Genomic DNA, 56,052 nt, shown 5'->3' on the forward strand with positions numbered 1-56,052 from the left:
CGCTCGAAAAAGACATCCGGGACTGGATCACCGCCTGGAACGACAACCCGCGCCCCTTCAACTGGACCAAGACTGCAGATGAGATCTTCGAACGCCTCGCTTCATATCTTCAACGAATTCCTGGCGCACGACACTAGGAGCCTCGTGCGCGGTGGCTAGCGCGCCGAAAGCCAGGGGCCGAGGCGCCGCATCGCTTCCTCGATATCGTCGGTCGGGCCCGCGAACGACAGCCGCACGAAGGAATTCCCGCGCGCGGTGTCGAAGTCGATGCCCGGCGCGATCGCGACACCGGTCTGCGCCAACAGTTTTGAACAGAATTCCATCGAGTTGTCGGTGAATTCCGAGACGTCGGCGTACACGTAGAAGGCGCCGTCGGTGGGGGCCAACCGCTCGATGCCGATACCGCGCAGCCCGTCGAGCACCAACGTGCGGTTGGTCGCGTAGTGGTGCAGGTGACCGTCGGCTTCGGCCGTCGCCTCCGGGGTGAAAGCGGCCACCGCGGCGAGTTGCGAGAGCACGGGCGGGCAGATGGTGAAGTTGCCGGTCAGGCACTCCACCGCCCGGCGCAGCTCGACCGGCACCAGCAGCCAGCCCAGCCGCCAGCCCGTCATCGCGTAGTACTTCGAAAAGCTGTTGACCACCACGGCGTTTCGCGATGTCTGCCACGCGCAACTGGTCTGCGGCGCGCCCTCGTAGACCAGGCCGTGGTACACCTCGTCGCTGATCAGTCGCGCTCCCGACGCATCACACCAGGAGGCGATGGCGGCCAGCTCCGCCGGCTCGATGACGGTTCCGGTCGGGTTCGCGGGGCTTGCCACGATGACGCCCTGCACCGGCGGGTCGAGTTCGGCCAGCATCTGTGCGGTCGGCTGGAAGCGGGTCTGCGGCCCGCAGGGGATCTCCACCACCTCACATCCCAAGGCGGACAGAATGTTTCGGTAACAGGGATAGCCGGGGCTGGCCAGGGCGACTCGGTCGCCGACGTCGAAGCAGGCCAGGAAGGTGAGCAGGAAGCCGCCCGAGGAGCCGGTGGTGATCACCACCGCGTCCGGTTCGACGTCGAGGCCGTGCTGCCGCTGGTAGTCGGCGGCGATCGCGGCGCGCAGTTCGGGGGTGCCCAACGACACCGAGTAACCCAGCCTGTTGGAGTGCACGGCGGCCGCCGCGGCCGCTCGCACCGGCGCGGGCGCACCCACGCTGGGCTGGCCCGCAGACAGATTGACCAGGTCGCCGTGGCTGCGCTGGCGTTCCGCGGCCGCCAGCCACACATCCATCACGTAGAACGGTGGGATGCCGGCGCGCAGCGAGACACGGTCGGTCACGGCGTCTTGAGTACCTCGGTTTCCAGCCGCTTAAGCAGTTGCTGCGGCGAATCCAGCAGATGCGCGCTGCCGTGGGCGCGCTTGAAGTACAGGTGCATGTCGTGTTCCCAGGTGATCGCGATGCCACCGTGCAGCTGAATCCCCTCGCCGGCCACGGTGTTCAGCGCCTCGGTGGCCGCCAGGCGGGCGGTGGCGGCGTTGGCGGGACTGGGGGCATCGCAGGCCTCGGCGACGACGGCCTTGGCGGCGGACACGGCGACATACAGATCGGCCATCCGGTGCTTGAGGGCCTGGAAGCTGCCGATGGGCCGGCCGAATTGCACTCGGTCCTTGGCGTATTCGACGGTCAGCTCCAAACAGCGTTCGGCGGCGCCGATCTGCTCCGCGGCCAGCAGGATGGCCGCCATGTCCGCCAGCCCCGGGTCGGTGCCGATCGGCTCGGTCTCTTCGGCTGTCAGCCGCGCCAGCCGCCGGGTCGGGTCCATGGTGGTGACGGGCTCGGCGCCGAACCGGGTCCACCTGCTCAGCCGGCCGTCAGCGACTGAAACCACGACGTCGGCGATATCGCCGTTGACCACGTAGTCGGCGTCGAGCACCAGCGCACCGATCGACGCCCCCTCGGCGAGGCCTTCCAGCGTCGTGGCGTCCGGTTCGGCCGCGCTGCACAGCGCCAGCTCGGCCAGCGTGGTGCCCAGCAGGGGGGAGGGCACCAGCGCGCGGCCTAGCTCCTGTAAAACCGTTGCGGCATCGGACAATTCGCCGCCCGCGCCGCCCAGCTCCTCGGGAATCACCAGGGCCGCGGCGCCGACCTGTTGGCACAGCAGCTGCCAGAGTGACTCGTCATAGCCCTTCTCGGACTCCATGGCCGCGCGCACGGCCGCCGGGCCGGCGTGTTTGGCCACCAGGGCGGCGACGGTCTCGCGGAGCATCTGCCGTTCTTCAGTCATGGGCGCCGCTCCTCAGCATCTCTGCGTTCTGCATCGTCGCCGCGCGAGTCATAACGCCTCCAGCACTCGCCGCCGATGCTCCTCCGGCGTGCCCCACGCCGACCGCAGGGCCTGCACCCGCAGCAGCAGGAGCGAAAGGTCGTGCTCCTGGGTGAAGCCGATGGCGCCGTGGGTTTGCAGCGCCGACCGCGCCGCCAACAGCCCCGCCTCGGACGCCGCTGCCTTGGCCGCACTCACATCGCGGGGGTCCAGCGTCAGCGCCGCCCCGTACACCAGCGGACGGGCCAACTCGATGGCGATGTGCACGTCGGCGAGCTTGTGCTTGATCGCCTGATACGAGCCGATCACCCGGCCGAACTGGGTGCGCTGCTTGGCGTAGTCGACCGCCCCGTCGCGCAGCGCCTCGGCCGCACCGATCAGCTGGGCCGCGGTGGCCAGTGCGCCCAACTCGTAGGCGCGCTTGATGTCCCCGTGCCACGACGGCCCGGTCGCGGTGACGTCATACAGCCGGCGGCCGGGGTCGACGGACCGGTGGACCTCACCCGGCGTCGCCTCGGAGACGCCGTCCGCACCGGCCATCAGCACCAGCCCGGCCACGTCGGCGTCCACCGCCCGCGGCGTTTGTGGCGGCAGGGCGACGGTGGCGATCAGCTCACCGGCCGCCAGTTTTGCGCAACGCTCACCCTGATCGCCCGAGGCGAGCAAAACCGGTGCCACGGCGATGGATTCGGCCACCGGGCCCGGCACGCACCAGCGCCCCAGGCGCTCGATGGCGACGACGAGGTCGACCGGGTCGGCCTCGATACCGTCGAATTGCTCCGGCACCGCCAATGCGGTGACGCCCAGATTCGCCAGCTGCGCCCACACCTTGCGGCCCGGCGCCGGGTCGCCCGCCGACCACGCGCGCACGGCGGCGGGCAGATCCGCCGCGCCCAGCGCGGCGTCGATGCTCGCCGCGAAGTCGCGCTGCTGTTCGTCTAGCGCAAATTTCACTTCTTGCCCCCGGACTTTTCGCGCGGCAGGCCCAGCAACCGCTCGGAGATGATGTTGCGCTGAATCTCGTTGGTGCCGGCGTAGATCGGGCCACCCAGCGCGAACAGCAGCCCCTCGGTCCACCGGCTGGTCAGCTCCCCGTCGGCGGCCAGCAGGTCCAGCGCGGTCTGGTGCAGTTCGACGTCGAGGTCAGACCAGAACACCTTGGTCACCGACGATTCGGCGCCCAGCTCACCGCCGAGGGCCAATCGGGTCACCGTGCCGAAGGTCTGCAGCCGGTAGGCCTGCGCCTTGATCCAGCCGTCGGCCACCCGGTCGGCGAACGCGTCGGGCGAGCCGCAATCCCGCCACAGCCGCACCAGCCGTTCGGCGGTGGCCAGGAAGCGGGCCGGGCTGCGCAGTGACATGCCCCGCTCGTTGCTCGACGTGCTCATGGCCGCCCGCCAGCCCTCGTGCGGGGTGCCGATGACGTCCTCATCGGGCACGAAGACATCATCCAGGAAGATCTCACCGAAGCCGGTGTCGCCGCCCAGCTGGACGATGGGCCGCACCGTGACGCCCTTGGCCTTCAGGTCGAACATGAAGTACGTCAACCCGTTGTGCCGCTCGGCCCCCGGGTCGGAGCGGAACAGCCCGAAACCCCGCTCGGCGAACGGGGCTCGCGAGCTCCAGATCTTCTGCCCGTTGAGCAACCAGCCGCCGTCGGTGGCCGTCGCGGTGGACCGCAGTGACGCCAGGTCGCTGCCGGACTCGGGCTCCGACCACGCCTGCGCCCAGATCTCTTCTCCGCTGGCCATTTTCGGCAAAATCCGGTCCCGCTGTTCTTCGGTGCCGTGCGCGAACAGCGTCGGCGCCAGCATCGAGGTGCCGTTGGCGCTGGCGCGGCCCGGCGCACCGGCCCGAAAGTACTCCTCCTCGAACACCAGCCAGTGCAGCAGCGGCGCGTCGCGGCCGCCGTACTTCTTCGGCCAGGTGATCACCGATAGGCCGGCGTCGAACAGCACCCGGTCCCATCTCCGATGCTGGTCAAAACCTTCGGCGTTGTCGTATGACTTGGTCGGGATCGAATCGGCGTTGGCCGACAGGAATTCCCGGACCTCGGCCGCAAAGGCGAGGGTGTCTTCGTCCAGATCCAGATCCATCAGTCCAGCTCTCGCAGTTGTGGTTTGACCACCTTGCCGCCGGCATTGCGCGGCAACGCGTCGACGAACCGCACCGACCGCGGTGCCTTGAAATTCGCCAAATGTTCACGGGCGTAGGTGATCACGGATTGCTCGTCGAGTCGGGCACCGGGCCGCGTGACCAGGTATGCCCGGCCCACCTCGCCGAGCCGCTCGTCGGGAACTCCGATGACCGCGGTGTCGGCCACGCCGTCCATCCGGGCCAGCACCTGCTCGACCTCGGCGGGATAGACGTTGAACCCCCCGCAGATGTACATGTCTTTCAGCCGATCGGTGATGCGCAGGTTGCCGGCCGCGTCGACGGCTCCGATGTCACCGGTGTGCAGCCACCCGTCGGCATCGATGGCGGCCGCGGTGGCCTCGGGGTCTTCGAGGTAGCCCAGCATCACGTTCGGCCCGCGCAGCAACACCTCGCCCGCCTCGCCCGGAGCGGTTGAGTCGATGCGCAATTCGAAGTCGGCGAACGGGCGGCCGCAGGTGGTGGCCACGGTGACCGCGTCGTCGTCGGCGCGGCACATGGTGCCCATGCCGTTGGCCTCGGTCAGCCCGTAGGCGGTCAGCACGATGTCGATGTCGAGTTCGGATTGCATGCGCTCGACCAGCACCACCGGCACGGTCGCCGCGCCGGTCACCGCGAACCGCAGCGAGCTCAGGTCGTAATCGTTGCGCGCCGGGTGGTCGAGCAGGGTTTGGTAGATGGTGGGCGGCCCGGGCAGCACGGTGATGCGGTGTCGCTCGATGGCCTGCAGCGCGCGCAGCGGGTCGAAGGTCAGGTGGGGGATCAGCGTCGCACCGGTCTGCAGGCACGCCAGGATGCCGGCCTTATAGCCGAAGTTGTGGAAGAACGGGTTAATGCACAGGTAGCGGTCGTCGCTGGTGATCTTGCCGTTGGCCGCCCAGGACGCCGAGGCCGACAGCGACTGCCGGTGCGCGCACAGCACGCCTTTGCTGCGGCCGGTGGTGCCGGACGTGAACAGGATGTCGCTGACGTCGTCGGGGGTGACGGCGGCCGCGCGGGCGGCGACCGCGTCGAAATCGGTGCCGCGGGCGATGAACTCGTGCCAAGTCCCGTCGTCGGCATCGATCGGTATCCGGACGACGTGGCGCAGCGCGGGCAGCGCGGCGCGGTCCAGGTCGGCAATGCGATCGTTGCCGAGGAACCGGCCCATCCCGAACAGCACCGGCGCGCCGGTGCGCGCCAGGATGTCGCCGGCCTCGGCGGCGGTGTAGCGGGTGTTCAGCGGCACCATCGCGGCCCCGGCGTGGTGGATCGCCAGGCAGGCCACCACCCAGTGCCAGGTGTTCGGTGACCAGACGGCCACCCGGTCGCCCGCCCGCACACCGAGATCGATAAGCGCGGCGGCCGCGCGGTGCACCTCGTCGCGCAGGCCGGCGGCGGTGAACGACCGCTCGTCGGTGATCAGCGCGGCCTGGTCGGGAAGCTGGTCGACCAAACGATCCAACGCCGCGGGCACGGTGCGCGGATCGCCAGTCATCGGGATACTCCTAACAAAGCAAGTGCTTGGTAGGTTAGCCTACAGGTCATGCAGGACGTCGAGGAGTTCCGGGCGGAGGTCCGCTCTTGGCTCGCCGACAATCTGGTCGGCGAGTTCGCAAAGCTCAAGGGTCTCGGCGGGCCCGGCCGCGAGCACGAGGCGTTCGAGGAGCGCCGGGCATGGAATCAGCACTTGGCCAAGGCCGGACTGACCTGCCTGGGCTGGCCGGTGGAGCACGGCGGCCGGGGGCTGTCGACCGCGCACCGGGTGGCCTTCTACGAGGAGTACGCGAAGGCCGACGCCCCGGACAAGGTTAACCACTTCGGCGAAGAGCTGCTCGGCCCGAGCTTGATCGCCTTCGGCACGCCCGAGCAACAGCAGCGCTTCCTGCCGAAGATCCTCGATGTCACCGAGCTGTGGTGCCAGGGGTATTCGGAGCCCGGCGCGGGCAGCGACCTGGCCAACGTGGCGACCACCGCCGAGCTCGACGGCGACGAGTGGGTGATCAACGGCCAGAAGGTGTGGACGTCGCTGGCGCACTGGGCCCAGTGGTGCTTCGTGGTCGCGCGCACCGAGAAGGGCTCCAAGCGCCACGCCGGGCTATCGTATCTGCTGGTGCCGCTGGATCAGCCGGGCGTACAGGTCCGCCCGATCATCCAGCTGACCGGCGACTCGGAATTCAACGAGGTGTTCTTCGACGACGCCCGCACCGAGGCATCTCTGGTGGTCGGCGAGCCCGGCGACGGCTGGCGGGTCGCCATGGGCACGCTGACCTTCGAGCGTGGCGTGTCGACGCTCGGCCAGCAAATCCGTTATGCCCGTGAGCTTTCCAACCTGGCCGAGCTCGCGCAACGCACCGGCGCCGCCGAGGACCCGCAAATCCGCGAGCGGCTGACCCGGGCGTGGACCGGGCTGCGGGCCATGCGCAGCTACGCGCTGGCCACCATGGACGTGGATAGAGGTGGCCAGGCCGCCGGGAAAGATAACGTGTCGAAGCTGTTGTGGGCCAACTGGCATCGCGATCTCGGTGAGCTGGCCATGGACGTCATCGGCAAGCCGGGGCTGACCCTACCCGACGGCGAATTCGACGAATGGCAGCGGCTGTTCCTGTTCAGCCGCGCCGACACCATTTACGGCGGGTCCAACGAGATCCAGCGCAACATCATCGCCGAGCGGGTGCTCGGCCTACCCCGAGAGGTTAAGGGATGAGTCTGTCCGAAGCTCCGAAAGAGATTGCCGGGCATGGACTTCTGCAGGGCAAGGTGGTGGTCGTCACGGCGGCCGCCGGTACCGGCATTGGCGCAGCGACGGCACGGCGGGCGCTGGCCGAGGGGGCCGACGTGGTGATCTCGGATCACCACGAACGCCGGCTGGGGGAGACGGCCGACGAGCTCGCCGCGCTCGGGCAGGGCCGGGTGGAGAGCGTGCTGTGCGACGTGACGTCCACCGCGCAGATCGATGCGCTGTTCGCGTCCGCCAGCGCGCGGATGGGGCGCATCGACGTCCTGGTCAACAACGCCGGGCTGGGCGGACAGACGCCGGTGGTCGACATGACCGACGAGGAATGGGAGCGCGTCCTGGACGTCACCCTCACCTCGGTGTTCCGCGCCACCCGCGCCGCGCTGCGCTACTTCCGCGAAGCGCCGCACGGCGGGGTGATCGTGAACAACGCCAGCGTCCTGGGCTGGCGGGCCCAGCACTCGCAATCGCACTACGCTGCCGCCAAGGCCGGCGTGATGGCGCTGACCCGTTGCAGCGCAATCGAAGCCGCGGAGTACGACGTGCGGATCAACGCGGTGTCGCCGAGCATTGCGCGGCACAAATTTCTGGAGAAGACGTCGTCGGCCGATTTACTCGACCGGCTGGCAGCGGGCGAAGCGTTTGGGCGGGCCGCCGAGCCGTGGGAGGTGGCGGCCACCATCGCGTTCCTCGCCAGCGACTACTCCAGCTACCTGACCGGCGAGGTCATCTCGGTTTCCAGTCAGCACCCCTGAGGCCCTGCTAGCCAAGCAAGCGCTTGGTTGATACTCTGGTCGAGTGGACCGAGTGGACCGAGTGGGCGGTCAGGCAAACAGCCGGCGTGATGAGCTACTGGAGCTTGCCGCGACCATGTTCGCCGAGCGTGGCTTGCGTGCCACCACGGTGCGCGACATCGCCGACAGCGCGGGCATCCTGTCCGGCAGTTTGTATCACCACTTCTCCTCCAAGGAGGAGATGGTCGACGAGCTGTTGCGCAGTTTTTTGGAGTGGCTGTTCGCGCGGTATCGCGAGATCGTCGACAGCGAGGCCAACCCGCTGGAGCGGCTCAAGGGACTGTTCATGGCGTCGTTCGAGGCGATCGAGCACCGGCACGCGCAGGTCGTCATCTACCAGGACGAAGCCCAGCGGCTGTTGTCCCAGCCCCGGTTCTCCTATATCGAGGACATGAACCGCCAACAGCGCAAGATGTGGCTCGAGCTGCTCAGTCAGGGCGTCGAACAGGGCTACTTTCGGCCCGACCTCGACGTCGATCTGATCTACCGCTTCATCCGTGACACCACCTGGGTGTCGGTGCGCTGGTACCAACCCGGCGGACCGCTCACCGCGGAGCAGGTGGGCCAGCAATATCTCGCCATCGTGCTTGGCGGGATCACCAAAGAAGGAGTCTGAACATGGCTGAGGCGTATGTCATCGACGCTGTACGTACCGCGGTCGGCAAGCGCGGCGGATCGCTGGCCGGGATTCACCCGGTGGATCTGGGCGCGCTGGGATGGCGCGGCCTGCTCGACCGGGTCGACGTCGACCCCGCCGCCGTCGACGACGTGATCGCCGGCTGTGTCGATGCCATCGGCGCGCAGGCGGGCAACATCGCCCGGCTCTCGTGGCTGGCCGCCGGCTATCCCGAAGAAGTTCCCGGCGTCACTGTCGACCGGCAGTGCGGATCCAGCCAGCAGGCCGTTTCCTTTGGCGCGCAGGCCGTTCTGTCCGGCACGGCCGATCTGATCGTCGCCGGGGGCGTGCAGAACATGAGCCAGATCCCGATCTCGTCGGCCATGACCGTGGGCGAGCAGTTCGGATTCACCTCACCGACAAACGAATCCAAGCAGTGGCTGCACCGCTACGGCGACCAGGAGATCTCGCAGTTCCGCGGTTCCGAGCTGATCGCCGAGAAGTGGAACCTGTCCCGCGAAGAGATGGAGCGCTACGCGCTGACCAGCCACGAGCGCGCGTTCGCGGCCATTCGCGCCGGCCACTTCGACAACGAAATCATCACCGTGGAAACCGAATCCGGGCCGTTCCGGGTTGACGAGGGGCCGCGCGAGACGTCGCTGGAGAAGATGGCCGGGCTCAAGCCGCTGGTCGAGGGCGGCCGGTTGACGGCGGCCATGGCCAGCCAGATCTCCGACGGTGCCAGTGCCGTGCTGCTGGCGTCCGAGAAGGCCGTCAAGGAGCACAACCTGACGCCGCGGGCCCGCATCCACCACATCAGCGCCCGCGCCGCCGACCCGGTCTTCATGCTGACCGGGCCCATCCCGGCGACCCACCACGCGCTGGACAAGGCCGGGCTGTCCATCGACGACATCGACACCGTCGAGATCAACGAGGCGTTCGCGCCGGTCGTGCTGGCCTGGCTCAAGGAGATCAAGGCCGACCCGGAGAAGGTCAACCCGAATGGGGGCGCGATCGCGCTCGGTCACCCGCTGGGCGCCACCGGCGCCAAGCTGTTCACCACCATGCTCAACGAGCTGGAACGCATCGGCGGCCGCTACGGGCTGCAGACGATGTGCGAGGGCGGCGGCACGGCCAACGTCACCATCATCGAGCGGCTGTAGCTTTCTTCGCCGAGCGTGCGATCCACGACGCGTGCACGGCATGTCGCGTCGTGAAATGCACACTGGCGGGGTTGTCGGTGGACGTTGGCAGCATGCCCGCATGACGGAACTCTTCCTGGGCAGTGAGGCCTTGGCGGCAAAGGTGATGCCCGAGCGGGCGATGCGCTCGCTCTACGAGGCGGTCTACCCGGGCGTGTATCGCCCCGCCGGCATCGAGCTGACGGCGCGCCAGCGAGCGCGCGCGGCGTGGCTGTGGTCGCGGCGCAAGGGCATCATCGCGGGCAACTCGGCGGCCGCGTTGCTCGGGGCGAGGTGGGTGAGCCCGGCGCTCGATGCTGAGTTGATACACGACAGTCGCCGCCCGCCGGCCGGCATCGCAGTCCACATCGAAACGCTATGTACCGGCGAAATTTCCGACGTCGAAGGCATGCCGGTGACGACCCCGGCGCGCACCGCATTCGACATCGGGCGGTGGACGTCGTCGCGGCTGTGTGCGGTCCAGCGGCTCGACGCGCTGGTGAACGTCACCGGCGTCAAGGTAACCGAGATCGAAGGCGTCATGGCCGAGCATCGCGGTGCGCGCGGCCTGGTCCAGCTGCGGGCTGTGTTGCCGCTTGTCGACGGAGGTGCGGAATCGCCACAGGAAACGCGGACCCGCCTGGCACTGATCGACGCGGGTTTGCCTGTGCCACAGACGCAGATCACGGTGTGCGACGACTACGGCGACTTCGTGGCGCGCATCGACATGGGCTACCGCGAGCTGCGGGTCGGCATCGAGTACGACGGACCGCAGCACTGGACGGACGCCAAGCAACGCGATCGCGACATCGACCGGGGCGTCGCGTTGGCCGACCTGGGGTGGACGATCGTCCGCGTGAGCAGCGACCTGCTCCGTTACCGGCAGGGCACCTTCGTCGCCCGTGTCGTCGCCGCGATGCAAGCCGCAGGCCGGCACCTGGAGTACCCGAGCGTGCGATCCACGACGCGTGCACGGCGTGTCGCGTCGTGAAATGCACACTGGGCCAAGCTGTTCTCTGGCTGGGTCTTACCGCGTCGCCACCACCAGGCCGATGCCGCCCAGGGCGACCAGCCAACTCGTGAAGCTCCCGACCAAGAAGTACTCGGTCACCTCGTCGATGCCGACCTCACCGTTGCGGCCCTTCTGGGCGTTCAATTCCGGGAACCGGATGATGCCCTTGGCGGCGACGACGGCGCTGGCCGCGGCCACCTGGCCGCCGACGCCGAGGCTCAAGATCAGCAGGCGCTCCAGCGGCCCCAGTAGCCTGCCGCCCTTCAGCCGATCCGACGGCTGTGGCTCACCGGGTGGACGCACCGCGCCCACCGAGCCGAGCACCAGGCGCACCAACTGATTCGCGGTCGCGAACTGGACCAGCACCACGCCGACGAGCATCAGCGACCGGGCGGGTGTGACATGGCTGAGCGGCAGGTGAACCCAGGCGGACCACCGCGCGACGACGCCGCCGCCCGGCGAGGCCCAGCCGGATAACACGGCCAGCACCGCCAGCGCGCAGCCGAACACCGCCAGGGGAGCGACTTGGTTTTCGGCGCTGAGTTCGCTTCGTGCGCAGAGCCATTCCCAGGCCACTACCGCCGCGGCGGCCACTCCGAGCAGTGGGATGTCGCCGGTGTGCCACAGGGCGCCCAGCCCCGCGCACACCAGCACCGCCACCGGCCCGGCCAGCAGCGGTGGCCACGGCACACGGACCGCGCGCCGGCAGAGGTCGGCGACCCCGAGGGCGATGAGAAAGACCGCGACGGCGCTCACGGCAGGCTCCGAAGGTATTGACTGGCAAGCACAATCAGGTCCAGGCCGTCACGGCTCGCGCGCTGGGACACCGCCGACGGGCTGATGCCCTCGGTGGCGGCGAGCTCCTTTTTGGTCCGGCCCGTCATCAAGCCCCTCACAATCCGCAGTGACCGTTCATCGAGCGATCCAAGCAGATGGTCCCGACAGAGCAGGGCGGCGTTGACGGCGGCGACGTCGCCTCGGGTGTCGGCCTCGGCCCGGAACGTCGTGCGTACCAGCGTCAAGCCGGGTTGCCGCTGCGCCTCTGCGGTGTGCTGGATGGCCTCCCGGGCGCTCCACCAGCCGGGGCCGTCCTGGATTCCCGCGTCGCCATCGAGGATGGTGACCGAGCCCCAGCCGATGCCGAACCGGACGTCGATGGCGGGGCCGACGGCCAGCCGCAGCGTCAGGGCGGCCTCGATTGCGGCACCGACGGTCGGGTAACTGCCCTGAAACTCGTCGCCGACGGTGAACGCGGGTGCGGCGATCGCGCCGGCGGCGATGTGCCGCAGGGCGGTCGCCAGACTGCTATGCAGTTTCGAGCGGTCGGCGGCGCGCCGGGAACCGACGACGTCGCCGATGAGCGTCGCGCGCGATGAAGTCTTCAGCTTCATTCCAGCCATTTGAAGAGTATAGCTGAATTACTTCAGAATTAAGCAATAAGCTTTACCGAGTGGGCGTTACGGCCCTTCGATGAAGGCCGACGCCGCTTGCAGGTGCTCGATCGCGCCGCGCACGATCGACTCGATCAGTTCGGCGCACGACGGCAGGTCCTCGAGAATGCCGGCCACCTGCCCGGATGCCAGCACGCCGGCCTCGGTGTTGCCGTCGACCAACCCGGCCTTCAACAGCATTGGGGTGTTGGCCGCCATCACCACCTGCGACCAGGTCAGCTCCTTGCCGCGCCGCATCGCCAAGCCGTCGCTGATCATCGACCGCCAGGTCATCTGCGACATGTGCTTGAACTTGGCGGCATTGCGCACGGCCGCGGTGAGACCCCGCACCGGCGAACCGCCTTCCAGCTTCTCGACCAGACCGGTGCGCAGCACCCGGTGCGGCATGCCGTCCACGCGGGTGGTGACCACCGTGCCGTCCAGCGCCGATTCGAGGTAACGGCGCTTGACCGCGTCGGGCACCGTCGAATCCGAGGTGAGCAGGAATCGGGTGCCCATCGCCACGCCGGCGGCGCCGTAGCTCAGCGCGGCCGCCAGGCCGCGGCCGTCGAAGAATCCGCCCGCCGCGATGACCGGAATTCCGCTGCCCTGCACGGCGTCCAGCACCGAGGGCAACAGCAGCGTGGTCGCGACCGGGCCGGTGTGTCCACCGCCCTCGCCGCCCTGCACGATCATCGCGTCGGCGCCCCAGCCGGCGACCTTGCGGGCGTGCTTGGCCGCACCGATCGACGGAATCACCACGGCGCCGGCCTCTTTCAGCCGTGCGATGAGCTCCTGATTGGGCGCCAGGGCGAAGGACGCCACCTTGACGCCTTCGCGGATCATCAGGTCCACCCGGTCGCCGGCGTCGGCGGCGTCGGCGCGAATGTTCACGCCGAACGGCTTATCCGTGGCGGCCTTGACCTTGGCGATGGCCGTCGCCAATTCGTCCAGCGTCATGGTGGCCGAGGCCAGGATGCCCAGCCCGCCGGCGTTGGCCGTGGCCGACACCAGCCGGGCGCCGGCCACCCAACCCATCCCGGTTTGGACCACCGGGTGCTCGACACCGACCAGCTCCGTCAGCGGCGTGCGCAGCTTCATAGCCACCGTCAACGAATCTCTCTGTCGCGCAGCGACTTCGGGTCGATCACCTCGCGGATCAGGCGCAGCTCGTCGTCGGTCGGCAACCTGGACTCCGCCGCGCCGTCCAGGCCGTGCACCTCGAACGAGGTGTTCTCGGCGACCTCGTCCGCCGAAACCCCGGGATGCAGCGACACCGCCCGCATGCTGCGCTCGGGCCCGCCGAAGTCGAACACGCCCAGATTGGACACCACCCGGTAGGTGTTGGCGAAGCGGAACGCCGGATTGTCGGCGTCGACGTGGTCCCAGCCGACTCCGCAGACGACATCGACCTTCTCGCAGAACACCCGCCTGGAGTGGTTGCCCACCCAATAGCTGGTCGCGTGGTTGATGGCGTTACCGGGTGCACCGCGGACACCGAACATCTGACGTTTGGGTCGCTGCAGCGAACCGAACGCCGAGATGTTCTGATTGCCAAAGCGGTCAATTTGATTGGCGCCCATCACCACATGGCGCCGGCCCCAGGCCAGGGTTTCGAACACCCGGCCGAACGGCATCCAGCCCTCGACGGGCGCCGGCGCGCCCAGCGCCGGGGTCTCGGCCAACAGTTGCGCCTCACCGTCGGTCAGCAGGATGTCCGGTGAAAAGGTCAGCCGGGCCAGCCGGGCACCGACGGAGGCCATGTTCGTCATCGGGCTGACCATGATTTCGCCGGCATCCCGGAACAATTCGGCACAGGCGACCGCGCAGATTTCGGGTCGGGTGATCGCTTCGCCGCTCATGACGAGGCCTCCTCTTTGAAGGCGCGCACGGCCGCCTGGTAGTCCTCTTCGCTGCCCGACAGGAAGGTCTGCACGAACTGCTGCCAACCCTCGTCGGTCGAGGCGGCCTCGGCGTAGTGCCGCTGGAACTTCTCGTCCCGCGCGTAATCGGGTGCGGCTGTGGTGAAGTGGGCACCACCGGGCGCCTCGACCACGCCGTCGACCATCATGCGGTTCACTAGCAGTGCCTGCGGGGGGACCGCCTTGACCAGCTCCTGGGTGGAAACGACGCGCTCCACCGACAGGAAGCGCTTCTCGGCGGCCATCAAGAAGAGGTCGTCGAAGTACGGATCGATACCGGTGTAGGCCGCATTGCCTTGCGCATCACCAAGATTGAGGTGCACGAACGCGGCGTCCAGGCGCAGCGCCGGCATCGCGATCAGGGTTTCGTGTCCGCCGCCGGGTGCCGGATACGGGCTGGTCACCGTCGCCAATTCGCCCTCCCAGAAGTCCGGGACCGAACTGCCCAGCCCGGCCCGGATCGGTAGAAACGGCAGGCGTTGCGCGGCGGCCTGCAGACCGCACCGCAGCATGCCTTCGTCCATCTCCCGGGCCTCGATCGCCCCATTGCCGCGGGCCTTGGCGAACCAGGGGTCGTAGAAGGGTGGGGAGTCCAGCGAGACGAATCCGTAGTAGACCCGCTTGACTTTGCCGGCCGAGCACAGCAGGCCCAGGTCCGGCCCGCCGTAGGTCACCACGGTCAGGTCGGTGATGTCGGTGCGCAGCAGGGCGCGCACGAACGCCATGGGTTTGCGCCGCGATCCCCAGCCGCCGATGCCGATCGTCATGCCGCTGCGCAACTGTGCGACGGCGTCGTCGAGGGTGGTTCTCTTGTCGCTCACTTCTCACCCTTGTTCGTACCGGCGAACGCGTCACGATGCTCGTCGGACACCCCGGCGAGATTGAGCTCGAACGTAAAGCCTTGCTCCATGCGATAACTCGAGTTGACCCGCTGCACGTCGATGAGGTTCAGCGCCTCCTTGGCGGCCCGGATGACGCGGGTGTCCTTTGCGGCGATGTCGCGCGCCACCCGTAAGGCCGCCTCGTCGAGCTCGTCGCGCGGCACCACCTCGTGCACCGAACCGAAATGGTGCAGGGTGGCGGCGTCGACCGTGGCCGCGGTGAAGAACAGCCGCCGCATCATGTGTTGTGGCACCAACCGGGACAGGTGGGTGGCCGCGCCGAGCGCGCCGCGTTCCACCTCCGGCAGGCCGAAGGTGGCGTCGTCGGAGGCGACGATGACGTCGGCGTTGCCGATCAGTCCGATGCCGCCGCCGACGCAGAATCCGTTCACGGCGGCGACTACGGGCACCGCGCACTCGTAGACCGCGCGGAACGCGGCGAAGCAGCCGCGGTTGGCGTCGATGAGCGCGGTGAATCCCTCGGTCCGCTGCATCTCCTTGATGTCGACCCCGGCGTTGAAGCCGCGGCCCGCGGCGCGCAGGATCACCACATGGGTCTCGGGGTTTCGGCCGGCCGCGGTGATGGTGTCGGCGAGTTCGAACCAGCCGCGCGACGGGATGGCGTTGACGGGCGGGAAGTCGACGGTGACCGCGACGATGCCCGGTTCGGTGGTGGTGGATGTGATGGGCAAGGCGCCACTTCCTTGTGGGGTAACTACCTAAGCAAGCACTTGCTTGGTACGCTAGCACAGTGACTCGCGCCGAAGCACGCCCCCCACGTGAAGAAGCCATCAACTTGGGGCTGGCCGGGCGGGTCGTTCTCGTCACCGGCGGTGTGCGCGGGGTGGGAGCCGGCATCAGCTCGGTGTTCGCCGAGCAGGGTGCCACCGTCGTCACCTGTGCGCGCCGTGCCGTCGAGGGGCTGCCCTATGAGTTCCACTCCTGCGACGTCCGTGACGACGACGCCGTCGCGGGATTGATCGACGCCATCGTGGACCGGCACGGGCGCCTCGACGTCGTGGTCAACAACGCCGGGGGATCACCCTACGTGCTGACCGCGGAGTCCAGCGCCAAGTTCAACCGCAAGATCATCGAACTCAATCTCATTGGCGCCTTGTCGGTTTCGCAGCACGCGAACGCTCAGATGCAGGGCCAGGAACGGGGCGGGTCGATCGTCAACATCTGCAGTCTGTCCGGCCGCCGGCCCTCGCCGGGCACTGGGGCCTACGGCGCGGCCAAGGCGGGTCTGGAAAGCCTCACCCAGACGCTGGCCGTCGAATGGGGCCCGAAGGTCCGGGTGAACGCCTGCGTGGTCGGCATGGTGGAGACCGAGCAGTCCGAATTGTTCTACGGCGACGCCGAGTCCATCGCCGCGATCTCGAAGAATGTGCCGCTGGGCCGGCTGGCCAAGCCCGCCGACATCGGTTGGGCCACAGCGTTTCTGGCCTCCGATGCGGCGTCCTACATCAGTGGTGCCTCGTTGGAGGTGCACGGCGGCGGCGAGCCGCCGCACTATCTGGCCACCACGAACGCGAGCGCGATCAAGTAGAGGAGAAGAAAACTATGGGAGTGGTTGACGGCCGCGTCGTCATCGTCACCGGAGCGGGCGGCGGAATCGGTCGCGCGCATGCGCTGGCGTTCGCCGAAGAAGGCGCGCGCGTGGTGGTCAACGACATCGGGGTGGGCCTGGACGGTTCGCCGGCCGGCGGCGGCAGCGCCGCCCAGAGCGTCGTGGACGAGATCACCGCGGCGGGCGGTCAGGCCGTCGCCGACGGATCCGACATCGCCGATTGGGACCAGGCTGCCGGCCTGATCCGGACCGCGGTCGAAACGTTCGGTGGCCTGGATGTTTTGGTGAACAACGCCGGCATCGTGCGCGACCGGATGCTGGCCAACACCAGCGAAGAGGAGTTCGACGCCGTCATCGCCGTGCACCTCAAGGGGCACTTCGCGACCATGCGGCACGCCGGGTCGTACTGGCGCGGGCTGTCGAAGGAGGGCAAAACCGTTGACGCCCGGATCATCAACACCAGTTCGGGTGCCGGCCTGCAGGGCAGCGTCGGGCAAGCCAATTACAGCGCCGCCAAGGCCGGCATCGCGGCGTTGACGTTGGTCGGCGCCGCCGAGATGGGGCGTTACGGCGTCACCGTCAACGCCATCGCGCCGTCGGCGCGCACCCGGATGACCGAGACCGTGTTCGCCGAGATGATGGCAACGCAGGACCAGGATTTCGACGCCATGGCGCCGGAAAACATCTCACCGCTGGTGGTCTGGCTGGGCAGCGCCGAATCCCGCGACGTCAGCGGCAAGGTCTTCGAGGTCGAGGGCGGCAAGATCCGCGTGGCCGAGGGCTGGGCCCACGGCCCGGAGATCGACAAAGGCGCGCGGTGGGACCCCGCGGAGCTGGGGCGCGTCGTGGCCGACCTGCTCGCCAAGGCGCGCCGCCCGGTCCCCGTCTACGGCGCCTAGCGCGGTTCGCACACGACGAGCGGGATGACCCGGTCGGCGGCCTCACGGTACTTGCGGTAGGGCGGGTACATCCGCGTCAAGCGTGGCCAATACCGTTCCCGCTCAGCGTCGGTGGCGTCGCGGGCCACCAGGTCCAGGCGCTGGGCGCGGATCTGCACGTGCACGTCGGGATTCTCTTTGAGGTTGAGGTACCACAACGGATCTTCGTCGCGACCACCGAAGCTCGCGGGCAGGATGACCCGGTCGCCGTCGCGCAGGTAGAGCGTCGCGGTGGTCCTCGGCTGGTCGGATTTGCGTCCGGTCGTGGTCAGCAGCGCCGCCGGAAACCGCCACAGCTTCGCGCCGATTCGGCCGTCGGTGCGCTGGTACACCCAGATGTGGGCGCGCGCGAAATACTTGAGCAGCAGCGCAATCGGGCGCGAGTTGCGAATCGGGTGGCGTCCGTTCATGTCCCGGGATGATTCCCCGCCGGGGCACAAGGGAAACGTCAGGGGTCGCAGATCACCACCGGGATGACCCGATCGGTCCAGGAACGGTAGTCACCGAAGGAGGGATACATGGCGTCCAGTTTCGGCCAGTACTCGGCGCGTTCCGCCTCGGTGGCATCACGGGCCTGCAGCTGCAGCACCTCGTCCTTGATCTGTACGGACACTTTGGGGTCGGCCTTGAGGTTGAGATACCACTGCGGGTGCTTGTCGCTGCCGCCCTTCGACGCGACCAATATCACCCGGTTCCCCTCACGTAGGTAGAGCAGCGGACTCACCCGCGGTTCGCCGCTCTTTCGGCCGGTCGTGGTGAGCAGCGCGACCGGCGCCTTCTGGAAAGTGCTGCCGAATCTTCCGTTGCTGCGCTGGTATATCCACGCGTTGCTCTTGGCCATCCACTTGATGAACAAGCTGACCCAGGGCGAGTTCAGCGCACGTGGCTTCGCTTTCGGCATGAGGGTCCTCAACGACGTTGAATGAAGGGCTGGAAACGAACCTTGATGTGGTGGATTTCGGCTTCCCCACTTGCGCTTTCGGCCGGAATCACGAAGGTCTCGTCGACGTGTGCGGCCAGGCGCCGGCCACCGAACCCCGCCTTGGTCAGCACCTGGTAGGACGCGTGTACCAGGTCGCCGTCGACGCGGTAATCCGGTGGCGTCGTCTCCGCGAGCAACCGGTACTGCAGTCCGCGATCAAGGCTGCGCCGCAGATGATTTCCGGAAAAGCCGTTCTTGACGCCCTGCTCGACGCGGGTGCACCCGGGCGCGAACGGAACGGCGTCGCCGCGGTGGCTGACCAGCGCGTCGATGTAAGACTGCGCCGCGGCGATGCGGCGTTCGTCGGAGATGCTCACCAGATGCTGGAACGCTCGAGCGCTAGATGCGCTCGATGATGGTGCCGGTCGACAGGGCGCCACCGGCGCACATGGTGATCAGCGCGGTGGTCTGGTCGGTGCGCTCCAGTTCGTGCAGCGCGGTGGTGATCAGCCGGCTTCCGGTGCTGCCGACCGGGTGCCCCAGCGCGATGGCGCCGCCGTTCACGTTGACCTTCGCCATGTCCGGGTCGTGCACGCGCGCCCACGACAGCACCACCGACGCGAACGCCTCGTTGATCTCGGTGATGTCGATGTCGCCCATCTTCATCCCGGCCTTCTCCAGCACCTTCGCCGTCGACTGCACCGGGCCGTCCAGGTGGTAGTACGGCTCGGCACCGACCAGGGCCTGGCTGACGATGCGGGCGCGCGGCCGCAGGCCCAGGGCCTTGGCCTTGTCCTCGTCCATCCACAGCACGGCCGCCGCGCCGTCGGAGATCTGCGATGACGTTCCCGCCGTGTGGATTCCGCCCTCGATGACCGGCTTCAGCGCGCTCAGACTCGACAGGGTCGTCTCGCGCAGGCCCTGGTCGCGGGAGATGGTGACGCGCTCGGACGTGGGTTGCTTGTTCTCATCGAGCGCCGGCGCCTCGATCGGGGAGATCTCGCGGTCGAAGCGGCCCTCGTCCCAGGCCTGCTTGGCCTTGATCTGGGAGGCCAGCCCGAATTCGTCGATGTCTTCACGGCTGATGCCGCGCCGCTTTGCGATCCGCTCGGCGGCGGTGAATTGGTCGGGCAGATCGATGTCCCACGAGGAGGGACGCAGGATGCTCCGGTCCGGACCGGCGTTCGCGCCGAGCCCGACGCGGCTCATGGCCTCGATTCCGCATGCGATGCCGATGTCGATGGCGCCCGCCGCGATGAGCCCGGCGACCAGGCCGTTGGCCTGCTGACCGCTGCCGCACTGACAGTCCACGGTCATGGCGCCGACGTGCTCGGGCAACCCGGCGACGAGCCAGCTGACCCGGGTGATGTTGTTGGACTGCTCGCCGAACTGCGTCACGCAGCCGCCGATGACCTGTTCGACGTCGCCGGCGTCGATGCCGGCCTTCTCTACGAGAGCTTTCTGCGTGGCGCCCAGCAACTCGGTTGCGTGCAGACCGGACAGCCAGCCGTTCCGCTTGCCGATGGGGCTACGAGTGGCTTCAACGATGACAGGGTTACCCATTCCGACAGGCTAGAACACGTTTCATTACTCTGACAAGCGAGGATGGTGACCTGCCTTTTATCTGCGCAGGAGGCGTGTTTTACTGGCACTAGAACACGTTGCAATTAGTGTTGTAATAAGGAGCGCACCCTACATGGCACCCCCCAACATTCCCGCCGACTTCGACTTTCTCGACCCCGACGTCAACCTCGCCGGGTTGCCGGTCGAGGAACTCGCGCAGCTTCGCAAGGCGGAGCCGATCCACTGGGTGGACATCCCGAATGGCGCGGGCGGGTTCGAGGACCACGGCTACTGGATCGTCACCAAGCACGCCGACGTCAAGGAGGTGTCGAAGCGCAGCGACATCTTCTCGAGCTGGATGAACGGCGCCATCCCGACCTGGCCGCCGGAGATGAAGCGCGAGCAGGTCGAGCTGCAGCGCAGCGTCATGCTCAACATGGACGCGCCACACCACACCCGGCTGCGAAAGATCATCTCCCGCGGGTTCACCCCGCGGGCCATCGGGCGGCTGGAAGCCGAACTGGCCCAGCGCGCCCAGAACATCGCAGCGACCGCCGCCAAGGAGGGCAGCGGCGACTTCGTCGAACAGGTCTCGTGCGAGCTGCCCCTGCAGGCCATCGCCGGTCTGCTCGGCGTACCCCAGGAGGATCGCGACAAGCTCTTCCGCTGGTCCAACGAGATGACCGGCGGCACCGACCCCGAGTACGCCCACGTCGATCCCGCGCAGTCGTCGATGGAACTGATCACCTACGCCATGGCGATGGCGGCGGAGCGGAGCGAGAACCCGACCGACGACATCGTCACCACGCTCGTCCAGGCCGACATCGACGGTGAGAAGCTCTCCGACGACGAGTTCGGCTTCTTCGTGGTCATGCTGGCCGTGGCGGGCAACGAGACCACGCGTAATTCGATCACCCACGGCATGATCGCTTTTGCCGACAACCCCGATCAGTGGGAGCTGTTCAAGAGGGAGCGCCCGTCGACCGCGGCCGACGAGATCATCCGGTGGGCCACCCCGGTATCGGCCTTCCAGCGCACCGCCAACGAGGACACCGAGCTGGCCGGCGTGCAGATCAAGAAGGGTCAGCGGGTGGTGATGTCCTACCGCTCCGCCAATTTCGACGAAGAGGTCTTCGAGGACCCGCACAACTTCAACATCCTGCGCGACCCGAACCCGCACGTCGGCTTCGGCGGCACCGGCGCCCACTACTGCATCGGCGCGAACCTGGCCCGCATGACGATCAACCTGATCTTCAACGCCGTCGCCGATCACATGCCGGACCTCAAGCCGATCGGCGAGCCCGAGCGGTTGCGGTCGGGCTGGCTCAACGGCATCAAGCACTGGCAGGTCGACTACGCCGGCAAGGCCGCGGTGACGACCTGATGGACTTCGAGCTGACCGCGACGCAACAGGCCGTCGCCGACGTCGTCACGTCGGTGTTCGAGCGCGAATTAAGCTGGGACGCTATGGTCAACGGCGGTGTGACGGCACTCCCGGTGCCCGAGCGCCTCGGCGGCGACGGCGTGAGCCTGCCCGAGGTCGCCACCGTGCTGACCGAGGTCGGTCGCCATGGCGCCATCACGCCGGCCCTGGCCACACTGGGTTTCGGCGTGCTGCCGCTGCTCGATCTGGCCTCCGACGAACAGCAGGACCGATTTCTGGCCGGAGTCACCAAGGGCGGGGTGCTGACCGCCGCGCTCAACGAGCCGGGTACCGCCCTGCCGGACCGGCCGTCGACCACGTTTGCGGGCGGCCGCCTGTCGGGCACCAAGGTCGGCGTCGGCTATGCGGGACAAGCGGATTGGATCATCGTGACCGCCGACAGTGCGGTGGTGGTGGTGTCGCCGAAGGCCAACGGCGTCGAGGCGGTCCAGACCCCCACCTCCAACGGCTCCGAGGAGTACACGGTCACGTTCGCCGACGTCGCGGTCGACGACTCCGACGTGTTGGCCGGCGCGACGGCGCCCCGGGTCAATCAGTTGGCGCTGGCCGCCATCGGCGCCTACGCCGACGGGCTCGTGGCCGGGGCGCTGCGGCTGACCGCCGATTATGTGGCCAACCGCAAGCAGTTCGGCAAGCCGCTCTCGACGTTTCAGACCGTGGCGGCGCAGCTCGCCGAGGTCTACATCGCCTCGCGCACCATCGATTTGGCGGCCAAGTCGGTGGTGTGGCGGCTGTCCGAGGGCCGGGACGCCGACGACGACCTCGACGTCCTCGGTTACTGGATCACCTCGCAGGCGCCGCCGGTGATGCAGCTCTGCCATCACCTACACGGCGGCATGGGGATGGACATCACTTACCCGATGCACCGCTACTACTCCACGATCAAAGACCTGTCCCGACTGCTGGGCGGCTCTTCTCATCGGCTCGATTTGGTGGGAGCGCAATGTTCATAGACCTGACCCCCGAGCAGCGCCAGCTGCAAGCGGAACTGCGGGAGTACTTCTCGAACCTGATCTCGTCCGACGAGATGAAGGCGATGGAGTCCGACCGGCACAACGCGGCCTACCGCGCGGTGATCCGGCGGATGGGCCGTGACGGCAAGCTCGGGGTGGGCTGGCCAAAGGAGTTCGGCGGCTTGGGCTTCGGCCCGATCGAGCAGTCGATCTTCGTCAACGAGGCGCACCGGGCCGACGTGCCGCTGCCCGCGGTGACGCTGCAGACCGTGGGTCCGACGCTGCAGCAGTTCGGCAGCGAAGAGCAGAAGAAGAAGTTCCTGCCCGCCATCCTGGCCGGCGAGGTGCACTTCGCGATCGGATACACCGAGCCCGAGGCCGGCACCGACCTGGCCTCCCTGCGCACCACCGCGGTGCGCCAGGGCGACGAGTACATCGTCAACGGACAGAAGATCTTCACCACCGGCGCCCACGACGCCGACTACATCTGGCTGGCCTGCCGCACCGACCCGGAAGCCGTGAAACACAAGGGCATTTCGATCCTGATCGTCGACACCAAGGATCCCGGTTACTCCTGGACGCCGATCATCCTGTCCGACGGTGCCCATCACACCAACGCCACCTACTACAACGACGTGCGGGTGCCCGCCGACATGCTGGTGGGCCAGGAGAACGGCGGCTGGCGGCTGATCACCACCCAGCTCAACAACGAGCGGGTGATGCTGGGTCCGGCGGGCCGCACCGCCGGCATCTACGACCGGGTGCACGCCTGGGCGTCCAAGCCGGGCAGCGACGGCGTCACGCCGATCGATCACGCCGACGTCAAGCGGGCGCTGGGTGAGATTCACGCGATGTGGCGGATCAACGAACTGCTGAACTGGCAGGTGGCCGCCGCCGGCGAAGACATCAACGTGGCCGACGCCGCGTCGACGAAAGTCTTTGGTACCGAGAAGATTCAGTACATTGGTCGGCTCGCCGAGGAGATCGTGGGCAAGTACGGCAACCCCGCCGATTCGGACACCGCCGACCTGCTGAAGTGGCTGGACTCCCAGACCAAGCGCAATCTCGTCATCACCTTCGGCGGCGGCGTCAACGAAGTGATGCGCGAGATGATCGCCGCCGCCGGACTCAAAGTGCCGAGGGTGCCACGATGACCGACATCCAAAAAGCGGTTGCGGAGATCACCGCCACCGTCGTCGCCGCCCCGCGCGAGGCGCGGGATCCGGTGAACCAGCCGACGATCAACAATTGGGTCGAGGCGATGGGGGACCGCAACCCGATCTACGTCGACGACGCCGCGGCCAAGGCCGCCGGTCATCCCGGGATCGTCGCACCACCGGCCATGATTCAGGTGTGGACGATGTTCGGCCTGGGCGGGGAACGCCCGACCGACGACCCCATGGGCCCGATCATGCAGCTGTTCGACGAGGCCGGCTACATCGGGGTGGTGGCCACCAACTGTGAGCAGACCTACCACCGGTATCTGCGTCCCGGTGAGCAGGTCACCGTCGTCTCCGAGATGCGCGACGTGGTGGGTCCCAAGCAGACCGGGCTCGGCGAGGGCTGGTTCATCAATCAACACATCACCTGGCGGGTCGGTGACGAGGATGTGGCCGAGATGGCGTGGCGCATCCTGAAATTCAGGCCGCGCGAGGATTCGGGCGCGGCCGCGTCGGTCCCTCAGGATCTGGACGCCGACGCCATGATGCGGCCGGCGGTGTCACGCGACACCGCTTTCTTCTGGGAGGGCGTCAGGGCGCACGAGCTGCGTATCCAGCGCCTCCCCGAAGGCACGCTGCAGCATCCGCCGGTGCCGGCGGTGTGGCAGGACAAGGCCGAGCCGATCGACTTCACGGTCGCCGGCGGCCGCGGCACGGTGTTCAGCTACGTGGTGCACCACGCACCGAAGGTGCCCGGTCGCACGCTGCCGTTCGTGATCGCACTGGTCGAACTGGACGAGGGCGTTCGGATGCTCGGCGAGCTGCGCAACGTCGACCATGCCGAGATCAAGATCGGGATGCCGGTCCGTGCAACGTATATCGACTTCCCGGCCGGCGAATCCGGCCCGGAGTGGAGCCTCTACGCCTGGGAGCCCGTGGGAGACGAAGCATGAGCGCACCTGTTGTTGAAGTGGGCACCACCCTGCCCGAACTCAAGCTGCATGGCACGCCGACCTTTATCATCTCGACGGCCCTGGCGACCAGGGACTTTCAGGACGTGCACCACGACCGGGACCTGGCGCAGGCCAAGGGTTCCAAGGACATCTTCGTCAACATCCTCACCGACACCGGGCTGGTGCAGCGTTACGTCACCGACTGGGCGGGGCCGACGGCGCTGATCAAGTCGATCGGCCTGCGGCTCGGTGTGCCGTGGTACGCCTACGACACCGTCACCTTCTCCGGCGAGGTGACCGCCATCGACAACGGCCTGGTCACGCTGAAGGTGTTAGGCCGCAACAGTCTTGGCGATCATGTCATCGCCAACGTGACGCTGACGATCGGGGGCGCATAGATGTCAGCGGGCTTGTTGAACGGCCGAGCCGCGATCGTCGGCATCGGCGCCACCGACTTCTCCAAGGACTCCGGCCGCAGTGAACTGCGGTTGGCCGCCGAGGCGGTGCTGGATGCGCTGGACGACGCCGGGCTGAATCCGTCCGACGTCGACGGGCTGACCACCTTCACCATGGACACCAACAACGAGACCGCCGTCGCCCGCGCGGTCGGCATCGGCGACCTGAAATTCTTCTCGCAGATCGGATATGGCGGTGGCGCCGCGTGCGCGACCGTGCAGCAGGCGGCGCTCGCCGTGGCCACCGGGGTGGCCGACGTCGTCGTCGCATACCGGGCGTTCAACGAGCGATCGGGCATGCGATTCGGTCAGGTGCAGACCCGGTTGGTGGGAACCGCCGGCGTGCAGGCTGATTCGACCGCGGCGGACAATTCGTTCTCCTACCCGCACGGGCTGTCCACGCCAGCCGCCCAGGTCGCGATGATCGCCCAGCGCTACATGCATCTGTCCGGTGCCAGCAGCCGGGACTTCGGGGCGATCTCGGTGGCCGACCGCAAGCACGCGGCCAAGAATCCGAAGGCGTACTTCTACGAGAAGCCGATAACCATTGAGGACCACCAGAATTCGCGGTGGATCGCCGAGCCGCTGCGGCTGTTGGACTGCTGCCAGGAGACCGACGGGGCGGTCGCAATCGTGGTGACGTCGCCGGAGCGGGCGAAGGATCTCAAGCAGCGACCGGCGATCATCGAGGCGGCCGCGCAGGGCTCCAGCCCCGACCAGTACACGATGGTCAGCTATTACCGGCCCGAGCTCGGACTGCCCGAGATGGGTGTGGTGGGTCAGCAGCTTTGGCAGCAGTCGGGCCTGAAGCCGACCGATATCCAGACCGCTGTGCTCTACGACCACTTCACCCCGTTCACGCTGATTCAGTTGGAAGAGTTGGGGTTTTGCGGCAAGGGCGAGGCCAAGGACTTCATCGCCGACGGTGCCATCGAGATCGGGGGACGGCTGCCGATCAACACCCATGGCGGCCAACTCGGCGAGGCCTACATTCACGGCATGAACGGCATCGCCGAGGGCGTGCGCCAGCTGCGGGGCACCTCGGTGAACCCGGTGCCCGACGTTGAGCATGTCCTCGTCACCGCCGGAACCGGTGTCCCCACGTCGGGCCTGATCCTGGGCTAGCGGCCGCCGAGCGTGCCGCGGGACGGCCGGGGCGCGCGCCGTCGAGCGTGAACTTAGTTTCACGCTCGTTGCCGACTGTCAAACTAACTTCACGGTCGATAAGTGAAGTGACGCCGGACATGGCACGTGCCACGCTGCCGGGGTGGTGGGTGAGCCGTTTCTGGGCAGCGAGGCCGTTGCTCAAGGCGTTATGACCAGAGGACAACTCTGCACTGGTTATCGTCGGCTATTCCGAGACGTTTACGTCAATCGGGATGCAGACGTCACTGCCGCGCTACGAGCGAGGGCCGGCTGGTTGTGGTCCGGGCGTAGGGGCGTGGTCGCGGGGTTCGCCGCCGCAGCGCTACATGGGAGCAAATGGGTCGACGGCATGACAGTCGTGGACCTCATCCACGACAACCGCCACCCCCAGGCTGGAATCAGGGCGCACGGAGACCGTATCGAGGACGACGAAATCGTCGCGCTAGGAAAAATCCCGCTGACGGCAGCAGCTAGGACAGCTCTCGATATCGGCTGCTGGTATTCGACCACGGCGGCGGTTGCCGGCATCGACGCATTGGCTCGCGCGACTGGAATCAAAGCGGCCGAAGTCGAGCTACTCGCGGAAAGGTACTTGCGCCGCCGAGGAATCGTGCAGGCGCGCAAAGCCATAGCGCTATTCGACAGCGGTGCACAGTCTCCGAAGGAGTCGTGGCTGCGGATTGTGCTGATGCAGGCCGGCTTGCCGCGACCGCAGACCCAGATTCCCGTGATCGACGAATTCGGCAGCACCTTCGCGTATCTCGATATGGGTTGGGAGGACGTCAAAGTGGCGGTTGAATACGACGGCGACCAGCATCGCATCGATCGCCGGCAGTACGCATGGGACGTCCGGCGATTGGAGACCATCGAGCGTCTTGGCTGGATCGTTATAAGGGTGGTCGCGGGCGACCGGCCAGCTGACATCGTTCGCCGGGTGCGTGCGGCTCGCGCCCGCCGAGCGTCGAACTAACTTCACGATGACAGACGAACGTGAAACTAACTTCACGCTCGGCGGGAGAGGCCGCACGCTCGGCGGGAGAGGCCGCACGCTCGGCGGGGGAGGCCGACCCTCGCGCAGCGCCCCTAGGCCGGGACCAGTTCGACGCCCGACAGCACGACGGCGTTGTCGCGCGAGGGCGCGACAACGCTGGCCAGGAAGCGGCCATCAGAAGACGTCGAGTCCTTCCAGATGCCGACCTTGAGCGTTTCGCCGGGGAAAGCCACCCCGGCGAAACGCGCGCCGTAGGCCGCAACCGCCCCGGCATCACCGTCGAGCAGCGCATCGGTGATGGCCTTACAGGTCATGCCGTAGGTGCACAACCCGTGCAGGATGGGCTGGGAAAACCCCGCGGCCGCAGCAAAATCGGGATCGGAATGCAGCGGGTTGCGGTCACCGCACAGCCGGTAGAGCAGCGCCTGTTGGGGCAGGATCGGCATATCGACCTCGAGATCGGGTGCCCGGTCGGGCGCCGCGTCCGAGGATGACGGCCCGCGCTCGCCGCCGAATCCGCCCTCACCGCGGGCGAAAATCGACCGGCGTTGCGTCCACAACGCCGTGCCGTCGGGGGCGGTCACCGTCGTCTCGCTCCAGATCACCGCGGCCTTGCCCTTGTCCCAGATGTCGGTGAACCGGGTGACGGCCTTGGCCGAGCCCGACGGCGGCAGCGGCGCGGGCGCCTCGATCCGTTCGCTGGCGTGTAACACCTTGCTCAGCTCGATGTCGATGCCGGGGAACTTGACGGTTGGCGGCTTCGTGGCATGGAAGGTGGCGGCCACGTTGCCGAACGTCGGCAGCACCTGCGGCGTGTCGTCGGTTAGGTAGCGCAGCTCGCGCGGGTCCATCGGATCGGCGCCGGCGCCCAACCCGAGGTGATAAAGCTGCACATCGCTGCTGGCCCAAGAGAATTCGATGGGATCCAGCTCCGCGTTCAGCGCGACCTCTACGTCGATCGGCATGTCAGTGACCCCCCGCTATGTGCAACGCCGCCAGGTATCCGAACGTCATGGCCGGACCGATGGTGCCACCCGGACCGGGGTAGGTGTGGCCCATCACCGGGGCGCTCACATTGCCGGCGGCGTAAAGGCCTTCGATGATGCTGCCGTCGTCGCGCAGCGCTCGCCCGTGAACATCGGTGCGGATGCCGCCCTTGGTGCCCAGGTCCCCGGGCACCATCTTGGCCGCATAGTACGGCGCGTGCGTGATCTCGCCGAGGTTGGGGTTCGGCTTGTTGGTCGGGTCGCCGTAGTAGCGGTCGTAGGCGCTCTCGCCGCGATGGTAGTCCTCGTCGACACCGGAGCGCGCGAACCCGTTGAAACGTTCCACGGTCGCGGTGAATCCGTTCACCGGAAGGCCGGCCTGCTGCGCCAGCTCCGCCAGCGTGTCGGCCTGGATAATGACGCCGGACTCCAGCCACTTGCGCGGAATGCGTTGTCCGGGCTGCAATCCCGCGAAGATGTAGCGGTCCCGGTACTGCTGGTCGAACACCAGCCACGCGGGAATGTTCTCGCCCGGCCCGGGCCCCAGGCCGTATTCACCGCCGTACATGTGGTGGCAGGCTTCGACGTAGGGCATCGATTCGTTCATGAACCGCTTGCCCGACATGTTGACGATGATCGAACCCGGCGAATTGCGCTCGGACAAGGCAAACCAGGGTGCGCCCACCAGCGGGACTGTCGGACCCCACCAGGCGTCTTCCATGAGATCCAATGCTGCGCCGAGCTTTTCGCCCGCCAGGATTCCATCACCGGTGTTGGCCGCCGCGCCGACGGTCCACTCGGTGGTGATCGGGGCGCGCTGGTATTTCACCCGCATCTGTTCGTTGTGCTCGAAGCCACCCGACGCCAGGATCACCCCGCGCCGGGCCCGGATCAGCCGTGGTTCGCCCGATTCGGCATCGCCGGCTTCGCGCACATAGACGCCGCGCACGACACCGTCTTCGACGTAGAGGTCGGTAAGCGCGGTGTTGAGCACCACCGGAACGCCGGCCCGCTGCAACCCGATCCGCAGCGGCCCGATCAACGCGCGGCCCATGCCGACGAGGTTCTTGCCGGTCGCCTTGGCCCACATGGTGCGTGCCCCGACCTTCAGGCTGCGCAGCACGCCGCGCGGGTGACGCTTCAGCTGGTTCAGCCGCACGTAATCCTGTTGCATCACCACCACGTTCAGCGGGACCTTGCCGTAGGCCGGCTCCAAACCGGCTTCGTCGGCGCCGAGCTTGCGGGCGTCGAACGGCTTCGGCTCGATCGATCGGCCCTCCGCCCGGCCGCCCGGCGACTCGGGGTAGTAGTCGGAGTACTTCGGCACCCAGCACATCTTCAGCGGGGTGTGCTCGAGCACAAACGACAGCATCTCCGGGCCGCGATCGAGATAGGTGTCGATGCGTTCCGGCTCGACGACGTCGCCGATGATCCCGTGCAGATAGGTGCGGGCGGCCTCGGCGGTATCGCGCACCCCATCACGCTTGAGGATCTCGTTGTTCGGGATCCAAACGCCGCCGCCCGAGCGGGCGGTCGAGCCACCGTAGTGGGGGGCCTTTTCGATGACTATGGTGGAAAGACCCCGGTGAGCGGCGGTAAGGGCGGCCACCATGCCGGCCCCGCCGCTCCCGACCACGACGACGTCATACTCCTGCGCTGACATGTAGAACACGTTATAGAATTGCCCGGGGCGGCCGCTACTGGACCGGTCGACCGCACGAGGAGACTTGGAAAAATGCTCAGTGTTGCCACGCGCGACGAGCTAGCTGCCGAATTGGCGCAAGCCGAGCGGAGCGGTGAGCCGATCGCCCCGTTGACCGCCGCATATCCGGACATCGACGTCGTCGACGCGTACGAGATTCAGCTGATCAACATCCGCCAGCGAGTCGCGGAGGGCGCCCGGGTGCTCGGCCACAAGGTGGGCCTCTCGTCGAAGGCGATCCAGCAAATGATGGGCGTCGACGAGCCGGACTACGGACACCTGCTCGACGAGATGCAGCTGTCCGAGGACACCCCGGTCAAGACGAACCGCTACCTGTACCCCCGGGTTGAGGTCGAGGTCGGATTCATCCTGAACGCCGACCTGCCCGGAGCCGGCTGCACCGAGGACGACGTGCTGGCGGCCACCGAAGCGTTGGTCCCGTCCATCGAGCTGATCGATACCCGGATCACCGACTGGAAGATCGAACTGTGCGACACCATCGCCGATAACGCATCGTCGGCGGGTTTCGTGCTCGGCGAGGCGCGCGTTTCGCCCCGCGACATCGACGTCAAGGGGATCGACGCCGTGTTGCGCTGTAACGGTGAGGTCGTCGCCGAAGGTCGCACCGACGCGGTGCTGGGCAACCCGGTCACCGCGGTGGCGTGGCTGGCCCGCAAGGTGGACGGCTTCGGGGTCCGCCTGCGCAAGGGCGACGTGGTGTTGCCCGGATCCTGCACGAAAGCGATCGACGCGCACCCGGGCGAGAATTTCGTCGCCGAGTTCGCGGGCCTCGGTTCGGTGCGTTTATCGTTCGAATAGGCTCGATTTAAATCGTCTAACTTAAATATCAAAAGCTTCGAAAAGGGGCATCATGCCGATTAAGGCGACTGTGGCCATTGTCGGGTCGGGGAACATCAGCACTGACCTGCTCTACAAGCTGCTGCGATCGGACTGGCTGGAACCGCGCTGGATGGTGGGCATCGACCCGGAAAGCGAGGGCCTGGCCCGCGCCCGCAAGCTGGGTCTGGAGACCACCCACGAGGGGGTGGACTGGCTGTTGGCGCAGGCGGAGAAGCCCGACTTGGTGTTCGAAGCGACCAGCGCCTACGTGCACCGCGACGCCGCCCCCAAATACGCCGAGGCCGGCATCCGGGCCATCGACCTGACGCCGGCGGCTGTTGGTCCGGCCGTCATCCCGCCGGCCAACCTGCGCGAGCACCTCGACGCGCCGAACGTCAACATGATCACCTGCGGCGGGCAGGCCACCATCCCGATCGTCTACGCCGTTAGTCGCGTCGTCGAGGTTCCCTACGCCGAGATCGTGGCGTCGGTCGCGTCGGTTTCGGCGGGTCCGGGGACGCGGGCCAACATCGACGAGTTCACCAAGACGACCAGCAGGGGCGTGGAGACCATCGGCGGCGCCAAGCGCGGCAAGGCGATCATCATCTTGAACCCGGCCGACCCGCCGATGATCATGCGCGACACCATCTTCTGCGCCATTCCCGAGGACGCCGACCGGGACGCGATCGCCAAGTCCATCCACGACGTGGTGGCCGAGGTGGCGACCTACGTGCCGGGATACCGGCTGCTCAACGAGCCCCAGTTCGACGACCCATCGATCAACTCCGGCGGCCAGGCGCTGGTCACCACGTTTGTCGAAGTGGAGGGTGCGGGCGACTATCTGCCGCCTTACGCTGGAAATCTCGACATCATGACCGCCGCGGCCACCAAAGTCGGCGAGGAGATCGCCAAGGAGTCCTTGAGCGCGACGGCCGGAGGAGCGCAATCATGAGTGACATCTTCTTCAACCCGATCTGGGACGTCCGGCTGACCGACACGTCGTTGCGGGACGGCTCCCACCACAAGCGCCACCAGTTCACCGCCGACGAGGTCGGCGCCATCGTGGCGGCCTTGGACGCCGCGGGCGTGCCCGTCATCGAGGTCACCCACGGCGACGGGCTGGGTGGGTCGAGCTTCAACTACGGGTTCTCCAAGACGCCCGAGCAGGAGCTGATCAAGCTCGCCGCCGAGACCGCCAAAGAGGCCAAGATCGCCTTCTTGATGTTGCCCGGCGTCGGCACCAAGGAAGACATCAAGGAGGCCAAGAACAACGGCGGCTCGATCTGCCGGATCGCCACGCACTGCACCGAGGCCGACGTGTCGATCCAGCACTTCGGCCTGGCCCGCGAACTCGGCCTGGAAACCGTCGGGTTCTTGATGATGAGCCACACCATCTCGCCGGAGAAGCTGGCCGCCCAGGCCCGGATCATGGCCGACGCGGGCTGTCAGTGCGTCTACGTCGTCGATTCGGCCGGGGCGCTGGTCCTCGAGGGCGTGCGTGACCGGGTCGCCGCGCTGGTCGCCGAGCTCGGCGAGGACGCCCAGGTGGGTTTTCACGGTCATGAGAACCTCGGGCTGGGCGTGGCCAACAGCGTGGAGGCCGTCCGGGCTGGTGCCAAGCAGATCGACGGCTCGTGCCGCCGGTTCGGCGCCGGCGCCGGAAACGCGCCCGTCGAGGCGCTGATCGGGGTGTTCGACAAGATCGGCGTCAAGACCGGGATCGACTTCTTCGACATCGCCGACGCCGCCGAAGAGGTGGTCGCCCCGGCGATGCCCGCCGAGTGCCTGCTGGATCGCAACGCCCTGATCATGGGCTACTCCGGGGTGTACTCGAGCTTCCTCAAACACGCCATCCGCCAGTCCGAACGCTACGGCGTGCCGGCGCATGAGCTGCTGCACCGCGCGGGCCAGCGCAAGCTCATCGGCGGCCAGGAGGACCAGCTGATCGACATTGCGCTCGAGATCAAGCGCGAACAGGAGAGTGGCGCCGCGGCCCCGCGTTGACCAGCCGCTTCGCCCACCGCACGCACAGGCGGCGCAAAGCTAGCGCGAGTAGCCTGGCGCCTATGAGCACATCCAACACAGTCGGCGCCCGTCGCCGCGGGCTGTACGGCCTGCTCGCCGGGGGATTCATGACGGCTACCGCCGCTATGGTGATCGCGCTCCCCGTGGCGGGCATAGCCAGCGCAAATCCGCAGTGCGATCAGGACGTGGGTGCATCCATCGACTCGTACCTGCAGAAGCACCCGGACCTGCACCGGCAATTGCAGCAAAGGGCGCAGGCGGAGGGCGGTAACGGCAACGTCATCGACTACCTCAATCGGCATCCCGACGTACGCCAGCACCTGATCGACCTGTCCCACTCGTGCCCGCCGTAGTGAGTCGGCGTCGTCGTTGAACGCTGCGGCCGACGCGCGGGAACGTTCGCCATTGACGAAAAAGTAGAACACGTTCTAGCGTCTAGGCGTGTTCTCTGAATCCCTTACCGCTGCGATCGCAGAGGCCGAGCAGCTGGTCGCCGACGCACCGTTTATCGAGACCGAAGCCGACCTGCTCGAAGGGTTGCAGTATCTGGCCGGTTGCATCTCGGGCTGCATCCATCTGGCCGTGGACTACGACCGCGACCATCCCTTCCTGCAATCGGGTACCGGGCCGTTCACCAAGATGGGCCTGGACAACCCCGACACCCTTTACTTCGGCACCCGGGTGCATGCCAACCACGACTACGTAGTCACCGGCAGGCGCGGAACCACCACCGACCTGAGTTTCCAGCTACTCGGCGGCGAATACACCGACGACTTCGTGCCCGTCAGCCAGGCTGCGTTCGACGATCGCGAGCTCGAGATCGCGCCCGACGGCAGCTTTGAGTGGCGGGTGCGACCCACCAGCCCCGGACAATTGGTGATCCGCGAGGTGTACGGGGACTGGTCGGCCCAGCGCGGCACGCTCGCAATCTCCCGGCTCGACACGGCGGGCACCGCGCCGCCGCCGCTGACCCGCGAACTCATCGAAAAGCGTTATGCCACAGCGGGAAAGCAGCTTGTCCAGCGAGTGAAGACCTGGCTGCAATTCCCGCAGTGGTTCTATCTCGACCTGCCGGTCAACACCATGGTGCCGCCGCGGCTGACTCCGGGCGGACTGGCCACGCAGTACTCATCGGTCGGGCACTTCGACCTGCGACCGGATCAGGCGATGGTCATCACCATCCCGGTCTCCGACGCACCCTACCTCGGCTTCCAGTTGGGCAGCCTCTGGTACATCTCGCTCGACTACATCAACCACCAGACCTCGCTGAACAACACTCAGGCGCAGGCGGATCCGGACGGCAAGGTCCGCATTGTGGTTGCCGACCAGAACCCGGGAGTGACCAACTGGGTCGAGACGGTCGGCCACCGGCGCGGCTTTCTGCAGTTTCGCTGGCAGCGGGTGTCGCGTCAGCTCACCGACGCCGACGGCCCGACCGTCGAGGTGGTCGACATCGACAAGGTTCCGGCAGCGTTGCCGTACTACGACCACAACAAGATCTCAGAGGACGACTGGCGCGCCCGAATTGCGCTGCGCCACCAACAAATTCAGGCAAGGATGCTGGGATGACGAAGTTGCTCGACGGCAAGGTAGTGGTGATCAGCGGCGTCGGCCCGGGTCTGGGCACGACGCTGGCGCACCGATGCACGCGGGAAGGCGCCGACCTGGTGCTGGCGGCTCGCACGCAGGAACGGCTGGACGACCTCGCCAAGCAGATCGCCGACCTCGGCGGTCGTGCGACGACGGTGCGCACCGACATCACCGAGGACGACCAGGTGAGCAACCTGGTCGATGCCACCATGGAGGCCTACGGCAAGGTTGATGTCCTGATCAACAACGCCTTCCGGGTGCCGTCGCTGAAACCGTTCTCCGGCATCAGCTTTCAGCACATCCGCGACGCGATCGAACTCAGCGCGCTCGGCGCGCTGCGACTCATCCAGGGCTTCACGCCGGCACTGGCCGAGTCGAAGGGCTCGATCGTCAACGTCAACTCCATGGTGCTGCGGCACTCGCAGGCGAAGTACGGCGCATATAAGATGGCCAAATCCGCGTTGTTGTCCATGTCGCATTCGCTGGCCACCGAGCTGGGCGAGCAGGGGATCAGGGTTAATTCCGTTGCGCCCGGCTATATCTGGGGCGAGACGCTGCAGGGCTACTTCAACCACCAGGCCGGCAAGTACGGCACCACGGCCGAGCAGATCTACCAGGCCACCGCGGCCGGTTCCGACCTGAAGCGGCTACCGACCGAGGACGAGGTTGCCTCGGCGATTCTGTTCATGGCCAGCGACCTGTCCAGTGGCATCACCGGGCAGACCCTGGATGTCAATTGCGGGGAATACCACACCTGATGCCGCCATCGACGATGCAGCGGGGGTTCCTCCCGCTTGCGGGGGACGAAGCGATGAGGAGGAGATGGCGCGATGAGGGTTGAGCGCACCGATGTCGGCACCGTCGACGACCTGAAGGCGTCGGCCAGCAAGATGATCGGGCTGGACGATTTCGGCAGCAACGACGACAATTACCTCGAAGCGCTGGAAGTGCTGCTGGACTCCTACCGCCGCGACGCCGACCTGACGCCGTTGGGCAGCAAGATGAATCGGTTCTTCCTGCGTGGCGCGCTGGTGGCCAGGCTGCTGTCCGAGGCTGCCTGGAAGCAATACCCGCAGCACGCCGACGTGGCCATCGAGCGGCCGATCTTCGTCACCGGGCTGGTGCGCACCGGCACCACGGCCTTGCATCGGCTGCTCGGCGCCGATCCCGCCCACCAGGGTCTGCATCTGTGGTTGGCCGAATTTCCGCAACCGCGCCCCCTTCGTGAAACCTGGGAATCCAACCCGTATTACAGCCAACTGAACGCACAGTTCAACAGGCACCATGCCGAAAATCCGGACTACACGGGTCTGCATTTCATGGCGGCGTACGAGCTGGAGGAGTGCTGGCAGCTGCTGCGTCAGTCGCTGCACTCGGCGTCCTACGAGACGCTGGCGCACCTGCCCACCTACTCGCGGTGGCTCTCGGAGCAGGACTGGACGCCGTCGTATCGGCGGCACCGCCGCAACCTGCAGCTGATCGGGCTCAACGACGCCGACAAGCGGTGGGTGCTCAAGAACCCCAGCCACCTGTTCGCGTTAGACGCGTTGATGGCGACCTATCCCGACGCGTTGGTGATCCAGACCCATCGGCCGGTCGAAACGATCATGGCCTCGATGTGTTCGCTGGCGCAGCACACCGCCGAGGGATGGTCGACGTCGTTCACCGGGGCCCAAATCGGCGCCGACGCAATGGAAACCTGGTCGCGGGGGCTGGAACGGTTCAACACCGCGCGGGCCAAATACAGCCCGTCGCAGTTCTACGATGTCGACTACAAGGAGTTGATCGCCGACCCGCTGGGCACCGTGGCCGAGATCTACCGGCACTTCGGCCTGACGCTGACCGATGAGGCCAGGGCCGCCATGGAAAAAACCCACGCCGACAGCCAGTCCGGTCCGCGGGCGCCCAAGCACACCTACTCGCTGGCCGACTACGGCCTGACCACCGAGACGGTCAAGCAGCGATTCGCCGGCCTGTCAGTCTCAGTGACGAAGTCACGAACCGCTCAGTCTTCGTCCCCATCGGCCTCGAGGTAGCCCTCCGCGACCGCATGCTCAATGCTGTCAGCGAGTTTGGGGCACGACCGGGTGCGCGCGGTGTCGCCCCCGGACCGACGTACCTCGGTGAAGTGCGCGCACCGCTGCCACGCCTCGGTGTTCCACTGCACCGCGGTGTGCCCCGGGCCGAGTCGGCGGACGGTGACCCGAACGTGGCAGAACCGGCAGTCCACCGGCAGTAGACCCGAGTTGAGGTAGCGCTCGCGGTCGGCGCGACTGGCTTCGGCGACGGCCGCGGCACGCTGCGGGTCGTTGGTGAAATCCGCTGACTTCGACCAGGATTCACCCGTGCGCGCCGGCCCGGCCGGGTGCTCGTCGTGGTCGTGATGATCGCCATGCAGCAACAACATCGATCGCGCAAGCTGATCGACGTCAGGTACCGCCGGCTGATCGTCGCCCATGTTCCCTAGTGTTGTTCGGCGGGTACGTCGTCGGTAACCGCCTCGTTTGCCCCGGAATCCTTCGCCTTGAGATTCTCCTCGACCTCGGCATTCCAGTACTCGTTGGCGCGCGTGGTGTCCACCTCGATCTCGAAGCGCTCCACCATCTCCGGCTCGATGTCGGCGACGTCGACGTAGAACTGCTGATACCAACGGCGCAACTGGTACACGGCGCCGTCCTCCTCGACCAGCAGCGGATTGTCGATGCGGGTCTTGTGCTTCCAGATCTCGACGTCCTGCAGGAAGCCCTTGCTGACGCCCTCGGTGAACACCTTCGACAGCTTGTCGGTCATCTTTTCGTCCATGCCTTTGGGCTTTTCGACGATGACACCCCACTGCAGCACGAACGAGTTTTGGGTCACGGGGTAGTGGCAGTTGATCAGGATGGATTCGGCCTTGTAATCGCCGTAGCTGTTGTGCAGCCAGTTGATCATGAATGACGGCCCGAAGTAGGACGCTTCCGAATCGAGGTGCGCCTCACCATAAGACGTGCCGAGATCGTTGACGTCGGGACGGCCCACGTTGTGCAGGTACTGCGAGGCGATGTGACCCTCGAAGACGTTCTTGAAGTACGTCGGCAACCCGAAATGGATGTAGAAGAAGTGCGCCATGTCGGTGACGTTGTCGATGATGTCGCGGCAGTTAGACCCCTCGATGAGGATCCTGTTCCACCGCCAGTCGGTCCATTCGTCGCTGTGGGCTTCCGGGATCTCCGGAATGCGCACGGCGGGATCCGGCGGGTTCTGCTCGTGGTCGTGCCAGACGAACAGCAGGCCACCCCGTACGTCGGTGGTCCACGACCGGGTGCGCGCCGTTTTCGGGGTGCGCTTGGCGTAGGGCACCAGCTTGCAGCGGCCGTCGCCACCCCAGCGCCAGTCGTGGAACGGGCAGGCGATCTCGTCGCCCTTGATGGTGCCCTCGGACAGGTCCCCGCCCATGTGCCGGCAGTAGCCGTCGAGGACCTTCAGGTCGCCCTGCGAGTCGGCGAAGACCACCAGCTTGGTGCCGAACGCCTGAATCGGGTGCGGTTTACCGTCCTGGAAGTCCTTTGCGACGCCCAGGCAGTGCCAGCCACGGGCGTATCGGGTCGGCAAGGCGCCGGGATCGATTTCTCGGATGCCGACCGCCTTGGTGTCGGTACTCACCTGTCCACCTCCAACTCATGGGCCTCTAACTAGAACACGTTACAGTTTTGCAGCGGGGGCGCGCAACGACGGCGAGCCTGGCCACGGCATATGCGCGCTGCGGTATATCTAGACGATGCCGCTGTTTGCGTTCGAGGGCCGTGCGCCACGAGTCGATCCCACCGCGTTCGTGGCCCCGACGGCCACCCTGATCGGCGACGTCGTGGTGGAGGCGGGGGCGTCGGTCTGGTTCAACACCGTGTTGCGCGGCGACTACGGGCCCATCGTGGTGCGCGAGGGCGCCAACGTCCAAGACGGTTCGGTTCTGCACGCGCCGCCCGGAATCCCCGTCGACATCGGTCCGGGTGCGACGGTCGCGCATCTGTGCGTCATTCACGGGGTCCACGTCGGGCAGGAGGCGCTGATCGCGAACCACGCCACCGTGCTCGACGGCGCGGTGATCGGGGCGCGCAGCCTGGTCGCCGCGCATTCGCTGGTGACCGCCGGGAGCCAGATCCCGGCCGGCATGCTCGCGGTCGGGGCGCCGGCGCAGATCAAGGGCCCGGTCGCCGGGACCGGCGCCGAGATGTGGGTCAAGGTGAACCCGCAGGCCTACCGCGACCTCGCCCAGCGGCATCTGGCCGGGCTGGAACCCATTTAGACTTTGCGGGTATTGGCCGCCGCGCGCTCCATCTCCCAGTAGGCGCGCAGGGCCACCAACTGGCCCTCGGCGTTGACCTTGTAGGTGAACACGCCCTCGGCCGTCGTCTGGTACTCGCCCGTCGTGATAAGGATGTGCCCGACGTTGGCTTCCTCGTTGCCGCACTGGTAGGTGTCGCGGAAGACGAACTCGATCTTCGTGGTGGGGGCGATCGCCTTATCCCAGAAGGCCGAGATCGCGTCACGGCCACGGTGCCCGAGGCCCTCGGGGTCGAACACCGAGGGCCCGATCGGGTCCTCGACGATGGCGTCATCGGCGAACACCGATAGCCAAGCATCTTTGTCCCGGGCCGCCACCGCCTCCCGGGAGCGACGGCCGGCCTCGTGGGCCGGGTGCTCGGTCACGCGTCCACCTGTTGCGGCTTGTCGGCGCCCACCACCCACATCGAGTAGTACTGCGAGCCACCGCCGTAGGCGTGCCCCAACGCCTTTCGGGCGCCCGGCACCTGGTGGTCACCGCCCTTGCCCATCACCTGGATCGCCGACTCGGCGAAGCGGATGAGGCCTGAGGCGCCGATGGGGTTGGACGACAGGACGCCGCCGGAGGGGTTCACCGGGAGCCGTCCGTCAATCCTGGTCTCGCCGGCCTCGGTGAGCTTCCAACCCTGGCCCTCGGGGGCAAACCCTAGGTTTTCCAACCACATTGGCTCGAACCACGAGAACGGCACGTAGATTTCCGCGGCGTCGATCTCGTCGATCGGGCTCTTGATGCCGGCCGCCTTCCACAGTGCGGCGGCCGCGTCGCGCCCGGCCTGCGGGCTGACCTGGTCGCGCCCGGAGAACTGCAGCGGCTCGGTGCGCAGGGCGGTGGCGTGGATCCACGCCACCGGATGTCCTTGCGCCAGACGGGCTTCGGCGATCTCCTCGTTGCCGATGACGACAGCGGCCGCACCGTCGGAGGACGGGCAGGTTTCGTCGTAGCGGATCGGATCCCACAGCATGGGGGACTCCATCACCTTCTCCACGGTGATGTCGGGCTGGTGCAGGTGTGCGAGCGGGTTGCGCGCGCCGTTGAGCCGGTCCTTGACCGCGACGATGGCGCCGATGTTCAGAGGCGCGCCCGAGCGGCGGATGTAGGAGCGGACGTGCGGGGCAAAATAGCCGCCGGCGCCTGCGCCGACCGGCTTGATGAACGGAATGGGAATCGACAACGCCCACATGGCATTTGATTCCGACTGCTTCTCCCATGCCATCGCCAGCACCCGGCGGTACTTGCCGGACTGCACCAGGCTGGCCGCCACGATCGCGGTGGAACCGCCGACCGAACCCGCGGTGTGCACCCGGATCAGCGGCTTGCCCGTGGCGCCCATGGCGTCGGCCATGAACAGTTCGGGCATCATCACGCCCTCGAAAAAGTCCGGCGCCTTGCCGACCACGACGGCGTCGATGTCATCGAACGTGCTGCCGGAGTCGGCCAGCGCACGATCGATCGCCTCGCGCACCAGGCCGTTCATCGAAACATCTTGGCGTTTGGCGACGTACTTCGTCTGTCCGGTACCTAATACCGCAGCAACGTTCGTCCCTGCACCGGCCATCAGTTCTTTCCTTCCATGACCGCGACCAGGTTCTGCTGGAGCGCAGGCCCGCTGGTGGCGTGCGCCAGCACCCGCTCAGCCGACGAGTTCCAGATATGTTGTGCTGCAAAGCCGATGCGTTCGAGGCCGGCGACGAACATGGGGTTGGCCGCCAACGCACCACCGGACGGGTTCACCTTGGTGGGGCCCGGGATCCGGATGGCTTCGGAGATGATCAGGTGCTGGTGGGTGAAGGGCGCGCAGACCTCAGCCACGTCGAGGTTGTCGGTCCGGCCGCCGGTGGCCACGTGGGCCGCGGCCGCCGTCGAGGGGGACTCGGTGAGATCGCGTGCGCCCAGCGACGGGGTCTCGATGCGGTGCTCGATTCCGGTTATCCAGGCAGGGTTTTCGCGTAGCTCACGTGCCCGGTCACCGGCCGCGAGCACGATCGCCGCGGCGCCGTCGGTGATCGGTGCGATGTCGTGGCGGCGCAGCGGGTCGGCGAAGAACGGCCGTTCGAGCAATTCGGCCACGCTGATCGGCCCCTCGACATTGTCCACGCGGCGGGCATTGGCAAAGGAGTCGAACGCCACCCGCGCCATCTGCTCCTGGGTCCACTTGCCGGTGTCGAGCCCGATGCGCGCCTGCAGCCCGGCCAGCGAGATCGAATCGGGCCACAGCGGGGCGACGGTGTAGGGGTCGGTCTGTCGCGACAGGATCTGGCGCAAATTGCCGGCCGAGGACTTGCCGAAGCCGTACACCAGTGCGGTGTCCACCTCGCCGGTGAGGATCTTGATGTAGGCCTCGTAAAGTGCCCAGGCGGCGTCCATTTCGACGTGCGATTCGTTGATCGGCGGAACGGCACCGATCGAATCGATCGCCGAAATGAACGAAAATGCCCGCCCGGCAAGGTAATCGGATGAACCGGAACACCAGAAACCGATGTCGGTCCGTTCGATGCCCAGCTCCTCGTACAGCTGGGCGAAGCACGGGATCAACATCTCGACACCATTGGTGGTGCCGTCGGTGCGGCGGACGTGTGGGGCGTGGGCAAAGCCAACGACCGCAACGTTGCGAGCGCTCATGTGCAGGTAAGCCCTTTACAGGTGGTGCTTGTAGGTGTCGTAGTCGGCGTCGGGTTCCCCGGTCGGCCGAAAGTACTCGATGTTGTCGATGCCAAATCCCCACTCCTCGCGGGGTTTCCACACCGCCTCGACGCGCATGCCCATCCGGACTTCGTGAGCGTCGACGTCGGCGACCAGATGCAAAAACGGGATATCGGCTCCGTCGAGCAGCACGTAGGCCGCCACGTAGGGCGGCTTGATGCGCTGACCCTGGAACGGGATGTTGATGATCGCGAACGTCGTGACGGTGCCCTTGTCGGGCAGCTCGACGAACTCGGTCGTCGGTTGGCCGGTGGCCGGGTCGGCGCCGTGCGGCGGGAAGTAGACCTTGCCGTTCTCACCCATCTTCGCGCCGAGTAGCTTGCCCTGCGCGATGGCCCGCAGGTAGGCGCTCTCTTCGTGCGAGGCGCTGTGCTGGATGGTCAGCGACACCGGCGTGACGATCATGGTCACCGGGTCCTTGTCGCCGTCGGACTCCGCGACTTCCTCGGCTTCCTCGCCGAGCGCGAAATAAGCGATGTCGGTGATGGCGCCCACCGGCTCGTCCACCCAGTGCGCGTGCACCCGGGTGCCGGTCTTGATGGCCTTGGGCTCACCCGCGTCCACGGCATGGATCAACGGCGTGTCTGCGCCGTCGAGCTTGATCAGCGCCCAGGCGAACGGCCGGTCCAGCGGCTGTCCCTCGATGGGGTCGGGCTGCCAGGTCCAGGAGACCACGGTGCCGACGCTGGACACCGGTACCATCTCGCCCAGCGGCTCGTAGGTGACCGGGTCATATTCGGTCGGCGGCACATGCACCCGGCCATCCGATCCGCGCACGCCCAGGATGTGGCGATCGCGCAGGGCGGTGAAGAACTTGCTCAGCGTGGGGCCGACTGAACGCGTGTAGTCGAACGACAACGTCAAAGGCGCGGAGAGCGGTGGCTCAGGGTGATCCGTCAAGGTCGGGGTACTCGAGCTGGCTGTCACGCCATCGAGTAGAACAGGTTCTAAGAACGGATTCAAATTTTTCTTAGATCGGGACTGCCATCAGAAGGGCGAAGAGATGAAGCTGGGATTGCAGCTGGGATATTGGGGCGCTCAGCCGCCGCAAAACCACGGCGAGCTCGTCGCCGCGGCCGAGAAGGCCGGCTACGACGCCGTCTTCACGGCCGAGGCCTGGGGATCCGACGCCTACACACCGCTGGCCTGGCTGGGTTCTTCGACGTCGCGGGTGCGGCTGGGCACGTCGGTGGTGCAGCTGTCCGCGCGCACACCGACGGCGTGTGCGATGGCGGCGTTGACGCTCGACCACCTGTGCGGCGGGCGGCACGTCCTCGGCCTGGGTGTCTCCGGCCCGCAGGTGGTCGAGGGCTGGTACGGCCAGTCGTTCGGCAAGCCACTGGCCCGCACCCGGGAGTACATCGACATCGTCCGGCAGGTGTGGGCCCGCGAGGCGCCGGTGACCAGCGCCGGGCCGCATTACCCGCTGCCGCTGACCGGTGCGCGCGCAACGGGTCTGGGCAAACCGCTCAAGCCCATCACCCATCCGCTGCGGGCCGACATCCCGATCATGCTGGGGGCCGAGGGGCCGAAGAATGTCGCGCTGGCCGCCGAGATCTGCGACGGCTGGTTGCCGATCTTCTACACGCCGCGCATGGCCGACACCTACAACGAGTGGCTGGACGAGGGTTTCGCCCGCCCGGGCGCCCGCCGCAGCCGCGAGGACTTCGAGATCTGCGCGACGGCCAACATCGTCATCACCGAGGACCGCAGCGCGGCGTTCGCGGCGATGAAGCCCTACATCGCGCTCTACATGGGAGGCATGGGTGCCGAGGACATCAACTTCCACGCCGACGTCTACCGGCGGATGGGCTATTCCCAGGTGGTCGACGACGTGACGAAGTTGTTCCGGAGCAACCAGAAGGACAAGGCCGCCGAGATCATCCCCGACGAGGTGATCGACGACGCCGCGATCGTCGGCGACATCAACTACGTGCGTAAGCAGATCAAGGCCTGGGAGGCCGCCGGCGTCACCATGATGGTGGTGTCGGGGCGCAGTACGGAGCAGGTCCGCGAGCTGGCAACCCTGATCTGACGGCCGCGCGCGCCAAATTAGAACACGTTCTAATTTTCTTGCCAGGGAGTTAGAACGCGTTCTAGATTATCCGGATGGCACGCCCGACGACGATGCGACGCGCGCCCGGCCGGTCAGCCGAGCGGGTGGGCGTCGCCGAACGTCATCTCGACGTGACCGACAGATCCAGAGAGCATCGCCCGCTTCGGCAGGCCCAGCGACGCCAGCTCCTTGGCGTAGGCATGATCGCCCAGGCGCAGCGTTGCCCCGCCGAGCCGACCGCGCAGCCCGCGCACCCGCATCTCCCACGGCACCTCCCGGGTGGTGCCGTCGGCGAAGGTGTAGGTCTTGAGCACCTGCGGGCGAGACGTGAACGTCGGGGGCACCGGCACCCCCCGGGCGAAGTCCATGCCCGCGATGTGCGCGCCGTCGGCGCTGACGTCGAATCCGAACCGGCCCTGCTCGCGAATGGTGAAGTCCGCCATGATCTTCGGGAATCCCCAGATCGAGCGCCCCGCTTCCAAGGTGAAGCTTTGGTCGACGGGCAGGTGGTGGATGAACGCGGCCGCGTCACCCAGTGCCCGCCAGCCGCGCGCCGTCGAGCCGGGCGGGTTCACCATGACCGCGGTGCCGAATTCGTGGTATTGCCCGAGATCGCCGTCGATATAGCGGGCCAGCATCAGGTTCACCACCGCCCGGCCGGGCCGATGCTGGCAGACGCGCAGGCCGCTGTAGTCGATAAGACGTTGCGCCGCTTGCACATCCACCGAAAACATCGCGGTGTGCACGTCCGCTTTTCGTATCCGCACCGGCATGGTGAGGACCGTCCCGGCAACTACGTGTTGTGACTCAGGCATGCCGGTTACTGTAATCCGCTCGTCAACGTTTGGAGGCTGTAGATGACTTCGACCATCCCGGAAGCAATCTCGAACATCGACCTGGCTGACGGCAACTTCTACGCCGACCGTCACGCCTCGCGCGAGGCCTACCGCTGGATGCGCGCCAACCAGCCGGTGTTTCGGGATCGCAACGGCCTGGCCGGCGCCACCACCTATCAAGCCATCCTGGAGGCCGAGCGCAATCCGGAATTGTTCTCCAGCACCGGCGGCATCCGTCCCGACCAGCCCGGCATGCCTTACATGATCGACATGGACGATCCCGCGCACCTGTTGCGACGCAAGCTGGTCAACGCCGGCTTCACTCGCAAGCGGGTGAAGGAGAAGGAGCCGTCCATCGCCAAGCTGTGCGACACGCTGATCGACGCGGTGTGCGAGCGCGGCGGGTGTGATTTCGTCCGCGACATCGCCGCCCCGCTGCCGATGGCGGTGATCGGCGACATGCTCGGCGTGCTGCCCTCCGAACGCAGCATGCTGCTGAAGTGGTCCGACGACCTGGTGTGCGGACTGAGCTCGCACATCGACCCGGCGTCGGCCGAATTCCAAACCGTCATGGAGGCTTTCGCCGCCTACACGGCGTTCACCATGGACATCATCGCCAAGCGGCGCGCCGAGCCCACCGACGACCTGTTCTCCATCCTGGTGAACGCCGAGGTGGAGGGGCAGCGGATGTCCGACGACGAGATCGTCATGGAGACGCTGCTCATCCTCATCGGGGGCGACGAGACCACCAGGCACACATTGAGCGGGGGCACAGAACAGCTGGTGCGCCACCGCGACCAGTGGGATGCCCTGGTGCGCGACCCGTCGCTGCTTCCCGGTGCCATCGAGGAGATGCTGCGCTGGACGTCACCGGTGAAGAACATGTGCCGGATCCTGACCGCCGACACCGAATTTCACGGCACTGCACTGCGCGAGGGCGAGAAGATCATGCTGCTGTTCGAGTCGGGCAACTTCGACGAGTCGGTGTTCGAAGACCCGGACAATTTCGACATCCGTCGAAACCCGAACAGCCACATGGCTTTCGGCTTCGGCACACATTTCTGTCTGGGCAACCAGCTGGCCCGGCTCGAGCTGTCGATGATGACCGAGCGGGTGCTCAAGCGGCTACCGGATCTGCGGCTGGCCGACGACGACTCGACGCTGCCGCTGCGGCCGGCGAACTTCGTCAGCGGACTGGAAGCGATGCCGGTGGTGTTCACCCCGAGCGCGCCGCTGCTGAGCTGAAGCGGGCGGGGGTCACCTTCGACGCGCGGGCGTAAGCGCACTGCGAAAAAGCCAGCGCAATTTCGCGGTGCGCTTACGCTCGCGAAGGAATCAGCGGTTCTTGAAGTTGGGCTTGCGCTTCTCGGCGAACGCGCGGGGGCCCTCCTTGGAGTCCTCGGAGAGGAACACCGGTATGCCGTTGGCGGTGTCGGGTTTGAAGGCCTCTTCCTCGTGCATGCCCTCGGTCTCGCGGATAGTCTTGAGGATCGCCTGCACGGCCAGCGGTCCGTTGTTCTCTATCACCTCGGCGATCTCGAGCGCCTTGGCCAGCGCCTGCCCGTCGGGCACGACGTGGCCGATCAGGCCCACGTCCTTGGCTTCGGCTGCGGTGATGTGCCGGCCGGTCAGCAGCAGGTCGCACGCCACGGTGTAGGGGATCTGGCGCACCAGCCGCACGGCGGATCCGCCCATCGGGTACAGGCTCCACTTGGCCTCGGAGATGCCGAACTTGGCGCTCTCACCGGCCACCCGGATGTCGGTGCCCTGCAGGATCTCGGTGCCCCCGGCGATGGCCGGCCCTTCGACCGCGGCGATGAGCGGCTTCTTGAGCCGGCGGCCCTTGAGCAGGGCATCGATTCGCGACGGGTCGTAGCTGCCGTCCTTGAATGACTCGCCCGGCGGCTTCTGCGTTGCTGCCTTGAGGTCCATGCCCGCGCAGAAGTAGCCACCGGCCCCGGTCAGGATGCAGCAGCGGATGTCGTCGTCGTTATCCACGCGGTCCCAGGCCTGGACCATGATTTCCATCATTTCCGTGCTCAAGGCGTTGCGGCGGTGCGGCCGGTTCATGGTCACGATGAGGGTGTGATTCCGCTGTTCCACCAGCGCGTCCGGTCCGGTTTCCCCGTTTTCGGTGTTTGCTGGGCTTCCGGCATTCTCCACGGTCACGGCTACCGCCTTTCCCTCGACTATGGGCACGAGCTTGCCTCGAAATGTAACACGTTCTAATTTGGTGGCCGTGGCCTTGAACATTGCCGATCTCGCAGAGCACGCCATCGACGCTGTGCCCGACCGTGTCGCCTTGATCTGCGGCGACGAGAAGTTGACCTATGCCCAGCTGGAGGAGAAGGCCAACCGCCTGGCCCACTATCTGCTCGAGCAGGGGGTGAAGAAGGACGACAAGGTCGGTCTGTACTGCCGCAACCGCATCGAGATCGTGATCGCGATGCTCGGCATCGTCAAAGCGGGCGCCATCCTGGTGAACATCAACTACCGCTACGTCGAGGGCGAGCTGCGCTACCTGTTCGAGAACTCCGACATGGTCGCGCTGGTGCACGAGCGCCAGTATTCCGACCGGGTGGCCAACGTGCTGCCCGACACCCCCGAGGTCAAGACGATCCTGGTGGTCGAGGACGGCAGCGACAACGACTTCGGCCGCTACGGCGGCGTCGAGTTCTACTCGGCGATCGCGCAGAGTTCGCCCGAGCGCGACTTCGGGGAGCGCAGCGCCGACGACATATACCTGTTGTACACGGGTGGCACGACGGGCTTTCCCAAGGGCGTGATGTGGCGCCACGAGGACATCTACCGGGTGCTGTTCGGCGGAACCGACTTCGCCACAGGCGAATTCGTCGAGGACGAGCACGACCTGGCGAAGGCCGCGGCCGCCAACCCGCCGATGGTCCGATACCCGATCCCGCCGATGATCCACGGTGCCACCCAATCGGCCACCTGGATGTCGATCTTCTCGGGTCAAACCACTGTGCTCGCACCGGAATTCAACGCCGACGAGGTCTGGCGCACGATCCATGAGCACAAGGTCAACCTGCTGTTCTTCACCGGCGACGCGATGGCGCGGCCTCTACTCGACGCGCTGCTGGCCCACCAAGAGCAGGGCAACGAATACGACCTGTCGTCGCTGTTTTTGCTCGCCTCCACCGCGGCGCTGTTCTCGCCGAGCATCAAGGAGAAGTTCCTCGAACTGCTGCCCAACCGGGTCATCACCGACTCGATCGGTTCGTCGGAGACCGGATTCGGCGGCACCAGCATCGTCGCCAAGGACGCGCCGCACGCAAGCGGCCCGCGCGTGACGATCGACCATCGCACCGTCGTCCTCGACGAACAAGGCAACGAGGTCAAACCCGGATCCGGTGTGCGCGGTTTCATCGCTAAGAAGGGCAACATCCCGGTCGGTTATTACAAGGACGAGAAAAAGACCGCCGAGACGTTCAAGACCTTTAACGGCGTGCGTTACGCCATCCCCGGCGACTTCGCGATTGTCGAGGAGGACGGCACCGTGACCATGCTGGGCCGCGGCTCGGTGTCGATCAACAGCGGCGGCGAGAAGATCTACCCCGAGGAGGTCGAGGCCGCGCTCAAGGGCCACCCCGACGTCTTCGACGCCCTGGTGGTCGGCGTGCCCGACCCCCGATACGGCCAGCACGTCGCCGCCGTCGTGCAGCCCCGGCCGGGGGCCCGGCCGACGCTGGCCGAACTGGACCGCTTCGTGCGGTCCGAGATCGCGGGATACAAAGTGCCGCGTAGCCTTTGGCTGGTCGACGAGGTCAAGCGCTCACCGGCGGGCAAACCGGACTACCGCTGGGCGAAGGAGCAGACCGAGGCGCGGCCCGCCGACGACGTGCACGCCGCGCACGTAACGGCTTGACCGACTTTGTCAAGCAGCACCCCGCCGCCCCCAGCGGCTACTTCGAATGGGAAGCCGCCGGGCTGCGGTGGCTGGCCGGCGTCGACGGCGGCGTGCCTTGCGCCCAAGTGGTTTCCGTCGATGAGACGAGCCTGACCCTGCGGCGGCTTGACTCGGTGACGCCGACACCCGAGGCGGCGCGTGAGTTCGGCGCCCGGTTGGCCGCTACGCACGATGCCGGCGCCCCCGCGTTCGGCGCCGGACCCGAAGGGTGGGACGGGCCCGGGTTCTTCGGGCCGCTCTCCCAGCCGCTGCCGATGTCGCTGCGGCGGCACAGCCGGTGGGCCGAGTTTTACGCCGAGGGACGGCTGGCGCCGATGGCCGAACTGGCGGCGGCGCGGCTCGACGCCGGAACCCGCGGCGCGATCGACTCCGTCATCCAGCGGTGCCGCGCCGGCGACTTCGACGACGACGATCGGCCCGCCCGGCTGCACGGCGACCTGTGGGGTGGCAACGTGATGTGGACGCCCGGCGGGGTGGTGCTGATCGACCCGGCCGCGCATGCCGGCCATCGGGAGAGCGACCTGGCGATGCTCGCGCTGTTCGGCTGCCCGCACTACGACACCATCGTCGAAGGCTACGAGCGGGCGACGCCCCTGCGGGCCGGTTGGCGCAACCGCATCGGACTCCACCAGCTGTTCCCCCTTCTGGCGCACGTCGTGCTGTTCGGCGGCGGGCACGCCCAGCGGACGCACGCCTGCGCCCGCGCCGCGTTGGCCCTGTAGCCGCGGCGTCTACTGTTGATCGCGATGACGATCGATGTGTGGATGCAGCATCCGACTGCGCGGTTCCTGCGCAGCGACATGCTGGCATCCCTGCGACGGTGGACGGGCGGGTCGATCCCCCCCGACACCGACATCCCGATCGAGGCGACCCTGGCGTCGATGGACGCCGCCGGAGTCGAACTGGGGGTGCTCAGCGCCTGGCGGGGGCCGGGCGGAGCTGACCTGATCTCCAATGACGAGGTGGCGCAATGGATTGCCGCGCACCCGAACCGGCTCGCCGGCCTGGCCACCGTCGACCTGGACCGCCCGATGGAAGCCGTTCGGGAGTTGCGACGCCGGATAGCCGACGGGGGATTCGTCGGCCTGCGGGTGGTGCCGTGGTTGTGGGACGCCCCGCCGACCGATCGTCGCTACTATCCGCTGTTCGCCCAGTGCGTGGAGTCCGGGGTGCCGTTCTGCACCCAGGTGGGTCATACCGGCCCGCTGCGGCCGTCGGAGACCGGCCGGCCGATTCCCTATATCGACCAGGTGGCGCTCGATTTCCCGGAGCTGGTGATCGTCTGCGGCCACGTCGGCTACCCGTGGACCGAGGAGATGGTGGCGGTGGCCCGCAAGCACGAAAACGTCTACATCGACACGTCGGCGTACACGATCAAGCGATTGCCCGATGAGCTCGTCAGATTCATGAAGACCGGTACCGGACGACGAAAAGTGTTGTTCGGCACCAACTATCCGATGATTACCCACGAGCACGCGCTGGCCGGACTGGCCGACCTCGGGCTGTCCGAGGAGGCTCGCCGGGATTTCCTGAGCGGCAACGCCGAACGAGTTTTCCGACTGGAGGCAGTTAAGTGAACGGTGCCCAGGCCCTGATCAACACGCTGGTGGACGGCGGCGTCGACGTGTGCTTCGCCAACCCGGGCACGTCGGAGATGCACTTCGTCGCCGCACTGGACGCCGTGCCGCGGATGCGCGGCGTGCTGGCGCTGTTCGAGGGCGTCGCCACCGGGGCGGCCGACGGTTACGCGCGCATCGCCGATCGACCGGCCGCCGTGCTGCTGCACCTGGGACCCGGCCTGGGAAACGGCCTGGCCAACCTGCACAACGCGCGCCGCGCGCGGGTGCCGATGGTGGTGGTCGTCGGCGACCACGCCACCTATCACAAAAAGTACGACGCCCCACTGGAATCCGACATCGACGCGCTGGCGGGCACCGTTTCGGGCTGGGTGCGCCGGACCAGTGACGCCTCCCAGGTTTCCGCCGACGCCGTCGAGGGAATCGCGGCCAGCCGATGGGGCTCGCAGATCTCCACGCTGATCCTGCCCGCGGACGTGTCCTGGTCCGACGGCGCCCAGCTGTTCTCCAACCTGGATGCGCAGCCGGCGAGCGCCGATCCACTGCTGGCGCCCGAGGTGCTCGAGGTGCTTGGCTCCGGCGAGCCCACGGTCATTATGGTGGGCGGCGACGCCACCCGCCGTGCCGGGCTGGCGGCGGCCGCCCGCATTGCGGCGGCGACGGGTGCGCGCGTGTTGTGTGAGACCTTCCCCACCCGGCTGGAGCGCGGCGCCGGCGTCCCCGCGGTCGACCGGCTCGCCTATTTCGCGGAGGCCGCCACGGCCCAGTTGGACGGCGCCAAGCATCTGGTGCTGGCCGGCGCCAAGTCGCCGGTGTCGTTCTTCGCCTACCCCGGCATGCCCAGCGATCTGGTACCGGCCGGCTGCGAGGTGCACCTGCTCGCCGAATGCAGCGGCGCCGCAGACGCGTTGATCGCCCTGGCCGACCGGGTGGCGCCCGGCACCGAGGCGCCGGTGGCGCCCGCATCGCGTCCCCAGCTGCCGACCGGCGCGCTGACCTCCGTGTCGGCCGCCGACGTGATCGGGGCGCTGTTGCCCGAAGCCGCGATCGTGGTCGACGAGTCGAACACCTCGGGCGTGTTGCTCGCGGGAGCGACCGCCGGGGCGCCGGCACACGACTGGCTGACCCTGACCGGTGGCGCGATCGGCTACGGCATCCCGGCCGCGATCGGCGCAGCCGTGGCCGCCCCGCATCGCCCCGTGCTGTGTCTGGAATCCGACGGCTCGGCCATGTACACGATCTCGGGATTGTGGACCCAGGCCCGCGAGAACCTCGACGTGACCACCGTGCTGTACAACAACAGCGCTTATGACATCCTGCGAATCGAACTGCAACGCGTCGGCGCCGGGTCGGCGCCCGGGCCCGAAGCGCAGTCTCTGCTCGACTTGTCCGACCCGACAATGGATTTCGTGAAGATAAGCGAGGGCATGGGAGTACCCGCTCGGCGCGTCACGACGGCGGAGGAATTGGCCGATGCGCTGCGCGCCGCCTTCGCCGAACCGGGGCCGCACCTGATCGACGCCGTGGTGCCCTCAATAACGGGCTAGGGTCGGCAGCCGGCTCAGCAGCCAGTCCGTCATCGTGTTGACCACCTCGACGCCCGTCTCGAACGCGCCGTCGTGCGCGTCGGCCGCCAGTGCCACGCCCCAGTGGCCGGATGGGGTGGGGACGATGCCGAATTGCCGGACCAGGTACTCGCCGTGCATGCCCGGCCCCCAACCGCCCTTGGCGGCAATGCCTTTGCCGGCCAGGCCCCACTGGTCGCCGCGCACCAGGCGTTGCATCAGGTCGATCACTTCGACGGCGTCGGGGATGGTCGACAGCTCCGCAGCGAACCGCGCTTGGCGCTGCAGGCTCCACTGGGTTTGGCCGAAAGCGGTGAAACCGCGGCGAAGCCGGCGCGATTCGATCACCGTGGCGGTGTCACCGCCTTCGGCCACGACGACCTGGACCCGTCGTGCCGCCTCCGTGGGCTCGCCCAATTGCGACCACAATTGTTCGGACGCGCGATTGTCGGATTCGGTGATGGCTTTGACGACCAAATCGCGCGCGCCCAGCCAATCGTGGCGCAGCGCCGCTATCGCCAACGGCACCTTGATGGTCGACCATGCCACGCCCGACCACCAGCTGCCCAGCGAGAAGGTTCTGTCCGGCCGGGCGATCGCGACGCCGACGTTCGCCGGCACCGCGGCGGAAAGCTGGTCGAAGCTGGCTTCCAGCGCGAGCTCGAGCGGCCGTGCCGTCATGCGCTGATCCCGATATCGGCGCGGGTCACCCCGACGTCGGGGTGCGGGACCGGCGCGTCAACCATCGCGGCTCCTCGTCGTTGCGGCATGTACGTAACGATCCCGGCGCTTGGCTGCACCGTGTTCCGGGCGCAACCATCAACCCGACGATCTTTGGATTTTGATCAAGCGCTGAGTTTACTGGGTGGACGGCGCATCCGGTGGCAAGGCCCGTCCCGGGTCCCTAACGGTGGATTTTCCACACCGGGTCGTCGCACTCGACACCTTGGGCGGCCAACTGGCGCTTGCGCACCTTGAACGTCACCGTCCGCGGTAGTTCGGCGCTGATCCGCACGTACGACGGCCATTGCTTGGGTCCCAAATCCGGCTGCTCGGCCAAAAAGGCGCGGAACTTCTCGTCGTCGAACTCGGTGCCCGGCGCCATCACCAACGCCGCCATCACCTGGTCGCCGACCCTGGGGTCGGGGACGGGGTACACCGCGACCTCGGTGACGTCGGGGTGGCGCAGCAACACCCGCTCGATCGGGGCGGCGCCCAGGTTTTCGCCGTCGACCCGCATCCAATCTCCCAGCCGCCCAGCAAAATACGCGTAGCCGGCGTCGTCGCGGTAGGCGAGATCACCGCTGTGGTACAACCCGCCGGCCATCCGCTCGGCTTCGGCCGCCTCGTCGTTGTAGTAACCCTCGAAACGCCCCGGCCCCGCCGTGTTGACCAGTTCCCCGACCACGCCGGGCGGGCAGGACGCCCCGGTATCGGGATCGATGATGTCGATGCCCTGCGGAAGCGGGCCCAGTGAACCCGCCGGTGTATCCGGGGTGCGCGCGATGGCCACCCCGCCCTCGGTGGAACCGAACCCGTCCTGCACCACGCAGCCGAACCTCCGGCCGAAGCGCTCGATGTCGTCGGGGACGCCCTCGTTTCCGTACACCGCTCGCAGCGGATTGTCGGCATCGTCGGGCCGCTCGGGCGTGGCGAGCACATACGACAGGGGCTTGCCCACGTAGTTGGCATAGGTGGCGCCGTAGCGACGGACGTCGACGATGAAATTGGAAGCGGAGAACTTGCGCCGCAAGGCCATTGAGCCCTCGCAGGCCGCCGCCACCGCCCAGCCGACCAACACCGCATTGGAATGAAACAGCGGCATCGACACGTAGCATACGTCGTCACGGCCCAAGCCGAAGCGCTGTGTCATCGTCACGCCCGCGATTGCCACCTTGCCGTGGCTGCACTTGACCGCCTTGGGCTCGCCGCTGGTGCCCGAGGTGAAGATCAACATGAACAGGTCCGCCGGCGAGGCCGCCCGAAACGAGATCGGGGCGTCGCGATGTGCGGCGACCTCGTCGGCCCACTCGGGCGAATCGGCGTTCAGGTGCGCGATATCACCCAGCGTCTCAGACGAGTTCGAATCGGCCAGCACCAATTGGCAATCGGCCCGGGTGATGTCGCGGTGCAGCGCCTCGCCGCGGCGCACCGGGTTGAGCCCCACCGGCACGATGCCCGACATGCCCGCCGCCACCAGCATCGCCGAGAAGAACGGGGTGTTCTCCAACAGCACCCCGACATGCGGCGGCCGGGCGGGGTCGAGCCGCGCCCGCAGCGTCGCGGCGATCGCGGCACCCTGCTGCAGGTGGGCGCGCCAGCTGGTGAACGAGTCCTCGAAGTAGATACCGCGATCGTCGATCTCGGTCAGCGGCGCCAGCAGCTTGGTGACCGTCAGGTCGTCGGCGAGTTCCATCGCGCCTAAGCGGGCGTCTCCGCCAGCTCCCGGCCGATCCGCCGCAGCTGACCGGTGGCGCCGCCGAGGGCGAACTCGGTCTCCTTGGCGGCCAGGAAGTAGCGATGCGCGGGGTGATCGGTGTCGACGCCGACGCCGCCGTGCACGTGCACGATGGTGTGCGCCACCCGGTGACCGGCGTCGGCGGCCCAGAACGCCGCACTGGCGACGTCGATTTCGGCGGCGATGTCCTCCGAGACCCGCCAGGCCGCCTGGGTGAGCGTGAGCCGCAGCCCCTTCACGTCGATGTAGCCGTCGGCCAGCCGCTGCGACACCGCCTGGAAGCTGCCGATCGGGCGGTCGAACTGCTCACGCTCACGCGCGTATTCGGCCGTCATCTGCAGGCCACGCTCGAGCACCCCGAGCTGAAAAGCGCTGCGGCCCAAGGTCCTAAGTGTCCCGAGCCACGTCACCACCTCGGGGCCCCCGACGCGGCGGCTGTCGTCCACCTCGGTTCCCTCCAGCGCGAGGTGCCCCACGCTGCCCAGGCCCGTGGTTTGCAGCGCGGTCACCGTGACGCCCGGGTCGTCGGCCGCGACCAGGAAAACGGCGGTGCCCGAGTCCGTTTCGGCCGGGACCAGGAATGCGTCGGCCACCGGTCCGAATCCGACCTGGGTGCGGGTCCCGGTCAGCCGGTAGCCGGCGCCCGCCCCGGACGCGCGCACCGGCCCCTCGCCCATCTCACCGTCGAGGGCGACGCTGAGCGTTTTCTCGCCGTTGACCACCGGCACACCCCAGTTTTGTTGCAGCCCTTCGGAGCCGAACCGGGCCAGCGCTCCGGCGCCCAATACCACCGACTCCAGGTAGGGCACGGCGGCCAGCTGGTGCCCCAGCGCAACCAGGATCGCGATCTGCTCGAGCGCGCCGAAGCCGTCACCGCCCAGCGATGTAGCCGACGCGCTGCCCAGGATGCCGGCGTCGATCAGCTTTCGCCACAGCTCGCGGTCGAAGCGCTGATCGAGCCCGTCGAGCTCACGCTGGTGTTCGGGTGTGCATACCGAGTCCACGATGGTGTCGACCAGGTTGCCGAGGTCGTGCGCCGCTTCGGTGGTGGTGAAATCCATGACGTCCGTCCTTTACGTAGCGGCTCAGCGGTTCCGGGGCAGGCCGAGGGCGACCATGCCGATGATGTCGCGCTGCACTTCGTTGGTGCCGCCGCCGAACGTCAGGATCAGGCAGGCCCGATGCATCCGCTCGACCCGGCCTGATAGCTTCGCGCCCGGCGAATTCTGGCGCAACGTCGCCGCGGTACCCAGCACCTCCATCAGCAGCCGGTAGGCCTCCGTGGCCAGCTCGGTGCCGTACACCTTGGCCGCCGACGCATCGGCGGGCGAGAGGGCTTCGGTTGTGGCCGAGGCCAATTCCCAGTTGATCAGCTTGAGAACTTCGGCCTTGGCGTGCACCCGGGCCAGATTGATCTGCACCCATTCGGAGTCGATCAACCGCGCCCCGCCGGCGTCCTTGGTGTTTTGCGCCCATTCGCGAACCTCACGCAGCGCCAAAAAGATCGGTTGCGGCGAGACCAGTGCCACCCGCTCGTGGTTGAGCTGGTTGGTCACTAACTTCCAGCCGCCGTTCTCCTCGCCGATCAGGTTGCTCACCGGGACGCGGACGTCGGAGTAATAGGTCGCGCTGGTGTCCACCCCGGCCATGGTGTGCACGGGCGTCCAGGAGAAACCTTCGGCGGTCGTCGGGACGGTCAGCATCGAGATGCCGCGGTGTTTCTTGGCGTCGGGGTTGGTGCGCACCGCTAGCCACACCCAGTCCGCATACGCGATCAGGCTCGTCCACATTTTCTGGCCGTTGATGACGTAGTCGTCGCCGTCGCGCACCGCGGTGGTGCGCAGGTTGGCCAGGTCCGTGCCCGCGCCGGGCTCGGAATAGCCGATGGAGAAGTGCAGTTCGCCGGCCGCGATCTTCGGCAGGAAGAACTTCTTTTGTTCCTCGGTGCCGAACGCCATGATGGTGGGCGCCACGCTGTTGATGGTCAAGAACGGCACCGGCACGCCCGCGATGGCGGCCTCGTCGGTGAAGATCAGCGAATCCATCGGAGAGCGGTCCTGGCCGCCGTACTCCTTGGGCCAGTTCAGGGTGAGCCACCCGTCCTTGCCCATCTGCGCGACGGTGTCGCGGTACGCGCTGCCCGTCCCGACCTCGCCCTCCGTCGAGGTCAGCGCCTCACGGCGCTCGGGAGTCATCAATGCGGTGAAGTACGACCGCAGCTCGCGGCGCAGCTCCTCTTGTTCCGGGGTGTAACTGATGCGCATTTCAGCCGTCCTTAAATCAACGACGTTCGGAGTAACAAGCCTCGTCACAGGCCGCAGCTCGACCAACGGCTACCCGTTCGCCTTCCCGGTTGTAA

The 56,052-nt window shown here is 67.2% G+C and carries 56 protein-coding genes and 1 pseudogene; 28 read left to right on the top strand and 29 right to left on the bottom strand.

Going from position 1 to position 56,052, the window contains the following annotated elements; genetic code table 11:
• Window positions 1-155 precede the first annotated feature (155 nt).
• From BST14_RS10365 to fadD3, 5 genes are read right to left on the bottom strand one after another with little or no spacing between them, the layout of a single operon-like run.
• Complete coding sequence (locus tag BST14_RS10365) at window positions 156-1,322, bottom strand: pyridoxal phosphate-dependent aminotransferase (RefSeq protein WP_083064421.1); 1,167 nt, start codon at window positions 1,320-1,322, stop codon at window positions 156-158.
• Window positions 1,319-2,269 (bottom strand): acyl-CoA dehydrogenase IpdE2, encoded by a 951-nt coding sequence (gene ipdE2 / locus BST14_RS10370; RefSeq protein WP_083064422.1) that lies wholly within the window; start codon window positions 2,267-2,269, stop codon window positions 1,319-1,321. Before ipdE2 ends, BST14_RS10365 begins: the two co-directional genes overlap by 4 nt.
• 48 nt (window positions 2,270-2,317) lie before the next feature.
• Window positions 2,318-3,262: an acyl-CoA dehydrogenase family protein gene (locus BST14_RS10375; protein WP_083064423.1), complete on the bottom strand. Its 945-nt coding sequence runs from the start codon at window positions 3,260-3,262 to the stop codon at window positions 2,318-2,320.
• Window positions 3,259-4,404, bottom strand: a complete 1,146-nt coding sequence (locus BST14_RS10380; protein WP_083064424.1) for an acyl-CoA dehydrogenase family protein — start codon at window positions 4,402-4,404, stop codon at window positions 3,259-3,261. Before BST14_RS10380 ends, BST14_RS10375 begins: the two co-directional genes overlap by 4 nt.
• A complete protein-coding gene (fadD3, locus tag BST14_RS10385) occupies window positions 4,404-5,939 on the bottom strand; it encodes a 3-((3aS,4S,7aS)-7a-methyl-1,5-dioxo-octahydro-1H-inden-4-yl)propanoate--CoA ligase FadD3 (RefSeq protein ID WP_083064425.1) in 1,536 nt (511 codons plus the stop codon). Before fadD3 ends, BST14_RS10380 begins: the two co-directional genes overlap by 1 nt.
• A gap of 48 nt (window positions 5,940-5,987) precedes the next feature.
• On the opposite strand from fadD3, the gene ipdE1 reads away from it, so the two are divergent.
• The 5 genes from ipdE1 to BST14_RS10410 all read left to right on the top strand — a co-directional run bounded on the left by ipdE1 (window position 5,988) and on the right by BST14_RS10410 (window position 10,760).
• On the top strand, window positions 5,988-7,148 hold the full coding sequence (gene ipdE1 / locus BST14_RS10390) for an acyl-CoA dehydrogenase IpdE1 (protein WP_083064426.1): 1,161 nt from the start codon (window positions 5,988-5,990) through the stop codon (window positions 7,146-7,148).
• Complete coding sequence (gene ipdF, locus BST14_RS10395) at window positions 7,145-7,933, top strand: (5R,7aS)-5-hydroxy-7a-methyl-1-oxo-2,3,5,6,7,7a-hexahydro-1H-indene-carboxyl-CoA reductase (protein ID WP_083064427.1); 789 nt, start codon at window positions 7,145-7,147, stop codon at window positions 7,931-7,933. The genes ipdE1 and ipdF overlap by 4 nt, the downstream gene beginning before the upstream one ends.
• A gap of 52 nt (window positions 7,934-7,985) precedes the next feature.
• A complete protein-coding gene (gene kstR2, locus BST14_RS10400; protein WP_142279352.1) occupies window positions 7,986-8,588 on the top strand; it encodes a TetR family transcriptional regulator KstR2 in 603 nt (200 codons plus the stop codon).
• Window positions 8,589-8,590: 2 nt separating this feature from the next.
• Entirely contained in the window at window positions 8,591-9,751 is a 1,161-nt protein-coding gene (fadA6, locus tag BST14_RS10405) for a steroid 3-ketoacyl-CoA thiolase FadA6 (RefSeq protein WP_083064429.1), read from the top strand.
• Window positions 9,752-9,851: 100 nt separating this feature from the next.
• The gene (locus BST14_RS10410; protein WP_083064430.1) at window positions 9,852-10,760 is read left to right on the top strand and encodes an endonuclease domain-containing protein; all 909 of its coding nucleotides are present in this window, start codon (window positions 9,852-9,854) and stop codon (window positions 10,758-10,760) included.
• A gap of 36 nt (window positions 10,761-10,796) precedes the next feature.
• Here BST14_RS10410 and BST14_RS10415 read toward each other — a convergent pair whose 3' ends face one another.
• Genes BST14_RS10415 through echA20 form a run of 6 tightly spaced genes read right to left on the bottom strand, consistent with a single transcriptional unit; the run spans window position 10,797 to window position 15,706 of the window.
• Window positions 10,797-11,537, bottom strand: a complete 741-nt coding sequence (locus BST14_RS10415; protein WP_083064431.1) for a hypothetical protein — start codon at window positions 11,535-11,537, stop codon at window positions 10,797-10,799.
• Window positions 11,534-12,181 (bottom strand): SatD family protein, encoded by a 648-nt coding sequence (locus BST14_RS10420; RefSeq protein ID WP_083064432.1) that lies wholly within the window; start codon window positions 12,179-12,181, stop codon window positions 11,534-11,536. The genes BST14_RS10415 and BST14_RS10420 overlap by 4 nt, the downstream gene beginning before the upstream one ends.
• Window positions 12,182-12,238: 57 nt before the next feature.
• Window positions 12,239-13,312 (bottom strand): (3aS,4S,5R,7aS)-5-hydroxy-7a-methyl-1-oxo-octahydro-1H-indene-4-carboxyl-CoA dehydrogenase, encoded by a 1,074-nt coding sequence (gene ipdC, locus BST14_RS10425; protein WP_083064433.1) that lies wholly within the window; start codon window positions 13,310-13,312, stop codon window positions 12,239-12,241.
• Window positions 13,313-13,320: 8 nt separating this feature from the next.
• On the bottom strand, window positions 13,321-14,073 hold the full coding sequence (gene ipdB / locus BST14_RS10430) for a cholesterol ring-cleaving hydrolase subunit IpdB (protein WP_083064434.1): 753 nt from the start codon (window positions 14,071-14,073) through the stop codon (window positions 13,321-13,323).
• Window positions 14,070-14,954: a cholesterol ring-cleaving hydrolase subunit IpdA gene (gene ipdA, locus BST14_RS10435; RefSeq protein ID WP_083064435.1), complete on the bottom strand. Its 885-nt coding sequence runs from the start codon at window positions 14,952-14,954 to the stop codon at window positions 14,070-14,072. Before ipdA ends, ipdB begins: the two co-directional genes overlap by 4 nt.
• Window positions 14,951-15,706 (bottom strand): (7aS)-7a-methyl-1,5-dioxo-2,3,5,6,7,7a-hexahydro-1H-indene-carboxyl-CoA hydrolase, encoded by a 756-nt coding sequence (gene echA20, locus BST14_RS10440; RefSeq protein ID WP_083064436.1) that lies wholly within the window; start codon window positions 15,704-15,706, stop codon window positions 14,951-14,953. Before echA20 ends, ipdA begins: the two co-directional genes overlap by 4 nt.
• 59 nt (window positions 15,707-15,765) lie before the next feature.
• Between echA20 and BST14_RS10445 the strand changes: the two genes are divergently transcribed.
• Window positions 15,766-16,563 (top strand): SDR family oxidoreductase, encoded by a 798-nt coding sequence (locus BST14_RS10445; RefSeq protein WP_211280697.1) that lies wholly within the window; start codon window positions 15,766-15,768, stop codon window positions 16,561-16,563.
• Window positions 16,564-16,577: 14 nt separating this feature from the next.
• On the top strand, window positions 16,578-17,483 hold the full coding sequence (locus tag BST14_RS10450) for an SDR family oxidoreductase (protein WP_083064437.1): 906 nt from the start codon (window positions 16,578-16,580) through the stop codon (window positions 17,481-17,483).
• Here the strand turns inward: BST14_RS10450 and BST14_RS10455 are convergent.
• The 4 genes from BST14_RS10455 to BST14_RS10470 are packed head-to-tail and all read right to left on the bottom strand — an operon-like array spanning window position 17,480 to window position 20,007.
• The gene (locus tag BST14_RS10455) at window positions 17,480-17,932 is read right to left on the bottom strand and encodes a nitroreductase family deazaflavin-dependent oxidoreductase (protein ID WP_083064438.1); all 453 of its coding nucleotides are present in this window, start codon (window positions 17,930-17,932) and stop codon (window positions 17,480-17,482) included. The two genes, BST14_RS10450 and BST14_RS10455, sit on opposite strands and share 4 nt — an antisense overlap.
• Window positions 17,933-17,970: 38 nt before the next feature.
• Window positions 17,971-18,423 carry a nitroreductase family deazaflavin-dependent oxidoreductase gene (locus BST14_RS10460; RefSeq protein WP_083064439.1) on the bottom strand — a complete coding sequence of 151 codons (453 nt, stop codon included), beginning with the start codon at window positions 18,421-18,423 and terminating at the stop codon, window positions 17,971-17,973.
• An 8-nt stretch (window positions 18,424-18,431) separates the two neighbouring features.
• A complete protein-coding gene (locus BST14_RS10465) occupies window positions 18,432-18,824 on the bottom strand; it encodes a DUF8021 domain-containing protein (protein ID WP_211280699.1) in 393 nt (130 codons plus the stop codon).
• A 19-nt stretch (window positions 18,825-18,843) separates the two neighbouring features.
• A complete protein-coding gene (locus BST14_RS10470; protein WP_083064441.1) occupies window positions 18,844-20,007 on the bottom strand; it encodes a steroid 3-ketoacyl-CoA thiolase in 1,164 nt (387 codons plus the stop codon).
• Between the two features lie 133 nt (window positions 20,008-20,140).
• Here BST14_RS10470 and BST14_RS10475 point away from each other — a divergent pair, with 133 nt between their 5' ends.
• The 7 genes from BST14_RS10475 to BST14_RS10505 all read left to right on the top strand — a co-directional run bounded on the left by BST14_RS10475 (window position 20,141) and on the right by BST14_RS10505 (window position 27,088).
• Complete coding sequence (locus BST14_RS10475) at window positions 20,141-21,391, top strand: cytochrome P450 (RefSeq protein WP_083064442.1); 1,251 nt, start codon at window positions 20,141-20,143, stop codon at window positions 21,389-21,391.
• Entirely contained in the window at window positions 21,391-22,404 is a 1,014-nt protein-coding gene (locus BST14_RS10480) for an acyl-CoA dehydrogenase family protein (protein WP_083064443.1), read from the top strand. Before BST14_RS10475 ends, BST14_RS10480 begins: the two co-directional genes overlap by 1 nt.
• A complete protein-coding gene (gene fadE29, locus BST14_RS10485; RefSeq protein WP_083064444.1) occupies window positions 22,395-23,558 on the top strand; it encodes an acyl-CoA dehydrogenase FadE29 in 1,164 nt (387 codons plus the stop codon). Before BST14_RS10480 ends, fadE29 begins: the two co-directional genes overlap by 10 nt.
• On the top strand, window positions 23,555-24,517 hold the full coding sequence (locus BST14_RS10490; protein WP_083064445.1) for a bifunctional MaoC family dehydratase N-terminal/OB-fold nucleic acid binding domain-containing protein: 963 nt from the start codon (window positions 23,555-23,557) through the stop codon (window positions 24,515-24,517). The genes fadE29 and BST14_RS10490 overlap by 4 nt, the downstream gene beginning before the upstream one ends.
• On the top strand, window positions 24,514-24,915 hold the full coding sequence (locus BST14_RS10495) for a MaoC family dehydratase (protein WP_083064446.1): 402 nt from the start codon (window positions 24,514-24,516) through the stop codon (window positions 24,913-24,915). The genes BST14_RS10490 and BST14_RS10495 overlap by 4 nt, the downstream gene beginning before the upstream one ends.
• A gap of 12 nt (window positions 24,916-24,927) precedes the next feature.
• Window positions 24,928-26,097 (top strand): 17-hydroxy-3-oxo-4-pregnene-20-carboxyl-CoA lyase, encoded by a 1,170-nt coding sequence (gene ltp2 / locus BST14_RS10500; RefSeq protein WP_083064494.1) that lies wholly within the window; start codon window positions 24,928-24,930, stop codon window positions 26,095-26,097.
• Between the two features lie 145 nt (window positions 26,098-26,242).
• A complete protein-coding gene (locus tag BST14_RS10505) occupies window positions 26,243-27,088 on the top strand; it encodes a putative endonuclease domain-containing protein (protein ID WP_083064495.1) in 846 nt (281 codons plus the stop codon).
• A 113-nt stretch (window positions 27,089-27,201) separates the two neighbouring features.
• Here BST14_RS10505 and chsH3 read toward each other — a convergent pair whose 3' ends face one another.
• Both chsH3 and kstD read right to left on the bottom strand, forming a co-directional pair.
• Complete coding sequence (gene chsH3, locus BST14_RS10510; RefSeq protein ID WP_083064447.1) at window positions 27,202-28,074, bottom strand: enoyl-CoA hydratase ChsH3; 873 nt, start codon at window positions 28,072-28,074, stop codon at window positions 27,202-27,204.
• A gap of 1 nt (window position 28,075) precedes the next feature.
• Window positions 28,076-29,758, bottom strand: coding sequence for a 3-oxosteroid 1-dehydrogenase (kstD, locus tag BST14_RS10515; protein ID WP_083064496.1), 1,683 nt, complete (start codon window positions 29,756-29,758; stop codon window positions 28,076-28,078).
• Between the two features lie 72 nt (window positions 29,759-29,830).
• Between kstD and BST14_RS10520 the strand changes: the two genes are divergently transcribed.
• The 7 genes and pseudogenes from BST14_RS10520 to BST14_RS10550 form a co-directional block, all read left to right on the top strand.
• Entirely contained in the window at window positions 29,831-30,616 is a 786-nt protein-coding gene (locus BST14_RS10520; RefSeq protein ID WP_083064448.1) for a 2-keto-4-pentenoate hydratase, read from the top strand.
• Between the two features lie 52 nt (window positions 30,617-30,668).
• Window positions 30,669-31,589 (top strand): acetaldehyde dehydrogenase (acetylating), encoded by a 921-nt coding sequence (locus BST14_RS10525; protein ID WP_083064449.1) that lies wholly within the window; start codon window positions 30,669-30,671, stop codon window positions 31,587-31,589.
• Window positions 31,586-32,641 (top strand): 4-hydroxy-2-oxovalerate aldolase, encoded by a 1,056-nt coding sequence (gene dmpG, locus BST14_RS10530; RefSeq protein WP_083064450.1) that lies wholly within the window; start codon window positions 31,586-31,588, stop codon window positions 32,639-32,641. The genes BST14_RS10525 and dmpG overlap by 4 nt, the downstream gene beginning before the upstream one ends.
• A gap of 62 nt (window positions 32,642-32,703) precedes the next feature.
• Window positions 32,704-33,015 carry a hypothetical protein gene (locus tag BST14_RS10535; RefSeq protein ID WP_083064451.1) on the top strand — a complete coding sequence of 104 codons (312 nt, stop codon included), beginning with the start codon at window positions 32,704-32,706 and terminating at the stop codon, window positions 33,013-33,015.
• A gap of 88 nt (window positions 33,016-33,103) precedes the next feature.
• Entirely contained in the window at window positions 33,104-34,231 is a 1,128-nt protein-coding gene (locus tag BST14_RS10540) for a hypothetical protein (protein ID WP_083064452.1), read from the top strand.
• Window positions 34,228-35,010 carry an SDR family oxidoreductase gene (locus BST14_RS10545; RefSeq protein WP_083064453.1) on the top strand — a complete coding sequence of 261 codons (783 nt, stop codon included), beginning with the start codon at window positions 34,228-34,230 and terminating at the stop codon, window positions 35,008-35,010. The genes BST14_RS10540 and BST14_RS10545 overlap by 4 nt, the downstream gene beginning before the upstream one ends.
• A gap of 72 nt (window positions 35,011-35,082) precedes the next feature.
• Window positions 35,083-36,228: pseudogene (locus BST14_RS10550) on the top strand (sulfotransferase family protein); the annotation flags it as partial.
• A 29-nt stretch (window positions 36,229-36,257) separates the two neighbouring features.
• Here BST14_RS10550 and BST14_RS10555 read toward each other — a convergent pair.
• The gene (locus tag BST14_RS10555; RefSeq protein WP_083064455.1) at window positions 36,258-36,710 is read right to left on the bottom strand and encodes a hypothetical protein; all 453 of its coding nucleotides are present in this window, start codon (window positions 36,708-36,710) and stop codon (window positions 36,258-36,260) included.
• A 5-nt stretch (window positions 36,711-36,715) separates the two neighbouring features.
• Window positions 36,716-37,894, bottom strand: coding sequence for a 3-ketosteroid-9-alpha-monooxygenase, oxygenase component (locus BST14_RS10560; RefSeq protein ID WP_083064456.1), 1,179 nt, complete (start codon window positions 37,892-37,894; stop codon window positions 36,716-36,718).
• Window positions 37,895-38,009: 115 nt separating this feature from the next.
• On the opposite strand from BST14_RS10560, the gene BST14_RS10565 reads away from it, so the two are divergent.
• Window positions 38,010-38,534, top strand: a complete 525-nt coding sequence (locus BST14_RS10565) for a gamma carbonic anhydrase family protein (RefSeq protein WP_083064457.1) — start codon at window positions 38,010-38,012, stop codon at window positions 38,532-38,534.
• Here BST14_RS10565 and BST14_RS10570 read toward each other — a convergent pair.
• Genes BST14_RS10570 through BST14_RS10585 form a run of 4 tightly spaced genes read right to left on the bottom strand, consistent with a single transcriptional unit; the run spans window position 38,531 to window position 42,200 of the window.
• Window positions 38,531-38,938: a nuclear transport factor 2 family protein gene (locus BST14_RS10570; protein WP_083064458.1), complete on the bottom strand. Its 408-nt coding sequence runs from the start codon at window positions 38,936-38,938 to the stop codon at window positions 38,531-38,533. The genes BST14_RS10565 and BST14_RS10570 overlap by 4 nt on opposite strands.
• Window positions 38,935-40,128, bottom strand: coding sequence for a thiolase family protein (locus BST14_RS10575; protein ID WP_083064459.1), 1,194 nt, complete (start codon window positions 40,126-40,128; stop codon window positions 38,935-38,937). Before BST14_RS10575 ends, BST14_RS10570 begins: the two co-directional genes overlap by 4 nt.
• Window positions 40,128-41,192, bottom strand: a complete 1,065-nt coding sequence (locus BST14_RS10580) for a thiolase family protein (protein ID WP_083064460.1) — start codon at window positions 41,190-41,192, stop codon at window positions 40,128-40,130. Before BST14_RS10580 ends, BST14_RS10575 begins: the two co-directional genes overlap by 1 nt.
• A 15-nt stretch (window positions 41,193-41,207) precedes the next feature.
• Complete coding sequence (locus BST14_RS10585; protein ID WP_083064461.1) at window positions 41,208-42,200, bottom strand: Zn-ribbon domain-containing OB-fold protein; 993 nt, start codon at window positions 42,198-42,200, stop codon at window positions 41,208-41,210.
• 76 nt (window positions 42,201-42,276) lie between these two features.
• Here BST14_RS10585 and BST14_RS10590 point away from each other — a divergent pair, with 76 nt between their 5' ends.
• Window positions 42,277-43,308, top strand: coding sequence for an LLM class F420-dependent oxidoreductase (locus BST14_RS10590; protein ID WP_083064462.1), 1,032 nt, complete (start codon window positions 42,277-42,279; stop codon window positions 43,306-43,308).
• A gap of 113 nt (window positions 43,309-43,421) precedes the next feature.
• Here BST14_RS10590 and BST14_RS10595 read toward each other — a convergent pair whose 3' ends face one another.
• Entirely contained in the window at window positions 43,422-44,144 is a 723-nt protein-coding gene (locus BST14_RS10595) for an acetoacetate decarboxylase family protein (RefSeq protein WP_083064463.1), read from the bottom strand.
• A 42-nt stretch (window positions 44,145-44,186) separates the two neighbouring features.
• On the opposite strand from BST14_RS10595, the gene BST14_RS10600 reads away from it, so the two are divergent.
• Entirely contained in the window at window positions 44,187-45,410 is a 1,224-nt protein-coding gene (locus BST14_RS10600) for a cytochrome P450 (protein WP_083064464.1), read from the top strand.
• A 90-nt stretch (window positions 45,411-45,500) separates the two neighbouring features.
• Here the strand turns inward: BST14_RS10600 and BST14_RS10605 are convergent, their stop codons facing one another.
• Window positions 45,501-46,235, bottom strand: coding sequence for a crotonase/enoyl-CoA hydratase family protein (locus tag BST14_RS10605; protein WP_245845365.1), 735 nt, complete (start codon window positions 46,233-46,235; stop codon window positions 45,501-45,503).
• Window positions 46,236-46,398: 163 nt separating this feature from the next.
• On the opposite strand from BST14_RS10605, the gene BST14_RS10610 reads away from it, so the two are divergent.
• From BST14_RS10610 to BST14_RS10625, 4 genes are read left to right on the top strand one after another with little or no spacing between them, the layout of a single operon-like run.
• Window positions 46,399-48,051 carry an acyl-CoA synthetase gene (locus BST14_RS10610; protein ID WP_083064465.1) on the top strand — a complete coding sequence of 551 codons (1,653 nt, stop codon included), beginning with the start codon at window positions 46,399-46,401 and terminating at the stop codon, window positions 48,049-48,051.
• A complete protein-coding gene (locus tag BST14_RS10615; protein WP_083064466.1) occupies window positions 48,048-48,815 on the top strand; it encodes a fructosamine kinase family protein in 768 nt (255 codons plus the stop codon). Before BST14_RS10610 ends, BST14_RS10615 begins: the two co-directional genes overlap by 4 nt.
• A gap of 24 nt (window positions 48,816-48,839) precedes the next feature.
• Window positions 48,840-49,670: an amidohydrolase family protein gene (locus tag BST14_RS10620; protein WP_083064467.1), complete on the top strand. Its 831-nt coding sequence runs from the start codon at window positions 48,840-48,842 to the stop codon at window positions 49,668-49,670.
• On the top strand, window positions 49,667-51,217 hold the full coding sequence (locus tag BST14_RS10625) for an acetolactate synthase large subunit (RefSeq protein WP_083064468.1): 1,551 nt from the start codon (window positions 49,667-49,669) through the stop codon (window positions 51,215-51,217). The genes BST14_RS10620 and BST14_RS10625 overlap by 4 nt, the downstream gene beginning before the upstream one ends.
• On the opposite strand, the gene BST14_RS10630 is transcribed toward BST14_RS10625, so the two are convergent.
• The 4 genes from BST14_RS10630 to BST14_RS10645 all read right to left on the bottom strand — a co-directional run bounded on the left by BST14_RS10630 (window position 51,203) and on the right by BST14_RS10645 (window position 55,957).
• Complete coding sequence (locus tag BST14_RS10630) at window positions 51,203-51,916, bottom strand: serine hydrolase family protein (RefSeq protein ID WP_083064469.1); 714 nt, start codon at window positions 51,914-51,916, stop codon at window positions 51,203-51,205. The genes BST14_RS10625 and BST14_RS10630 overlap by 15 nt on opposite strands.
• Window positions 51,917-52,139: 223 nt before the next feature.
• Window positions 52,140-53,651, bottom strand: a complete 1,512-nt coding sequence (fadD17, locus tag BST14_RS10635; RefSeq protein ID WP_083064470.1) for a long-chain-fatty-acid--CoA ligase FadD17 — start codon at window positions 53,649-53,651, stop codon at window positions 52,140-52,142.
• Between the two features lie 5 nt (window positions 53,652-53,656).
• Entirely contained in the window at window positions 53,657-54,754 is a 1,098-nt protein-coding gene (locus BST14_RS10640) for an acyl-CoA dehydrogenase family protein (protein WP_083064471.1), read from the bottom strand.
• A 24-nt stretch (window positions 54,755-54,778) separates the two neighbouring features.
• Window positions 54,779-55,957 carry an acyl-CoA dehydrogenase gene (locus BST14_RS10645; RefSeq protein WP_083064472.1) on the bottom strand — a complete coding sequence of 393 codons (1,179 nt, stop codon included), beginning with the start codon at window positions 55,955-55,957 and terminating at the stop codon, window positions 54,779-54,781.
• Between the last annotated feature and the right edge of the window lie 95 nt (window positions 55,958-56,052).

The sequence above is a fragment of the Mycobacterium arosiense ATCC BAA-1401 = DSM 45069 genome, from assembly GCF_002086125.1.
GTDB lineage: Bacteria > Actinomycetota > Actinomycetes > Mycobacteriales > Mycobacteriaceae > Mycobacterium > Mycobacterium arosiense.

Excerpts from the sequence above, each read along its gene's own strand:
- ipdE2 (WP_083064422.1), bottom strand. The coding sequence starts at position 2,269 with ATGACTGAAGAACGGCAGATGCTCCGCGAGACCGTCGCCGCCCTGGTG.
- BST14_RS10380 (WP_083064424.1), bottom strand. The coding sequence starts at position 4,404 with ATGGATCTGGATCTGGACGAAGACACCCTCGCCTTTGCGGCCGAGGTC.
- fadD3 (WP_083064425.1), bottom strand. The coding sequence starts at position 5,939 with ATGACTGGCGATCCGCGCACCGTGCCCGCGGCGTTGGATCGTTTGGTC.
- ipdE1 (WP_083064426.1), top strand. The coding sequence starts at position 5,988 with ATGCAGGACGTCGAGGAGTTCCGGGCGGAGGTCCGCTCTTGGCTCGCC.
- ipdF (WP_083064427.1), top strand. The coding sequence starts at position 7,145 with ATGAGTCTGTCCGAAGCTCCGAAAGAGATTGCCGGGCATGGACTTCTG.
- fadA6 (WP_083064429.1), top strand. The coding sequence starts at position 8,591 with ATGGCTGAGGCGTATGTCATCGACGCTGTACGTACCGCGGTCGGCAAG.
- BST14_RS10410 (WP_083064430.1), top strand. The coding sequence starts at position 9,852 with ATGACGGAACTCTTCCTGGGCAGTGAGGCCTTGGCGGCAAAGGTGATG.
- BST14_RS10420 (WP_083064432.1), bottom strand. The coding sequence starts at position 12,181 with ATGGCTGGAATGAAGCTGAAGACTTCATCGCGCGCGACGCTCATCGGC.
- ipdC (WP_083064433.1), bottom strand. The coding sequence starts at position 13,312 with ATGAAGCTGCGCACGCCGCTGACGGAGCTGGTCGGTGTCGAGCACCCG.
- ipdB (WP_083064434.1), bottom strand. The coding sequence starts at position 14,073 with ATGAGCGGCGAAGCGATCACCCGACCCGAAATCTGCGCGGTCGCCTGT.
- BST14_RS10450 (WP_083064437.1), top strand. The coding sequence starts at position 16,578 with ATGGGAGTGGTTGACGGCCGCGTCGTCATCGTCACCGGAGCGGGCGGC.
- BST14_RS10455 (WP_083064438.1), bottom strand. The coding sequence starts at position 17,932 with ATGAACGGACGCCACCCGATTCGCAACTCGCGCCCGATTGCGCTGCTG.
- BST14_RS10460 (WP_083064439.1), bottom strand. The coding sequence starts at position 18,423 with ATGCCGAAAGCGAAGCCACGTGCGCTGAACTCGCCCTGGGTCAGCTTG.
- BST14_RS10470 (WP_083064441.1), bottom strand. The coding sequence starts at position 20,007 with ATGGGTAACCCTGTCATCGTTGAAGCCACTCGTAGCCCCATCGGCAAG.
- BST14_RS10475 (WP_083064442.1), top strand. The coding sequence starts at position 20,141 with ATGGCACCCCCCAACATTCCCGCCGACTTCGACTTTCTCGACCCCGAC.
- BST14_RS10480 (WP_083064443.1), top strand. The coding sequence starts at position 21,391 with ATGGACTTCGAGCTGACCGCGACGCAACAGGCCGTCGCCGACGTCGTC.
- fadE29 (WP_083064444.1), top strand. The coding sequence starts at position 22,395 with ATGTTCATAGACCTGACCCCCGAGCAGCGCCAGCTGCAAGCGGAACTG.
- BST14_RS10490 (WP_083064445.1), top strand. The coding sequence starts at position 23,555 with ATGACCGACATCCAAAAAGCGGTTGCGGAGATCACCGCCACCGTCGTC.
- BST14_RS10495 (WP_083064446.1), top strand. The coding sequence starts at position 24,514 with ATGAGCGCACCTGTTGTTGAAGTGGGCACCACCCTGCCCGAACTCAAG.
- chsH3 (WP_083064447.1), bottom strand. The coding sequence starts at position 28,074 with ATGCCGATCGACGTAGAGGTCGCGCTGAACGCGGAGCTGGATCCCATC.
- kstD (WP_083064496.1), bottom strand. The coding sequence starts at position 29,758 with ATGTCAGCGCAGGAGTATGACGTCGTCGTGGTCGGGAGCGGCGGGGCC.
- BST14_RS10520 (WP_083064448.1), top strand. The coding sequence starts at position 29,831 with ATGCTCAGTGTTGCCACGCGCGACGAGCTAGCTGCCGAATTGGCGCAA.
- BST14_RS10525 (WP_083064449.1), top strand. The coding sequence starts at position 30,669 with ATGCCGATTAAGGCGACTGTGGCCATTGTCGGGTCGGGGAACATCAGC.
- dmpG (WP_083064450.1), top strand. The coding sequence starts at position 31,586 with ATGAGTGACATCTTCTTCAACCCGATCTGGGACGTCCGGCTGACCGAC.
- BST14_RS10535 (WP_083064451.1), top strand. The coding sequence starts at position 32,704 with ATGAGCACATCCAACACAGTCGGCGCCCGTCGCCGCGGGCTGTACGGC.
- BST14_RS10545 (WP_083064453.1), top strand. The coding sequence starts at position 34,228 with ATGACGAAGTTGCTCGACGGCAAGGTAGTGGTGATCAGCGGCGTCGGC.
- BST14_RS10555 (WP_083064455.1), bottom strand. The coding sequence starts at position 36,710 with ATGGGCGACGATCAGCCGGCGGTACCTGACGTCGATCAGCTTGCGCGA.
- BST14_RS10565 (WP_083064457.1), top strand. The coding sequence starts at position 38,010 with ATGCCGCTGTTTGCGTTCGAGGGCCGTGCGCCACGAGTCGATCCCACC.
- BST14_RS10575 (WP_083064459.1), bottom strand. The coding sequence starts at position 40,128 with ATGGCCGGTGCAGGGACGAACGTTGCTGCGGTATTAGGTACCGGACAG.
- BST14_RS10580 (WP_083064460.1), bottom strand. The coding sequence starts at position 41,192 with ATGAGCGCTCGCAACGTTGCGGTCGTTGGCTTTGCCCACGCCCCACAC.
- BST14_RS10590 (WP_083064462.1), top strand. The coding sequence starts at position 42,277 with ATGAAGCTGGGATTGCAGCTGGGATATTGGGGCGCTCAGCCGCCGCAA.
- BST14_RS10595 (WP_083064463.1), bottom strand. The coding sequence starts at position 44,144 with ATGCCTGAGTCACAACACGTAGTTGCCGGGACGGTCCTCACCATGCCG.
- BST14_RS10600 (WP_083064464.1), top strand. The coding sequence starts at position 44,187 with ATGACTTCGACCATCCCGGAAGCAATCTCGAACATCGACCTGGCTGAC.
- BST14_RS10605 (WP_245845365.1), bottom strand. The coding sequence starts at position 46,235 with ATGAACCGGCCGCACCGCCGCAACGCCTTGAGCACGGAAATGATGGAA.
- BST14_RS10620 (WP_083064467.1), top strand. The coding sequence starts at position 48,840 with ATGACGATCGATGTGTGGATGCAGCATCCGACTGCGCGGTTCCTGCGC.
- BST14_RS10630 (WP_083064469.1), bottom strand. The coding sequence starts at position 51,916 with ATGACGGCACGGCCGCTCGAGCTCGCGCTGGAAGCCAGCTTCGACCAG.
- fadD17 (WP_083064470.1), bottom strand. The coding sequence starts at position 53,651 with ATGGAACTCGCCGACGACCTGACGGTCACCAAGCTGCTGGCGCCGCTG.
- BST14_RS10640 (WP_083064471.1), bottom strand. The coding sequence starts at position 54,754 with ATGGATTTCACCACCACCGAAGCGGCGCACGACCTCGGCAACCTGGTC.
- BST14_RS10645 (WP_083064472.1), bottom strand. The coding sequence starts at position 55,957 with ATGCGCATCAGTTACACCCCGGAACAAGAGGAGCTGCGCCGCGAGCTG.